The sequence below is a fragment of the Terrimonas sp. genome (assembly GCF_003075435.1).
Taxonomy (GTDB): Bacteria; Bacteroidota; Bacteroidia; order Chitinophagales; family Chitinophagaceae; genus Agriterribacter.
The window spans coordinates 57,672-110,782 of the sequence record NZ_QCZJ01000020.1; the positions used below are offsets into that span (position 1 = coordinate 57,672).

Genomic DNA, 53,111 nt, shown 5'->3' on the forward strand with positions numbered 1-53,111 from the left:
GGTTGTGCTTACAATATCACCAACTTTGCTTCCTCCAAAAAGGCCATCATCCAAATTCTTTTGGGTTACTGTATGGTTAAATAATGGTAATCCTGTACTTTGATCAACACCGGCATACTTAAACAAATACAGGTTGTAATAGTCCATCCCTTCTCCGCGCAGGAAGGTTTGCCCTGCAGAAGTTGCACCACCACTGGCAGCGCCCCAGCCGTCAATATCTGCAATATATTTGCCTCCTAATGCCTCGGATAATACTATTGGAGGTACTTTCAGCAATATAGTTCTGTAATGCGTGCCATTCAGCCCGATATTCCACCTGAAATTTTGATTGCGGATCACATCAATATTCATCTCTACCTCTACCCCACGATTTACTATCCTGGCATTGTTGAGTGTTAAAGACCTCTGCCCAAGCGAGTACGCAATAGGTTGATTGAACACTGAGTTAACAGTAAGTTTGTTATAATAATCTATCGATCCATTTATCCTCCTGTTCCACAAAGAGAAATCAATACCCGCATCAAAGGTGTGTGTATTTTCCCAGGTCAATGGTGGGTTTATTCCTCCCTGGGCTAAGCTATACCTTACGGGTGTGCCTGTACCATTGTTAACGGTTGCATATTCCGCTACTGAGTAGCTCCAGAGTTGGTATCCTGAGTAATTACTGATACCACTTTGGTTACCAATGATGCCATAGCTGGCCCTGATTTTTAAATCATTTAGCCAGTTACCTGTTCGCCTCATAAAGTTTTCTTCGGTTAAACGCCAGCCTCCGCCAACAGACCAGAAAGTACCCCAACGGTCTTGTTCATACCTGAATTTGGATGACCCGTCACGTCTTGCCGATCCTTCCAGGAAATATTTTTCATTGTAGTTGTAGCTAACCCTCCCGAAATAGCTCTCGAGAGTAGATAGATCACCACCACCACCAGGTACTCCAAAAGGAGCACCTGAAGAGTTATACCTGGACACAAAATTGGCATAGCCCGTAAAATCATTTATAATGGAGAATGCAGAAGCATAGTTCAACAAATCGCTTTTGTACTGGTAATACTCATGACCGGCTAATGCTGTTAGTGAATGTTTACCAAAGCTTCTATTCCAGTTTAACAATTGTTGCGTATTAAACACACCCGTATTGGAATAGTATTGCCCCATTGCTCCCGAGCCTGCAACAGCCCCGGTTTCAGGGTTTCCATAACGCAAACGAACTTCAGAAAACCTGTCGTAGGATAGATTAACAGTAAACCTGAAATCTCTTAAAAAGTTTACGGTGGCATATCCTTTCAGGTTCAAATCATGTGATTCTCTCCGGTCAATATCTTTATCTAACAATTTAATCAGGTTAGTGGTATAAAGGGGTTGACTGGTTTGGCCAAGAGGAGAATAACTTACTCCGGCATTATCATGCACCCTATCTGTACCATCGGCATTTTTGATGATATTACCTTGCTGATCACGGGCAAATAAAGGAATTAAAGGATTCTGCCCGTTGGTCCACCGAAATGCGTTTTGTTGTACCGTACCGGGATTGCGGCCAAACCGCGTGGCGGGAGATTGTGTGTTGCGGTAACTGTACCCCATATTAGCGCCAACCTTTAACCAACTGGTAAGTTGCGCATTTATATTACTCCGTACATTATATCGTTTAAATTTTGACCCCCGTATATAAGCAGGATCTTCCAACATACCAAGCGAAACAAAATAGTCCATTTTCTCAGTTCCGCCACTGGCTGACAAAGTATGCTCCTGGCGGAACATTCTTTCAAAGAAATAATTTTCATAAGACCCGGCGTCAAATAATGGCTTTGCATTCGGATTTAGCTTACCATCTGTATTTACCAGGTAAGCGCCCGACATAGTTGCGCTGGCATTTGCACCGCTGCCGGTAGTTGTATATACAGCCCCCGGTACATCATATAACATCCAGTTGCCAAGCAGGTTGCGGGAAAAGGTAGTAGTAGATCCCGCATAATCGAATAAATGTGCACTGGCAAATTCAGCCGCCGCTTCGTGCGACATGTTGGGATTTTGAACATTCGTTGTGTATTTACCATTGGTGGAAGAACTGCCCTCATACCCGTAACGAGCCGAATTGTAAATAGCAAGCCATGCGTGTTCGTAAAAATCTTTGGCATTATCAATCCTGTCATATCGCATAGTGCCCAGAAAATTATAGCCCATCCTGGTTTCAAGCGAGATGTTGGCTTTTCCCCTGGATCCTTTTTTAGTAGTGATCAGTAATACACCATTGGAACCACGTGAGCCATATACTGCAGTTGAGGCAGCATCTTTCAATACACTTATGCTTTCAATATCTTTTGGGTTAATGGAAGAAAGTGCATTGGGATACTCTGTTGGAACACCATCGATTACTATTAGCGCATTAGCACTGTTTTGCAAGGTAGAACCTGCACCACGCAAACGGATACCCATATCCAAACCCGGCTGCCCGTCTATTGATGAAACCTGTATACCGGGAACTACTCCCTCTAATGCACGTGTTACTGTTGAATTAGCCTGCGTAGATATTATTTTTGAATTTACCTGTGTAACGGAACCGGTATAATCTTTTTTCCGTGCTGTTCCATAGCCAATTACCACCAGGGTATCTATTGAAGATTGCACTTCAACAAGGCTTATGTTCAGATTTGTTCTGTTGCCTACCACTGTTTCCTGTGTGGCAAAGCCAACAAAGCTAAAGACCAGTACAGCATTTGAAGAGGGTACATTGTTCAGTATGAACATACCACTTTCTGAGGTAACTGTACTAATGTTGGTTCCTTTAACAGCAATGGTTACTCCCTGCATGGCATTGCCATTGGCATCGGTAACCTTTCCAGAAACAGAAACCTGTGCATTTGCCGCTATACAAATACACAAAAAGCAGGAGAGCATGAAAAGCAGCTTCTTCTTCATTTTGGTTGGTTTTAATGATTAAAAAGAAATAGTTGAGGACAGATCAGATTTTATTGCTTCTGTTATAGCATCATCTCATGTATCAGTATTTAAATACAATTGCGATACAACAGCTCTTGCACAAAAATTATTCATTAGTTATATATGTGTAGGCAGGATGCAGCTTTAACAGGAAGCAATTCATTGGCATTAATTAAATTGGTTAAAACAATCGCTCAATAAGTGAGACTTACGCTAGTGAAATTAGAAGGAATAAATCAGGAAACCTGATGTTTAAATAACCAAAAAATATGCTTTTATAACATTGCAGCTATTTATCTATACAACGCGATATTGTATATACAGACACTAAATAACAGCCCCAAAAATGCAAAAACGGTACTGAAAACAAAACATTTGATACACGCAGCAAACAATTTACATATACCTGCATACTGCAAATTATCCCGCTATTTTTTCCTGAAGAAAATTCTAACGGGCACCCCTTTAAAATTAAACGTAGCTCTTAACTGATTTTCGAGATAATTTTTATATGGCTGCTTGATATCATCAGGATAGTTAGAGAAAAATGCGAAACTGGGTACAACAGTAGGCAACTGGGTAACATATTTTATTTTAACAACATTTCCTCTTACTACCGGCGCATGATAAGCTTCTACCGCTTTCAGCATCACATCATTCAATTGCGAAGTAGGAATTTTACGTTTCCTGTTTTCATATACTTCCAGCGCCGTTTCTATTACTTTAAAGATGCGAACCTTATCTTTTACAGAAATAAATATTATCGGCACATCATTAAACGGCGCCAAACGTTCTTTCAATTCTTTTTCGTAATCCCTGGCGGTATTGGTTGCTTTTTCTACCAGATCCCATTTGTTCACCAGCAACACTATACCTTTGCCTTTTCTTGCCGCCAAAGAATAAATACTAAGATCCTGGCCGGTTATTCCTTTTGAAGCATCTAATAATAGTATGCATACATCTGCTTCGTCTACAGCTTTGATAGCCCTGATCACCGAATAAAATTCGAGGTCTTCTTCTACCCTGTTCTTTCTTCTTATACCCGCGGTATCTATTAAAATAAATTCTTTCTGAAAAAGATTATAGTGGGTGTGTATCGTATCTCTTGTTGTGCCTGCTATATCACTTACAATTGTGCGCTCCTCGCCTATCAATGCGTTAAGCAAAGAAGATTTTCCAACATTGGGCTGGCCTATGATGGCAAATTTTGGCAGCTCATCGCCTTTTTTATCATCTTCCGTTTGTTCAGGAATAAGCTGTACCAGGTCATCCAGCAACTCACCGGTGCCGCTACCACTTATGCTCGACAGAAAATGAATATTTTCAAATCCCATGCTGTAAAACTCTGTAGCATCCAGCATACGGTCGGGATTATCAACTTTATTGATTACCAGGAAAACAGGTTTTTGCGTTTGCCTTAGCATCTCGGCTACAGCTTCATCCAAATGCGTAATACCCATTTCGGCATCACACATAAAAATGATGGCATTGGCTTCATCAACAGCAATCTTTACCTGCTTTCTTATTTCTTTTTCAAAAACATCATCACTGCCATCTACAAAACCACCGGTGTCAATAATATTAAACTGTTTACCATTCCATTCAGCTTCGCCATACTGGCGGTCACGCGTCACACCGCTTATATTATCAACAATGGCCTTACGTTCTTCCAGCATCCTGTTAAAGAATGTGCTTTTGCCTACATTGGGTCTGCCTACTATTGCTACTGTAAAACTCATATTTTTTTAAGGTGGAAGGTTTATGGTTTGTAGTTTATGGTTTGTGGTTGGGATTATAACTACAAACCATAAACTACAAATCTTCCTAGTATCCATATTCTTTTAAATGTACATCATTGTCCCGCCATTTTGGTCTCACTTTCACAAACAACTCCAGGAATACTTTACTATCCAGGAATTTCTCTATTTCCTGGCGCGCTATAGTTCCTATCTGCTTTATCATCTTACCGCGCTCTCCTATTATTATTGCTTTCTGCGATTCACGATGCACTATTATTTCCGCTGTAATTTTAATCAATCCTGTTTTTTCTTTAAACTCATTTACCAGCACGGCTGTGTGATAAGGTATCTCATCTTCAAACAGCTCAAATATTTTTTCCCTCACCATTTCGCCCACAAAAAATCTTGTTGGCAAATCTGTAAGGTCATCTTCATTATAAAAAGGCTCTCCTTCCGGTAAAAATTCCAGTATCGCATTCAGCAAAACATCAACACCAAGATTTTGAAGCGCTGATATAGCGACCACCCGCCTGCTGTACGTACGGCTCTGAAAAAAAGTTTTGGCTTCTTCCACACGCGCTGCTGGTACTTTATCAATTTTATTGAGTACTACAAATGCAGGTACTTTTAACCGTAACGCTGCAAAAAGCTCATCTGCCTCCTCAAGATTATCTTTTATATCAACCATCAATAATGCAATATCCGCATCTTCTAAACTGCCCTTTACGGCCTGCATCATTTTTTCATGCAGCTTATATTTCGGTTCAATAATACCGGGCGTATCAGAAAAAATAACCTGGTAATTTTCAGTATTCAAAAAACCCTTGATCCTGTGCCTGGTAGTTTGCACTTTAGGGGAAACAATGGCCAGCTTCTCTCCTATCAGGCAATTCAGCAAGGTGCTTTTGCCAGCATTGGGCTTACCGAAAATGTTTACAAAACCAACTTTCATCGCTTTAAGTGCAATTAAAAAAATCTTTGCAAAGGTAAATGAACAAAATTTGTTTTGGCTGATAAAATGCATACCCTTACCTTTGCGCCTCGTTATCGGGGAATAATACAAAGATACCGGGTGTTCGATCCTTCCCTTCGCAACGGCAGTTCTTACGGATAAATATTAAACTAATTATATCGCGAGGTAGAGCAGCGGTAGCTCGTCGGGCTCATAACCCGAAGGTCGGAAGTTCGATCCTTCCCCTCGCAACCACAGAAGCCCCGGTTTATCCGGGGTTTTTTATTATATTAATGCCCCGTAATTCCGGCGTTTATTAACTACCGGTTTCCGGTATATCCACTTATATCTTCAAGCATTTTTTCATTTGAGGTTTTGCAAGTATTTTCGCAAAATCCTTCGGGCATAAAATTTATATAAAAATGATTTTACCGCCTGATATCATTCTTTAAAACAAGGTCTGTTATGGCATACGATGTTATAGTATTAGGTAGTGGTCCTGGCGGATATCCTGCTGCAATAAGGGCTTCTCAATTAGGCTTAAAAGTAGCAATTATTGAAAAAGAAAGTTTAGGCGGCATTTGTCTTAACTGGGGATGTATACCCACTAAGGCATTGTTGAAAAGTGCACAGGTGTATGAAAGTATGAAACATAGTAAAGACTATGGACTGGAAGCATCTGATGTAAAGCACAATTTTGACGCTGTTATAAAACGCAGCCGTGGTGTGGCAGATAAAATGAGTAAAGGCGTTCAGTTTTTAATGAAGAAGAATAAGATAGACGTTGTAATGGGCTATGGTAAACTGAAAGCCAAAGGACAGGTTGAAGTTACCGGTGCAGACGGTAAAACACAGGTAGTAGAAGGTAAATATATTATTGTTGCTACCGGCGCCCGCTCCCGTCAACTGCCAAGCTTACCCATTGATGGTAAAAAAGTTATTGGATACCGTGAGGCAATGGTGCTTCCACAACAACCCAAAAGCATGATAGTTGTAGGCAGTGGTGCAATCGGTGTTGAGTTTGCTTATTTCTACAACAGCATGGGTACAAAAGTTACTATAGTTGAATTTCTGCCCAAAGTTGTACCTGTTGAAGATGATGATGTTTCAAAAGAGCTGGAAAAACAATATAAGAAACAGGGAATAGAAATTTATACCAGCAGCGAAGTTACCAGTGTTGATACCAGCGGGGCGGGCGTAAAAGCAAAAGTAAAAACCCAGAATGGCGAAATAACCCTTGAAGCTGATATTGTATTGAGCGCGGCAGGTATTGTAGCTAATATTGAAAATATCGGGCTTGAGCAATTGGGTATTAAAACAGAAAAAGGAAAAATCACCGTTGATAAATACCAGCAAACAAATGTAGCTGGTTTCTATGCCATCGGCGATTGCACGCCGGGGCAGGCACTGGCGCATGTAGCCTCTAAAGAAGGTATTATTGCCGCAGAACATATCGGCTATAACGAAAAGAAATACGGGCACCTGCCGGATACTATTGATTATAATAATATTCCGGGTTGTACCTATTGCACACCTGAAATTTCTTCAATAGGTTATACTGAAAAAGCAGCAAAAGAAGCAGGATACGAATTGAAGATCGGTAAATTTCCATTCATTGCTTCCGGCAAAGCAAGCGCTGCAGGCGCAACTGAAGGTTTTATAAAAGTAATTTATGACGCTAAGTACGGGGAATTTCTCGGCGCTCACATGATTGGCTATAACGTAACCGAGCTTATAGCCGAAGTATCTGTGGCACGTAAATTAGAAACAACCTACCATGAAATACTGAACGCGTCTCACCCTCACCCAACAATGAGTGAAGGCGTTAAAGAAGCAACCGCAGCGGCATATGGCGAGGCGATTGATATTTAAGTAGCAACACATTCTTATATAAAATAAAACCCCGGTTCTTCCGGGGTTTTATTTTATATGACCGAAGAAACCGGCTAATTAAACATAGTTATAATAATAGTTCCGGTTAATTTAAAACGATTATCGGCAGAATCCGTTTGTGCCTGAACCAGCAACGGGCCTAATGATACGCACAGGCTTCCTATCAGCTTTCTCATACATATACAGCGTTTATTATAGATAGACATAGTTGTGCGGGAAAAGATTTATTTGGGATTTGCTGCCGCCATTTTCTTTGCAAGATGATCCATTACGGGTATAAACTTACCATCAGGGCTTATATCAACAAATTTTACATTTTTATCAACTATGCCTGTATGAGACGCCGGCCAATAAAATACTTCACCTGCACTAACGATGTCTTCTTTGCCTCCGGGATATTTAACTCTCAAAGCCCCATCAATAACATAGCCCCAATGGGTTGCGCTGCACATGTTTTCAGACAATCTTTTAAAAATGGTGTGAAGTCAGCCGGACCGGGTACATCCATATAATCAATGGACATTCAATCTAATATTTTCAGATTGTTTCGTTCTCGAACTTTTTACTTCGATATACACCGGAGTCTCCGCATTACTTCGCTATTCGCTTCGTAATGCTGCGACCGGGTTTGCCATCGCTGTTTTGATGCTCTGCAAACAAATAGTAGTTAAGGTTAATAAAAGCAATACCACAGGTGGTACCACAAACATAAACCAGCTTAGCCTGATATGGAATGCGTAATTCTTCAGCCATTCATTTGCCGCCCAGTAAATAACCGGTAAAGCAACCAGAGACGAAAGCAAAACCAGCCTGATAAAATCTTTTGAAACAAGCAGCAACACACTGGACACCTGTGCACCCAGTACTTTACGGATACCGATCTCTTTGGTGCGCAGCTTTATTATAAAAGCTGAAAGCCCAAGCAATCCGAGGCACGCCACAACAATTGCCAGCGAAGCGAATAATCCGAATACATTGCCCAGGCGCTGATCTGCTTTATACTGGCTGTTAAAAAAATCATCAAGAAAAAATGATTCGAACGGCTTTCCGGGAAATGCTTTTTTAAACACCGATTCTATACCGGAAAGGTTTTTATTAATATCATTTGTATTCACGCCGACCGATGCATAATTCCAGGACAGGGTGTTGGAATAATTCGGGTAATAAAACAAAATCGGATCGTATGCTTCTTTCAGTGAACGTTGGTGAAAATTCTTAACCACTCCTTTAACAGTAGCATAGTATTCTCCTCCTCCAAAGCTAAATATGATCCTTTGATTCAGCGCTTCGTTTGCAGATTTGTATCCCAAACCTTTTGCAAGCGCTTCGTTTACCAAAATCTTTACATCCATGTCCTTTCCATATATCCCCGGCGTATACAAATTATAAATTCCTGAGCTGTCCGCAGGCGAAAAACCACTTCCTCCTATCAGCGGTACCTGGTAGGTATTTAAAAAATCATGGTCAATGCTTATAAAATAGGTATTAATATTGTTTTGCTTGTCCTGGCTGCTTTTTCTTACAGTGTTACGATCAGCAATAGCCCGGCCGGGCACTTCTGAAGTATACACCGTATTTATTACAGAAGGCGCTCTTAATACCTCATGCTTAAAATAATTCAGTTTTGATGCATTTGTTGAATCAAATCCGGTAGGCAGTTTAATAACCAGTGTCTGGCTTGTCTTATAACCGAGATCACCTTTTCGCATAAAGTTCAGTTGGCTAAATACAACCAGTGTGGCGGCAATCAGCATGATGGAAAGAAAGAATTGAAAAGAAAGCAGCACACGCCTGAGCGACAGGTTTGTATTTGATTTTATGATCAACCCTTTCAACACCTTTACAGGGTTGAAGGAGGATAATATAAACGCGGGATAAGCCCCTACCAGGATGGCGCCGAGGAGAAAAGTTGCTAAAGTATATAACCAGAAGGATGGATGGCTACCCATGCCTTGTGTGAAAAATCCCTCACTGATATTTTTGCCAACGAGCCGGTTAAACCAGGGCAGGGTGAAAAAAATGATTATAACAGTAACAAATAACGCCATTACATTGATGATGAATGACTCCAGCAGGAATTGTATCATCAGTTGCTTTTTCATGGCTCCGGATACTTTCCGGATACCTACTTCTTTGGCCCTTTCCATTGATTTGGCGGTAGAAAGATTAATATAGTTCGTCCAGGCGATCAGCAAAATGAACACACCTATAACGGAAAGGAAAAACACTTCCTGTTCACTGCCGTTTATTTCGGCTTCTTTTTTAAAGTGAGAGGTAAGGTGGATACCGGTTAACGGCTGCAGGTGAAAGGAAGATCCAAAGTTGAGTTCTTTCATGATATTGCCAAGGTATTTATCAATGAAAGCGGGGAATTTTGCTTCCATTTTTTTGGTATCCGTGCCCGGCGCAAGTAATACATAGGTGTACCATTCCGGCCAGGTCCAGTTTTCGTTGTTTCCCCATCCATCAAAATGAAACAATATATCGAACTTTATATGTGAATTTTCCGGCGGATCGGCAAAAACGCCTGTAACTTTTGAGGGAAACGATCCATTACTAATGAGCGTTTTGTTTAAAGGGTCTTTATCCCCAAAATATTTTTTTGCCACCGATTCGGAGATCACAACAGTGTTGGGGTCCTTCAGGCATGTGCTTCTATCACCGCGAACCAAAGGAAAAGAGAATACATTAAAAAAGGAGGGATCAACAAAATAAATATTGGTTTCATAAAACGTCTTAATTCCCTTACCCCCCTCTTCCTCATAAGCCATGTAATTCGATTTAAAAAAAGTAGCAAAGCTCACTATCCTTACATAATCTGTCACTTCGGGGAAATCCCTTTTCAATGCCGGCCCCAAGGCAGGATGATTGGTAACAAAGGTTCCGTTATCAGCAAAACTTCCGGAGTAGGAAATGGGAACACGATATATGTTTGGTGCATTGGCGTGAAACCGGTCATAACCTGATTCAAAAGCCACATGCTGGAATATAAAAAAGCAAGCCGCCATGCCAAGCGCCAGCCCGAAAATATTGATACCGGAATAAATTTTATTCCTTACAAGGTTCCGCCATGCGGTTTTGAAATAGCTTTTGAGCATAATTATGTTATTTGGAACTTGCTGCTACCTTCTTTGCAAGATGATCCATCACAGGTATAAACTTCCCATCAGGGCTTATATCAATGAATTTTACATTTTTTTCAACTACCCCGGTATGAGGAGCCGGCCAGTAAAATACTTCTCCTGCAGTAATAGTTTCTTCTTTGCCGCCGGGATACCGCACTTTCAAAGCCCCGTCAATAACATAACCCCAATGAGGTGAACTGCACATATTTTCAGGTAAGCCTTCAAAGAAAGGTGTAAAGTCGGCAGGACCGGGAACATCCATATAGCCAACAGACATTCCGCCAAGCCCGGAAATATTCGTAAATCCGTTCCTGGGGTTTTTAGGGATTTTATTAACCGGCATATGGTATGAGGCGGTTTGCGTTTGATCAAATGAAGATACGTCCACAACAGAAGCATGAAGCGTCTTCCATTCGCCATTAACTTTCTGCAATGTTCTTGTTTCTTTTGTCTTACGGTCAACACCATCCCAATTATCCTGCTGATCAAAGCTTACAAAAGCTATATCATTTCCTATAGCATAGTTATAATTATCTCTTTTCAGCTTCAGCTCAAATGGTTCAATTTTGCTGATAGCCTGAGCCAGCGGTTTAAACCCTTTTATGGATTGCACACCTTCTGCAGTTGTATAAATAAAAGATGCGTCATTAGAATGTATCCAGCATTTTGCCCATTGCACTGAATCGCCTTTTGCCGCAAAATGGCTTTCGTCTTCTAATAGTTTTATGATCGCCGCTTCATCTGATTTTCTGTCGGGCGTGCTGTTACAGGATATGCATACCACAACAAATACAATGCATGTTAGTTTCATAATTGTTGATTTTGGTTTATCAAATTATATGTTGATGATATTAATAAACCCGTTCAGGCTGCTGCCGGTTTTATATTCTGGTTAACCCTGAATAAATTACCGGGATCGTATTTTGCTTTTACCTGCGCAAGCTTTTTATAGTTATCACCATAGCTCGCTTTTACACGATCCTCGCCTTCGTCCATTATCATATTTATATATGCCCCACCCATTGAATACGGATGCAGATCAGACCAGTAATGCTTGGCCCACTCAATAACCTTTTCTTCATCGCTTACATTATCAGCCACTCCAACTATTACCATTCCATAATTTGCATCGCGGTAGTTCCAGGCGGTTTCACTCCTGCCAACTTTTGATGCAAGGCCATTAATGTTATACATGTGCATAGTGCAGTATCGGGTAGGCATTTGCCGGGCATGTTCTATATGCTTTTTAATGGCTTCAGCACCCAGGTCCTTTACGAAATCTGCTTTCCAATACCAGATCAGCCCGGGAGGATACAAAGGGTCGAACAAGGTGTTGAGGGTAGGCACAGTCAGCGGGCCAACAAAATCCAGCGATGGCGTTTTTTTCGCTCTTATCGGTTTAAATACTTCTTCCGCTTTATCCATATCTCCCGCATAGCACCATACTACCCCGCACATTTTTTTAAGATGCAAGTGCCCGGGGAATGGCGGAAAAGGCGGCACAGTTAAAAAAGCGAAATAACCACTCAGTTCATTGGGCGCTTTATTTATGAATTCATGATGCCATGCAAACATTTCTTCCGCATCATCCAGTTCCCAAAGCATTGGGCCTGCATACACGGTGTGCACAGGGCACATTTTAAATGTAAAGGAAACCACAACGCCAAAGTTTCCGCCGCCGCCACGCAGTGCCCAGAATAAATCAGCGTTTTCTGATGAAGATGCTTTTACCAGCCTGCCGTCAGCAAGCACCACTTCTGCTTCAAGCAGGTTATCAATAGCAAGGCCAAGGCTCCGTGTAAGATTTCCAAGCCCTCCACCCAATGTGATGCCACCTGTGCCCGTAGTGCCGAATATTCCCGAAGGCACACACATACCTGCTGCTTCATGTGTTGCCGTATCCACCTCTTTCAGTAAACATCCTGCCTGTACCTTAACCGTTTTTGCATGCACATCTACTTTAATTCCTTTCATCGGTGAGAGATCAATTACCAGCGCATCATCTGCAACACCCAACCCTGCTGCGTTGTGCCCTCCGCTGCGAATAGCCAACAGCATATTATTTTCCCTTGCAAAATTTACACAGGCAATTACATCGTTCACATCTGTACAATATGCAATAGCCGCAGGGTTTTTATCTATCATACCATTATAAACTTTCCGCGCCTCATTATAAGCAGGGTCTGCCGGTAAAACGAGCTTGCCTTTCAGGCTTTTTTTCAAATCATCGCTCAAATTTTTTCTCATACAACAGTTTTAAATATGAAAACAAAATTATTATTGCAGGACAGGTATGTGTTTTTCTTAAACGGTCAAAAAATTTTCTTAAAAGTTCAGCGTGCCGGTTTTGAAAATTTTCTTGTTTCAAAATTATATGGGATGGGAAGCATGGTGTTAACAATAGCTGTTCAAAGAATTGCAAAATATGTTCGCCGGCTGATATTTACCATTGGTGAGAGATGTTGAAGTCCCCGTCATTTCGAGTGAGCCAACACGAACACTATAGTTAAATCACTCTTTTGCGAGGGAGAAATCCGCCTGGCTTTTGTACTGGTGCTCAGCATTTGTAATATGGCCCAACGGATTTCTCTCCCGCCGCAACATGCGTTTAGTTCAATACAACCTGTGGGCGGGTTCGAAATGACGGCTATGGTTATTCAGGCATCATACTCTTTTCAAAAAAGCCGATGGCGTACAACCAAACTTTTCAATAAAACATTTTGAAAAATAAGAAGAGCTGTTAAACCCGGAATTGAATGCGACCTCGGCTATGCCGGATTTTTTCTGCTTGAGCAGGGAAAGCGCTTTACGCATGCGCAAATCAATGATGAAATCGTTAGGAGAACGACCGGTTAAAGCGGTAATCTTTCTGTATAACTGCGGTCTGCTCACACATATTTCATTGCATAATTTATTCAGGTCAAATTGTTGATCAGATATTTTTGATTCTGCTATACGAATGAGAGCAGAGATGAATTCCTGCTCATTTGTATTCAGCGATTTAATGGCATCGTCTGAAAAAATGTCTTCGTTTTTACAAATTTTCCTTACGAGGGCGCAGGTCAGTGCCTGGTTGCCTGGCGCAGTCAGGCTTAAGCAATGACCCAATTTAATGGCTTCTTTAAAAAAATCACCTTCCATTGTTACAGGCTGTGAAGCGCTCAACCCCATTTTAAAAATAATGTCCGGCTGCTTGGGCTCAAACCGCTCAAGCTCTTTTTTGATATACAAAGCGCAGGAAACAGCATCGGTTGCATCATCAAAAACAGCTATGAGGCTGTCATCGGCATCCCAGGCTAAATGCCTCCCTCCGGATCTTTCCATTTGTTCCCGTACTATTTTCCTTGCCCAGGTTGGCGTAAGCAGCATAGAAAGATCGCTTGAAGCGGTAGCTTTGGTAATACCATAAACAGAAACCACAAGTATAGTTCTGTAACCTGTATCGAGAGAGCCGTTTTTTTTCTGAACAAGTCCGTAGTCATTTACAGTATGCCCGGCGCCCATCATCATTTCATAAAACCCTGTTTCAACTTCTGTTAACGCGCAGGCTATGTTGCCATGTGCCAGTTGGTGAACCTTTTCGCAGGTTTCCGGGTCAGGGCCTTCAATCAGGCAAAACACTGCACCCGCTTCCTGGTTTACCCAGAACTGCAGGTACCGCACACCATATTTATCCTGGATGGCAACATCTGCCATATGTGCTCTTTTCACATCTTCCACCGTAACATTTTCAATGTGGTGAAAATCCATGTATAGTGGCATATACTAAATTTTATTCTGCAACCTGTTCTCTTCTGTATTGCAAAGGCGGCGTTCCAAACTTTTCCTTAAATACCCTGCTGAAATGGGAAACATTTTCAAAGCCGCTGTCATCTGCTATTTCATTAATGTTTTTCCTGCTGGTATACAGCAACAGCTTAGCATGGTTTAATCTTTTCTCCAACAGCCATTTGCCGGGCGTAGTATGGTACAGCGCTTCAAAGTCTCTTTTAAATGAAGAAATGCTGCGCTGCGCAATCCGGGCATATTCGGCAATAGATAAATTATAATAAAAATTGGCTTCCATGATATCTTTCAACGGCGGCTTCTGAAAGTCGCTCAGGTAATTAATATAAGCAAGGAGCGCCGCGTTTTCCGGGTTAGAAAGAATATTAAACAACAATTCTTTGAACTTTAGTTCCAGTAAACTTTCTGCCGGAGCTGTCTTCTGTGTAAAATAGGGCAGAACACTATAAAAAAATGCCCTTGTGGCTTCGTTTATTTTTATATTGATAAGCATTTCACCGGGTGGCGCCGGCAAGGAACCTGCATGTAAGGTCTGCCGGTTTTCTTTGTAAAAACGGCAAACAAATTCATCAGGAAAATAAAATGCCAGCAGTTCCCACTGCAAATCCGCATTTTCCTGCTTCCATGCGCCTTTCTTTGCAAAATGCGTGCAGTGCTCCGTCATGCTCCACGATTGAGCGCCCAGATGAAAAATCTTTATTCCCTGCAGGGTAAAAGCGATTTGGTTAAAGTGATTGTATACATACACATATTTATCTTCCTGCGGGCACTTATAATGCAGGTACAGGAGGTCATTGGCAGCCAGTTGCTTAAACTCCTTAGGCCTATTGGTTATATAGTCGTATGTATTGTCCATGGTTAAAACAATTATTCCCTGGATGAAATGAGTTGCTTTCCTTGCGTAATTTATTCCTTTACACAGATTAGTTAAACAGGATGAAGTTGAGTAATGTATTAGTCAGGTCTCTGATACAATTCATTCAACCTATATTAATTTCATACAGAACAGGTATAATGCTATGAGTGGTATCTTAATAAAATATCAGGAGTTACTTAAAGTTAAGTATTCTATATGGAAAAAAGAACCCTGCAGAAGATTTTCTGCATACTATGTGCTTATCTCCGCTACTATCCTGAATCTTACAAACAATTCCTCGCTATACCATTTCTCCTCGTGTGTTTTTTTAATCACTTCTTTATGCTGTGTTTGATAAGCAAAGGTTTTCATTTCTTCTACACTGTTCCAGATGCTGAAAGTTGCTTGCTTAATAAAGGGCAATTCGCCTATACTTACGGTGTATAATAATCCATTGGTTGTATGCAGCATAGCAGCGGTGCCTTTTACATGTGCCCAAAATCGCGACAGGCTGTTTAACCGTATAGTCGCTCTTGTTAGTACAGCTACCTTGCCACTATAATTTGTAGTATGTGGGATTGGTCCGAATGGTTGTTGGCCAGCCCAACTGCCATGCCCCGAAACCGGAGCAAGCAAAAAAGTATGTGTTTCACATTGAAAACACCTGTACCAGCCGGCAATAAATTTTCCATACAACACTTTCAGCAAATCCTGCTGAGTACCCGGCAGCATCGCTTCATCCCTTACTGTTAAAATGGCCCATTGCTGCCAATCCGGTGTTTTGCTGAAGCCACCACCCTTACCGCAGCCAAGCAATTTCCGGAAACGGATTTTTTTGTTGAACAATAATGGCAGGTGATGTACAGCCATTGCGCATAAAGCAAAAAAAATATATCTCCCGGGATAGCGGATAATGGTAAGTGATACAAGTAATGGTTTTTTCGGCATGAACATAACGGGCACAAACCTAAGTGAAAATTTTTCTTGTGGTAACTATATAATCAGCGTGAGTTGGGAAATGATAAGTTTCTTTTGTTGGTTTTGGCTTAGGCGCTGTGTATCCGATCTTACATAACACATTCTCGTTTGTTTCATATTTTTAATCGGTATTGGATATCAGGAGCCAGCTATCCTTTGGCAAAACCACTGATCTCAATTATTAAACAACTCGCCGGATAGGACATTAATGCCGTATTTATTATAAATAACCTGCCAGTTTATATTTCCGTTTGCACAACGGATTGCATACCTGGGGTCGTAGCGTAAAGTTTTTGAATCATCCGGTATCCATAATCCAAGCCTGTAGCTGCCGGATTTTAAAATGTTATTATTTACGCGGTATCGTATATGATGAACCAATGGAGTACAAGCAGTATCGGAAGGCGCATAGGGCTGCCATGAAACAACATCGGCATTTGTTTTTAGCTCAATGACTTTATTATTCTTATCAATAAGAACCAGGTATACCGGCCGCTTATTTATAATGGTTGAAAATCCCCTGTTTATAAATGAAATATCAACTGATACTCCTTGTTTATCAGTAATGTATTTTAATGATTGCAGTTCTACCCTGTATCCTAAATGATCCCTTATATAATCGAAAACGTTTCTTCCTGTTTTCTGCCCTTTGTTATTCATAAAATAATCAGGAGAAAAAGGCATTTTGTTTTCTGTTAAAAACTGCTCAGTTATGGGAGTTTCTTTCCAGTACATCATGGAAAATTTATCCTCACCGTTATTCTCTTTATAATTATGAATCGCACTCAACGAAGTATAATGCTGCAGGAACAACTGCCTTGCTGTTTGCACTCCGTTAACCAACCAACTGCTGCCGGGGTTATCTTTATCTTTATTTACACTCCAGCTTCCCCATGGCAATTCTCCATCAACCAATAAATAAGGAGATTCTTTTACAATCTGGTTGAAAAATGGCGTCCCTTCGTGCATGCCGCCGTCCCACTCGTGAGGTTGAATAACAATAAAATCATCATGAAAAGAAATGCGGTTATAGTTGACGGAATCTTTATCCAATAAATTTTTATATGCAGGAACCCTCACCTGTATTTGCCTGTCGGCCGGTACCATGTTACAAATGATTTCCAGTATCTGCCTTTTAGTTTCTTCAGAACTTTCCAAATGGTGAAAGGAACTATGCCATTCTCCCCAGGCGCCTATCATGCCTGCCTGAACAACCAGGATAACATCTTTATTTTTCTCCAAAAATGGCCTTAATTGCTCCGCGTGGCGTTGAATATCATTTGCCGTAGGCCCTTTAGCTGCACGACCAAGAAAATCTTTTTCATACGCAAAACGCAGTATCGCTTTTTTTCCGAGTGTTCTCAGCCTGTCAAAGAACATTTGCATATCAGAAAAGCCTTCCGGGGAAATATTTTTGCCTGTAAACCCTGTTAAATAAAAATACGTTTGTACTAATGAAACACTGTCAGACGCATATTTTACATTTTCATGATCCAAAAAAGTAGTAATACCGGGATAGACATCCGGCTGAAAAGCATGTGCTTTGGAAGCTATGTCCGTTGCCACTTCAAGGCGAAATCCTCTTTCGGGATTCCATAAGCCGTATTTGCCTGCTGAATCATCTATATTAAGTCCTCTGAATTTTATTACCCGGTCGTTTTGTTGGGCATATGACACCAGACCTGTAAAAAGTAAAATAATGATAAGCGACTTATTCATTTGATCCTCTCTTTTAAATATTAAAACAGTAATAAAATACAACAACGCCACCTTACAAAAAGTGATGGCGTTGTTGCATTATGTAATCCAAAAAATCTATTCGTATCCCGGGTTTTGTGTTATCACACCATTACTTTGTGATATTACAGACCGTGGTATTGGATATAGCAGGTATTTATTCGCACCAATACTTCCGGAGCTCCAGTTAGGGTTAATTAAGTTATACTTATCATCAACTGCTCTTTGCGTAAATTTACCCCAGCGTATCAAATCGTCGCGCCTGGTGCCTTCAAGATATAACTCAAATAACCTTTCATTTTCAATTGCCGCCTGTACATCCACTTTGCTGATAGCCGAAGTATTTGCCAGTCCTGCACGATTTCTTATTTCATCAATTAACGGGATGGCCTTGCCGGTTTGATCTGTATTGTTATATGCTTCTGCTAATAGCAACAGAACATCAGCGTACCTGTAAATAACAAAATCCATATTCATATTTTGTGAATTAGCGCCAGATTCGTCAATAGCAAATTTCATGGGAACAGCGCCTCTGTAGCTTGAAGGAGCACCAAATGCTCCCCGGTTTACCATAGTGGCATTACCATAAAGTGTGCCTGCGGGCGTAACAGTTCCTCCTGATAAGGAGGTAGCCGTATCTCCGGTTAAAGCATCGCGCCATACCCATGTGCCATTTCCCCTTGAATTGGCCGGGTAATATCGTAATAATCTTAGTGTTCTCTGGTCGTTTACCGTATCAAATTTTCTATAGGTATTCCATGGCATTCTAAAACCATTCCATGCGGTAATTGCCACTCCGTCAGGATTCTGATAATCACCTGGCATAACATATGCAAACCACATGTTTGCATTATATGATGCAGTTGGAGTACAAACAATGGGGAAAATTATTTCCGTGTTACCACCTTTAGCCTGGGGACCAAAATTGTCGTTATAGTTTGAAATTAATTGAAATCCTAATGTTTTAATTGTTTCGCCGTCAATGATAGCATCATTCCACCTTTTCAATTGCATGTACAACTTCATACGGCAGGTAAGTGCTGCAGCTTTTGAGAATCTTCCATAATCTGAGCCGGTAAAATTATCAGGCAAAACGGCTATGGCATCAGTCAAATCAGAAACAATCTGATTTACCATTTCCTCGTCAGTTGGTCGTGCCAGCACGGGAGCATCAGGGTTATTTATTTCTTCAGGATTTACTCTTATGGGTACCGGCCCAAAATGTGAGTAAAGGAAATTGGCGTAATAGCCTCTTAATCCTTTTAGTTCACCTATGTATTGTGCCTTAAGATCCGCGTCAGCCATATTCAGCTTTTCTATTTTATCAATATAAAGCGTTATCTGTGAAATAAAAGCTACAAAAAAGGTGTAGTTCTGTGTAACCAATGTAAAGTCAGGATCGAAATTCAAGCTTCTGAAGCGGTCCCATCCCCAGTTACAATCCATTTCATCTGTTGCTGCCAGATCCTGTGCGCGGGTATAGTTCCAGTCAAGGCTCCATACTGTTTTTTGCACCATAGCCGTATAGCTGTAACTAACAGCAGCATTTGCTTCAGCGGCATTTCCGGGAAAGGTTTCAGAAAAGGTACCGTATGTAACATATTCCAGTTGTTTCTTACACGATACAAGCATAACCGCGAAAAAGATAAGGAAGGTAATTCCTTTCTTTTTTTGTATATATCTATATAAGTTCATTGTTAATGAGTTTAATAAATTAAAAAGTGATATTTAGCCCCATGGTATAGCTTTTACTAAATGGATAGTAATTGCTTTGGTTTAACTCGGGATCCATGCCTTTATACCTTTTAGAAGTAATGGTAAATACATTTTGCAGGTCTGCAAAAATTCTTACGGAAGAGAACACTTTTTTCTGTCCCAATAAATTATCAGGAAGAGAATACCCCAGGGTGATATTCCTGAATCTTAGGAAAGATGAATTTACAACGTAATAGTTTGAGTTGTTTTGAAATCCGCTGTATGTAGGATCAGTTAATCCAGTTGGTGAGTTGCCTTCCGGATTGAGATACGTCCACCTGTCTTTTACGCTGTTAAGAACGTTCCAGCCGTATAAAACTAACCGCCCATTCATTGAAGCTGATCCCATACTTGAAGTTGGATCCCAACCCTTTTGAATCATACCCGAAAGAAAAATATTCAGATCAAATCCTTTAAAGGTGAACGTATTGCCAAACCCGAAAATAAGTTCAGGATCAGTGGTATATAACAGTTTCTGATCGGCTGCACTGATCTTGCCATCGGGCTCGCCTGTTAAATTGCCATTGGCATCAAATCCGTTAATATCTTTAATAATGATACCGCCGGGAAGCATTCCTGGCATTGATGCCGGTTGTTTGCTCCATGTTTCCTTATATATACCCTCCGCTTCATATCCATATACACCTCTGAATGGAGCATCTTTTCCGGTTGTGGGTATCCAGGGTGTTCCTTTAAGATTTAACAATGCTGCGGGGGCTCTTTCTTTCCAAAAGCTGTAATAGTGTGATAAATTCAGGGTGGTGGTCCAGGTGAACCCATTTTTATTCCCGGGTGCAACATTTTTTGAAGAGAGGCTTAGCTCCCAACCATTGGCTCTTACACTACCCGCATTACCCCAAACATAAGAAGTGATATTATCGGCTGGCAAAGGTATTTGGGTTAACATGTCTTTGATTGTTTTACTATAAACATCAATAGAGCCATATAACCTGTTTTTAAATAGCCCAAAGTCTACACCCACATTCAATTCCGCTACAGTTTCCCAGGATAGATTTGAATTGGCGGACTGGGTTAATGATATTCCGGATGAAGGTTGGTTAGTTCCGAATATTGGTGAAGCACTTAAAGTATAAAGCGGATAAGCTCCGCCTCCAATACTACTGTTTCCGGTTTCACCATAGCCGGCTCTTAATTTAAGCTCTGATATAAAAGAAACCGGGTTCATAAAATTTTCTTCAGAAATTAACCAACTACCGGAAACTGAAGGAAAGTATCCCCATTTCTTATTATCTGCAAAGTTAGATGCCGCGTCACCACGTAATGATAACTGGAGTACATACTTGTCTTTGAATATAAAATTAGCCCTGGAAAATCCTGATATCCATGTATTCTGCGATTTGTAAGAGCTAACAGTAGGGGATACAGATTGCCCACTGCCCAATGAATAATAATATAGCAGATCTGATACAAATTGCTGATTGCCTGCGCCAACACCTTCCCAGTTGCTTCTTTGATAGGAATAACCACCAAGTATATCCATTTTTAATTCGTTATTCAGAAATCTTCTTGTATAATTCAATGTCCATTCGCTTGAAAGGCTATTTGCCTGTGTTACGTTTATTGCAGCAGCTCCGTCCACGTTTCTCCCATATAAAAAGGTTGTTGGGTAATAACTGTTCCTTTTGTTTTGAGACTGGTCATAATTTAATGTACCCTTTGCAGAGAGTCCTTTAATAATTTCCCATTGTACATACGCGGAAGTTAACGAACGGGAGCTATTGGTAAAATCAGTTACAGTTTCATAAGAGGCAGGATTAGGAGTGTTTTGATATAATGGATTAAGAGGGTAACTTTTTCCATCATCGCCACGCAATGGCAAATCTGCAGGCCAGTAAGTAGCCGATACTAAAATACCGGCATCTTCATAGAGTCCGCCTGTATTTACATTATAGGTTTTAATGTTTGACATGATCATTGATGCTCCTATTCTGATATTCTCTCTCAGTTTATGGTCTATAGATAACTTTGTATTATATCTTCTTAACCCGGAACCAACTAAAATACCTCTTTGATCAAAATAGTTTCCGGATAAAAAATAGTTTGTGTTTTTGCTGCCCCCGCTAACCGAAAAATTTTGCTGATGAATGTATCCTTTTCTGATTATGGCATCAAATGCTGAAGGTTGAACTACTGCATTCTCTATTTCAGATTGCGTATATGGTAAAGTGGGAGTGCCTACGCTACTTTCGTCAACTGTACCGTAGTATGGGCCTATTTTATTGTCATACATCCACTTTTCTCTGGTAATAAGGTTGCGTTGTTCCATATAATCTTTTGTACCCAAAAGATCATACAGCCGGTCAACCTCCTGTATACCGTAACTTCCTGAATAGCTGATAATAGGTTTTCTTTCAGACCCTTTTTTTGTGGTGATCAAAACAACTCCTGCGCCTGCCCTCGCCCCGTAAATGGCAGCGGAACTCGCGTCTTTAAGAAAACTTATTGATTCTATATCACTGGGGTTGATAAAATTCAACGGAGATTGATCCACTCCACTTGAGCCATACCTGATGGCTGTGCTGGGTGTACCTGCTGCATCGTTTATAGGAACACCATCAATAACATACAACACACCGGCATTGGCGTTAGACGGATTTGTGCGTATCTGGATGGAAACACCTGCGCCTGGTTGCCCGGTTGCCTGTGTAACCAGCACCCCAGGCGCTTTTCCCTGCAGCGTTTGAGAAAAGTTGGCAGCACTGCTTTTATTCATATCTTCAGCTTTGACACTTGCAACAGAACCGGTAACATTTTTCTTACTTTGCGTTCCGTAACCAACTACCACTACTTCGTCAAGATTTCTGTTGCCGGGTGCTAATTGTATATTCAGAAATTCATTTGTCCCTGTTTTTATTTCTTTTGTTTCAAACCCTATATAGCTTATAACCAGGGAGCCGTTTACCGGCACTTCAATGGAAAAGTTACCATCTGAATCTGTTGTAGTTATCTTCTTTGAACCCTTTACTAATACAGTAACTCCCTGGAGTGGCTGTCCGGTTGAATCTGTAATTTTTCCTTTAATTAATTCATCTTTCAGCGGCATGGCGGCATGGTCGGGTGTATTTACAGTTGGTTTTTCCACCACTGTAACCGTTTGTTTTTCTATAATATAATCAAGTGGCTGCTCTTTAAAAGCTCGCTCAAGAAACTGTTCTACCGGAACATTTTGAGCACTGATAGTTACCGGTTTTGATTTGCGTAATAAAATAGCATCATAAAAAAATACATAGCCGGTTTGTTTTTTTACAATAGTAAAAATCTGTTTTAAACTAAGATTTTTTCCGGTGTATGTAATCGTTTGAGAAAACCCTTCTGCAGCAGCACTAAGACAAAAGCAGAACATGATGGCTGTAGTTAATTTCATAACACGCAGTGTTTTGGTAAGCCCCGGTGACTTATCGGGGCACAAAGCATTTAATAACATACTTTTGTATGGTTTTAGGTTAATAAATGATAAATAGTCTTCCACGACTTATTTGTTATGGCTCAGTTTCCTGATCCTTTGACCTTCAACATCTGCCATCCTGCCCGCCAGCGGGATGGTTCTGTTTTAAGCCTGTTTTTATTTTTTTACGATTAATATTTTGCCTTTTATTTCAAACCTCACTTTATTTTTTTCCAATATTTTTAATACCTGCAATAAGCTGAGATCCCTTTGCATTTCTCCTTCAAACACCCGTTCCGGAATATCTTTTTCATATTGAACATCAACATCATACCACCGGCTTAGTTGTCTTAATACAGATGGCAAATCTGCCTCGCGAAATTGAAATACACCATTTTTCCAAGCTAATGCTTCTTCTATATCAGCCTGTTTGATCAGCCTTATCGTATTGTTTTCATTTAATTGAATTTGTTGGCCCGGTGTAATAAATTCATGCCTGTCTAAACTATTAACCTTAACCAGGCCTTCAATAAGTGTTGTTTTAATGCTTGGTTCATCCGAATAGGAGTTGATATTAAAATGTGTTCCCAGCACCTCTACAGAAGTATGTTCATTTACTTGTACAATAAAAGGCATTGATTTATCGGGCTTAATCTCAAAATATGCTTCGCCTGTAATTGATACTTTCCTTTGTTTTCCTTCAAAAGCCGTAGGAAACCGGATAGAGGATGCAGCATTCAGCCATACTTCCGAGCCATCGGGCAGGGTGAGATGAAATTGCCCGCCACGTGGTGTTGTTAATGTATTATAGCTGATCTCTTTTATGGCGCCCTTTACATGGTAAGCAAGCTGCCCGCTGTCTAATTTCACAATTGCCGTGTTTCCCTGTTTGGCAAGGCTACCCTTCTTTGCTTCATCAAGTGAAATAATTGAACCGTCTGCCAATGTGAGTGTAGCTTTATTGGTTCCCGGGGCAATATCAGTTTCTGGCAAAGATTTTTGAATAGTTTGTTGTGTAAAACTCCTGTCCGGTTTATTATATATCCATAACCCCGCAGCACAACACAACATAATTATTACTGCTGCAGCCCATCCCATTTTCCGGAACGGAAAAAAGTGAGCTCTTTTTATCCTGCTTTCGTCTTTTTTCTGTTGTATCGAAGCAAACATTTCCTGCTTCAGGGCCAGTGGTACCTCGATATCGTTGAGCGGAAATGAATCATCAAATCCATTGTACCATTCTGTAAAAACTTTTTTTTCTTCTTCGGTAATCGTTCCGTGCAACCATTTATCTGCCAGAATAAGCATCTCTTGAGTATATGATTTATCGGGCATAAAGCGGTTATTTTACTATAAGCCAATGATAAAGTCAATTACCCTTACTCAACCATAAAAAATTTTTCTGATTACAGGAAATGGATAAAAAATCCGAGTGAGTTCCTTAACCTGCGCAATGCTTTTGAAAGATGAGCCTCCACCGTTTTTTCGGAAATATGCATAACCCGGGCTATTTCATTGTTTGTATAGCCGGCTTCGCGGCTTAGTTTGTAAACCAGCCTGCATTTTTCGGGCAAATCTTTCACAATGCTTTCCAATTCCTTCCGGAGTTCACTAAACGATAGTTGTTGAAGCGTTTCGTCAGATATATCGCTTTGAACATGTTGTATATGATTCTGGTATATGCGATGTCTGTTTTTAGCCGCCAATAAATTCAATACCTCATATTTAACCGCTGCTGCAAGGTATACGGAAAGTGTTTGTGCTATTTCAACTTTTGTTCTTCTCTTCCAAAGCTTGAAAAAAATATTCTGCACAATTTCTCTTGCTTCCTGTACTTCTCCCAACCTGTTAACGGCGGTAGTAAATAACTTATCCCAATACCGGTTATATATTTCGGTAAACGCTTTTTCATCGCCACCATTTAATAATTTGACCAGATCAGGATCAGTATAGTTGGGGTAATCAGGCATCTTTCGCTTTTCAAATATTCATTGCTTAAAAGTACGCAACAAGTAATGTATAATACAAGGTTTCACAATAAGCCAGTCATATGAAAAAACCATTCTGCATCAGGAAGAAACATTCATAAATCGAGCTCATCCATGATGTAAAACTCAAATAATTTTATTAGTAAAGTAAATTATTTATCAAAAAAAATTGCGCAATCGTATGCGTTATTATTCAATATCAAGGTTATATCCAATATGATATGTAGTAGCGTTTTAAACAGCACTTAATATACCTTAATTGGGCAAGGCCTACACTTAGTTAGTAACTTAGGATTGATATTAACTGAGAAAAAAGGTTTGAGGGCGACTATTAATAACTAAATTATTTCCAGACTCATGCTATTTTACCGGAAATGCCCTTACATTTACGATCTTGTTTTAAACGGTATAACGATTCCACAAATGAAAAAAATATCATCCCTCCTGTTCTCATTAATTTGTATCGCACTTATTTTCTCCTGTAATAATAAAAGAAGCGGCACGCCTAAAGTACTGGTATTTGCAAAAACAGCCGGGTTTCATCACGAATCGATAGCCAAAGCAATACCTGCTATTGAAAAGCTGGGAAAAGAAAATGGCTTTGATATTGATACAACAACCAATTCGGCAATGTTTGAAGAAGATACATTGAAGAAGTATTCTGCCATTATTTTCCTGAATACTACCGGCGCACTTTTTAATACTAATGAAAGAGTTGCATTACAGCGATATATACAATCCGGCGGCGGCTATATGGGCATTCATGCCGCTACTGATGCGGAGTACGACTGGGGCTGGTATAACAGGCTGGTTGGTGCTTACTTTCTCAGCCACCCGCAACAGCAGGAAGCAAAACTTCTTGTAAAAGACAAATCTCATATCTCCACCAAACACCTACCTGATGTATGGACAAGAAAAGATGAATGGTACAATTTTAAGAAGCTGAACAATGATGTTCATGTATTGATAAGTATTGATGAAAAAAGCTACGAAGGTGGAAAGAATGGCGATAATCACCCTATGGCATGGTACCACGACTATGATGGAGGAAGGGCTTTTTATACAGAGATGGGGCATACAGATGAATCATATGCGGATCCTTTATACCTGCAGCATATACTTGGCGGTATTCAATATGCCATTGGCGATAATAAAGAGCTTGATTACAGCAAAGCAAAAGCACAGTACCCGCCGGATGAAGACAGGTTTACAAAAGTGCCCTTAGTACAGGGACAGTTTTTTGAACCCACCGAATTAACTGTTCTGCCCAACCTTGATATTCTTATTACCCAGCGCCGTGGCGAGATCATGAAATACAGCAATGAAACCAAAACATTAAAACAGGTAGGTTTCTTAAATGTATACAGTAAAACCAAAGACGGTAAGGCTAATTCTGAAGAAGGTTTATTAGGACTTGCCAAAGATCCCAACTTCGAAAAAAATCATTGGGTATATATGATGTACAGCCCGATTGATACTTCGGTAAACCGTTTATCTCGTTTTAAGTTTGAGAACGATACCATCGATAATAAAACAGAGCAGGTGATCCTCCAGTTTTATGAGCAACGTGAAATTTGCTGTCATACAGGTGGCTCTATTGCGTTTGGCCCTGATGGTTTGTTATATGTATCCGCAGGCGATAATACTACACCATTTAATGAACCCAATCAAACTTATACCAGCAAAAGCTTTGGTCCATTAGACGATCGTCCGGGTCATGAACAATATGACGGACGCAGGAGCTCCAGTAATACCAATGACCTGAGAGGTAAAATTTTACGTATCCGTGTAAATGAGGATGGTACCTATGAAATTCCTGAGGGAAATTTATTTCCAAAAGGAACAGAAAAAACCAGACCAGAGATTTATACAATGGGACACCGGAACCCATATCGCATATCGGTTGATCAAAAAAATAGTTTTTTATATTGGGGTGAAGTTGGACCTGACGCAAATGCCGATAGCATTGGCGTACGCGGACCCCGTGGTTATGATGAATTAAACCAGGCACGCAAAGCAGGTTATTTTGGATGGCCTTTATTTGTTGGCAATAATTACCCATATAATCGCTACGATTATGCAACCGGTAAATCTGGTGAAGCTTTTGATCCGGAAAAACCTGTAAACGAGTCAAGAAATAATACAGGCTTACGTGAATTACCTGCGGTGGCGCCGGCATTCATCTGGTACCCTTATGCCGCCTCAACAGAATTTCCACAAGTAGGTACAGGAGGACGTAATGCCATGGCAGGCCCGGTATATTATACTGATATGTGGCCCAAAGAAACAAGACTGCCCGACTATTACAATGGAAAACTGTTTATTTACGACTGGATAAGAGGATGGGTAAAAGTTGTAACCATGTTGCCCAATGGAGATTTTGATATGATGGAACCATTTATGGAGCATACAAAATGGCATAATGCTATTGATATGGAAGTAGGCCCTGATGGTAAATTATATGTGCTTGAATATGGAACAGGATGGTTTGCCAAAAACGATGATGCAGGGCTAAATCGCATAGACTATAATGCGGGTAACAGGGCTCCTAAAATTGAAAAAATTACTGTTGATAAAACTTCCGGCAGCTTACCATTAACAGTAAAGGTGACAGTTGATGCAAAAGATCCTGAAAAAGATGCGTTGACTTATATATGGACTACCGGTAGCGGACAAACGAAAGAAACAAAAACACCTGATGCTGATCTTAGCTTTGACAAAGCAGGTGATTATAATATCAGCGTAGAAGTTAAGGACGATAAAGGCGCATCTGCAAAGAGTGACGCGGTGAATGTTTATGCCGGTAATACAGCTCCTGAAGTTGCTGTGGCAGTAAACGGTAACCAGTCCTTCTATTTCGCAGGCAAACCGGTTTTATATACAGTTGCGGTGAATGACAAAGAAGACGGCGCATCGCTTGATGCATCCAACTTATATATTTCTGCAGATTTTATGCAGGGAAAAGATAAGGCGGCATTGCCACAGGGACATCAAAGCGTAATTGCCGCAGCAAGTGGTAAAAACCTGATGCTTTCGCTTGATTGCAAGAGTTGCCATAAGATAGATGAAAAATCTATTGGACCTTCCTTTACAGATGTTGCGAAAAAGTATGTGAAAGATTCTAAAGCAACAGATTACCTCGTAGGAAAAATTATAAAAGGCGGTGGCGGTGTTTGGGGCGAAGTGTCTATGGCAGCGCATCCTGATTTAAGTGACCCTGATGCCAAACAGATTGTTCATTGGATATTATCTCTTGCAGATCAAAACGGCGCTAAAAAATCTTTGCCACCTTCAGGAACAATTCCTGTTAAGGAAACGAAAGAGCATGAAGCATTACTTATTTCAGCAACATATACAGATAAAGGCGGTGATGCTGTAAAACCATTATTAGGTTCATCAGGCACAGTTTTGCAAAGCAGCAAAATAACTTTTGAAGATGTGAAAAATATGGACCAGTTTACCAAAATGAGTTATGGCGGCGCACAGATAATGATGTTACCTGCGGCGCAGGGCTGGTTCAGTATAGACAGCATTGACCTGCAGGGTGTAAACGGCGCTGAACTGGCTGTTGGTTCAATGGGACCCCGTAAAGGCGCTTATATTATTGAGCTTCGCTTAAATGCGCCTGATGGTAAAAAGCTGGCTGAAACAACATTGCCAGCTGCTGCCGGAGAAGAAAATAAGCCACAGAGAACATTGCTGAAATTTGCTTTTGATAAAATAGCAGATACTAACAAGCAGAACCTGTATATCATAACCCGTCCGGCAGATAACAATGAAAGATCTACGGTTGGGATTACATTGCTGGAATTGTTCTCTAAATAAAAACCGAGCGATCACCTGAAAGTATACTACAATACTACTACTACAGGCAGGTGATTGCCTTAAAACTCATTCTTGAAACTGGTCTTTTGAGCGTGTTTCAATTTTTTAGATGTAGACACTGCTGCTACAGTAGAAGCCTCGTGCCTCTGCATGACAGGCCGCGGTGCAGTGTTCAGCTTTAATACAATCGTTGAACAATTGTACTATTGTTCAACATACATTCCAAAGCTTGTCATGCCGGGGCACGAGGCATCTGCATAAAATTGCGCTGAACATGAAATACTGAAAAACACCTGCCCTTTTTGCTTTAACAAATCGTTACTTTTACAGCACATATAAAGTATTATTTTATGCCTGCCATTAATCACAACTCCCGTCGAAAATTTATCCGTGACGCTTCATTATCTGCTACCGGATTTTTTATAGTACCAAGACATGTATTAGGCAAGGGTTATATCGCGCCGAGTGATAAGCTTAACATTGCCGGTATTGGCGTGGGCGGCAAAGCTGAAGTAAATCTTCCGTATGCATATAATAAAGGCTCTGACAATATTGTAGCACTTTGCGATGTAGATGACCGACAGGCAGTAAATGGAAGAAAGAAATGGCCAAAAGCTCCCTATTACAAAGACTTCAGGCAGATGTTTGAAAAGGAAAATAAGCATATCGACGCGGTGATTATTACAACGCCCGATCATATGCATGCAGTAATGGCAATGGCTGCCATGCAGTTGGGTAAGCATGTATATTGCGAAAAGCCGCTCACACATGGCATATATGAAGCCCGTATGCTTACGCAGGCCGCTGAAAAATACAAAGTAGTTACACAAATGGGCAACCAGGGAAGCAGCGGCGATGATACAAGAAGAATTGAAACATGGGTGCAGGGAGGATTGATCGGCGATGTACATACCGTACATGTATGGACCAACAGACCAACGTGGCCGCAGGGCATACCTACACCCAAAGGTAATTTTGCAATTCCAAAAGAACTAGATTGGGATCTGTGGTTAGGCACAGCGCCCAAAAGAGATTTCAACCCGGGTTATCTGCCCGCAATATGGAGAGGCTGGGTTGATTGGGGTACAGGTTCGCTGGGTGATATGGGATGCCATTTTATTGATGTGCCTTATCGTGCCCTAAAATTAAAATATCCTGTGGCAGTTGAAACAAGTGTAGGCTCAGTATATACAGGTTTCTTCCAGGAAGCAATATATCCGGATAGCTATCCGCCTTCTGCAAAAACACATATTCAGTTTCCTGCACGGGAAGGAATGCCGGCAGTAGAGATGATCTGGTACGATGGCGGCATCCGCCCAAAACGCCCTGTTGAATTATTGCCTGATGAAGAAATGGGTGAAGAAGACGGCGGAATAATTTTTGAGGGAACGAAAGGAAAGATAATGGCTGGGCTTTTCGGTCGTAATCCAACGTTATTGCCTACCCGCCTGATGAAGGAAACGAATTTACCATCGTCAAAATATGAATTTGTTGAAGGAGGCACCGAAGGTCACCAGCAGCAATGGGTAAAAGCATGCAAAAAAGGTTATGGCGCATATACCAGCTCTTCCTTCGATAAATCAGGACCATTAACCGAAACAGTATTGATGGGTAATCTTGCCGTACATAGTTATAATCATTTTGAAACAGATGCAAAAGGCAATAAAAAATTTAACGGCAGAAAACAATTATTGTGGGATGGTGAGAACATGAAGATCACGAATTTTGAACCGGCTAATCAATTTGTAAAGAGAGAATACAGGGCCCCGTGGAAGTTGTAGAAGCAAATAATCTTAGATTTGAAATTTTAGATTTGAGATCGGGGCTAAGAATTGAAGAGATGTTTGAAGTTTGTGTCTTTTAAAACTTCAAACCATAAACCTTGAACCTTACTTATATTACCTTAAATATAATCTTTGGCGCCATTATCTTGCTCCCATTCTTAAGCACAACAATAATATTATCGAGAATCATTTCATCTCCTTTTTTAATATTATCCTTTATGCTTTCCCGCCACAACTGAGGTAAAATGGAGGTATTGGTAAAATCACTGGTACGCATGTCATCAGAAGATTTTTTTTGACCGGAATCTTCATCCTGGTAGGTGCTTTTAAATTTATAAAACAACCTGAAGCGTATTATTGAATAGGTGTTTGCATTTTCATCCTTTGCCACAAGTGCCGAGTCAACAATTTTAGCCAATGTTTCAGGGCTAATATCTCCGCCTTTCAATCCTCCTATAGACATCGTGATTTTAGGGATTACCGTTTTTGCTTTCGCGCCGGGCTTAACTGAAGGCTTATTCTGCGCCAGTGCGTACCCGGCGTTAAACAGTAATATGCAGAGTAAAAGTTTTTTCATTATTTGTTCCTTTGATAAAGAGGCAAGGCTTAAACGGTTGCAAATTAGGGTTTATTATATAGAAGTTTTGTTAAAAGGCTCTCTGTATATTACGTATATTTATTTACCCAACTATGTTAAGTTTTTATAACCACAGGGGTCTGAATATAATCGCATTTTTTGTCCAGGATTTTGGGCTATTAATCAAACTCATTTATTATTATGATTACACAGGAAAAATTAAAAATCTATAAAAAATATGATGGCAATATTGACAGTTGGGCAAGATCCGGAAGAAAAAAGGAGAAGACAATAATGGAAGATAAAGACTGGGGCATGATTGATGGATTGATACAGGATTTGAAACTTGCAGACAGGGGATTGGCTGCCGAAGTATATATAAATGATATTTATAAAAGGATGAATGAAAATTGCGACAGTGCAGAAACAGTAGAAGAAATTAAAGCTATGTTATGTAGTGAACGCAATGCCCCGCAACCGGCAAACTTTTTTAGCAGGATTTTTAATTTATACAAGTCTTTATAAAACCCGATTAAAAGTTTACACACTTAATGAGATAGCCCAATAATTGCCTGCGGTCTATTCACTATTGCTCTTAAAAAAACGCTATTAATAAATGATAATATGAAAAGAAAACTGCTTACTTTTTTTATAGGCTGCGTTGTTGCAACGGCTATGTGTGCTCAAACAAAGATCACGCTTAATACTGATCTTGGAAAAACAAAAATCAGCAAACATATTTATGGACATTTTGCGGAACACCTTGGGCATTGTATTTACGGGGGCATATATGTAGGTGAGAAGAATACTAAAATACCCCATACTGCCGGCATTAGAAATGATATTATACAGGCTTTAAAAGATTTAAAAATTCCAAACCTGCGTTGGCCCGGCGGCTGCTTTGCAGATGCATATCAATGGAAAGATGGCATTGGCCCAAAAGAAAAAAGACCCAGCATGATCAATGTTTGGTGGGGCGGTGCAAAAGAAGACAACAGCTTTGGCACACATGATTTTCTTGACCTGTGCGAACGTATCGGAGCGGAACCTTATCTCGCAGGCAATGTAGGCAGTGGTACGGTAAAAGATCTGTCAGATTGGGTGTCGTATGTAAATCATCCCGGGGGTAGCCCGATGGCTGATCTGCGCAAACAAAATGGACGGGAAAAACCCTGGAATGTAAAAATGTGGGGCGTAGGCAATGAAGCCTGGGGCTGCGGCGGTAATATGACGGCTGAATATTATGCCAACGTATACCGCCAGTATGCAACTTTTATGAACGACTGGAGCAAAGATGCAAAACTCTATAAGATTGCGTCCGGCGCCAGCGATGGTGATTATGCATGGACGGAAACGCTGATGAAAAATATTCCTCACCATATGCTGGCTGGTGTTGCATTGCATCACTATTCTGTATTAAGCTGGCAGGATAAAGGACCTTCAGTAAATTTTACCGAAGCGCAATATTTTAAAACAATGGAAGAAGCGTGGAAAATGGAAGAGTTTGTTGCGAAACACAGCACCATAATGGATAAATATGATCCTCAGAAAAAAGTTGACCTGATCGTTGATGAATGGGGCGGATGGTATAATGTGGAAGATGGTACTAACCCGGGATTTTTATACCAGCAAAACACCATGCGTGACGCGATGATCGCCGGGCTTACCCTGAACGTTTTCAACAATCATGCTGACCGTGTACGTGGCGCTAACCTGGCCCAGATTGTGAATGTACTGCAGGCAGTTATTCTTACCAATGAAGAAAAAATGATCCTTACACCTACTTACCACGTTATGAAAATGTATAACGTGCACCAGGATGCTACATTAATACCTATAATGATTGACGCGCCTCAATATGAATTCCAGGGAAAAAAGCTTACGGCAGTATCGGCATCAGCGTCAAAAGATGCTGCAGGAAAAATAAATATTTCTTTAACGAATATTGACTATAGCAAGGCACATGAGGTAACGATCAATCTGCGGGGAGAAAATTTTTCAAAAGTATCGGGGCAGCTATTGTCGTCTCCCAAGATAAACGATCATAATACTTTTGAGCAACCCAATAAAGTAGCGCCCAAAAGCTTTACCGGTGCAAAGTTAGACAAGGGCGTGCTGAAACTTAATATTCCTGCATATTCGGTAATTATGTTAACAGTGGAAAAATAGCATACTTAAAATTTCCTTGTATTCATTTCAAAAAAGACTGTAATAAAGAAATTTTTCTACCAGGCTGAAGATTTCCTGGTAGAAAAATCTTCATTGTACTGCTTCAGTCAACCTTGTGAATATTTGTATTGTGTTCAAATATTGAACATCAGCCAATCGTTATACAGGCTTATATTGTATTTTAATATTTTTATGCAAAAAAGCACACTGAGATTTAACCTGGGTTATTTCACATTGTTCATCTTATTATTTATTACAGAAGTGCTGATCGCATTATATTCACATAATTCTGTACTGCGATCCTATATAGGCGATGTATTGGTAGTGGTACTTATTTATTGTTTTGTTAGATCGTTCTTTAATACTCCTGTATTTATAACAGCAGTAGCGGTTTTAATATTTGCCTGCCTTGTTGAAACACTTCAATACTTCAAAATAGTGCATAAACTTGGACTCGAACATTCTGTATGGGCGAGCGTTATTATAGGCACATCATTTTCATGGTGGGATATTGTTTCCTATGTTGCCGGCATTATTATCGTACTGGCTTTCGAAAAATTAAAATAAAATCAGCATGCTGCTTTAAGTGTTATTTTATGCTTTTAAAGAAAAGTGGCAGGTATGAAAGCAAAAGCCAGCACTTTTCATATTTATTACATTTATAGGTTCGTTCTGCTTAAGCCACTTGTAGTGCTTATTATAACTATTGTTATGGAGAAAGACGGGATAGCAATACCAAAAGCGGCTTAGCGATTGAACATGTTTGAGGTTGTGGGGTACTGATTACCGGTTGCATTATTGCTCATTATAAAAGCGCACGCAGCATTGGCTCTTAATAATGCTTCATCGTCCAGATTCTGGTATTGTGCAATTATTTCTACATCAATTATAAAATCACATAAGAATAAGGTTATTTTGCTTTGGTATAATTTTCTATTACTGGTAATTAAAATTATTCATATGCAAAATTGGCTGAGAACTTTACTTGCCGGGTACGGCGCATACAAATGGGGCGGCGGCTGTTTGGGTTCTATTCTCGTTTTTGTGATCATTTATTATTTACTTGGCTATTGTTGATAGCTTAAATTCCTGCATATCAGCTGATATGCAGGAATTTAATTAGGTGTTCCGGGTAAAATAATATGCAGTTATTATTTTTGCTGACGGTTTGGTTTATCAATATGCGTTTTAAAAAAATTTCCCGCAAAGCTTTATTATTGCTCACGGTATTTATTACCGTTTTTATAGCAGGATATTTTTATGCATCACTCCCATTAATAAGCGCTTTCGGCGCCAAAACGCTTTGTTCTTCCATATACCTTCAACACCGAAATCCCAAAGTGGTAATTAAAGAAGATCTATCAGGTTTTCCATTTTCATTAGCAACATATAACATAAACAATGCAGATTCGTCTGTATCAGTAAATGTATTTGGCCTTGCAGAAAAAAAAGCGATATTCAGAAAAGGGCTCGGCGCTACTTTAATAAATGATTTTTCAGCATCAGATATTCGAAAACAGCAATTCAATATTCCAGCTCCTGCTATTGATCATATGAATTGGCCCGGGGGAAATAAGCTTGCAGACAGCATTCCGGCGTGCATAAATAACCAGGAGCTTGACGAAATGCTGCAGCAGCACATCTCCGATGAACGTTCCACTACAAGAGCAGTTGTGGTTGTGCATAACGGCAAACTGATTGCAGAACAATATGCCCCGGGGTTTTCAGATAGCACTGTTATGCCTGCATGGTCTGTCAACAAAAGCATTACAGGTTGCCTGATTGGCATATTGGTAAAACAAGGTAAATTAAATATAGATGCACCTGCCCCCGTACCGCAATGGACAGGCACGCCGAAAGCATCAATCACCATCAAACAGTTATTGCAGCAAACTTCAGGGCTGGCTTATGCTGAAAATTATCTATTCCCCAGTGAAGCGACCAATATGCTTTTCAGAAAAGGCAATATGGCAAATTATGCAGAAAGCCTTCCTTTAAAATATACACCGGGAACCGTTTTTAATTATTCCAGCGGTAATACCAATATTTTAAGTGGTATCATAAAGAAAGTAGTAGGAAATGAAGATTATGCCTCTTTTCCATACAGGGAATTGCTGTATAAAATCGGTATGTATTCAGCAACCCTTGAGCCTGACGCTTCGGGTATGTATGTCGGTTCCTCCTATTGTTATGCCACTGCACGTGATTTTGCAAGGTTCGGATTGTTTTGTCTTGATAATGGAAAGTGGAACGGTCAGCAGATCCTCCCAAACAATTGGATATACTTATCAACACAACCTGCTAAAGCAGACCTATTTCAACAATATGGTATGCAATTCTGGCTAAATGGTTTTGACAAACCGAGCGCAAAAAAACATCAGTTTCCCGATGTTCCGGCTGACATGTATTATGCTGACGGGTATGGTGGGCAGGACATATTTATCATTCCTTCGAAGCAAACAGTTATTGTAAGGCTGGGGTTAAAAAAGATTGATGAAAATAAATTGATTGCAGGTATATTATCAACATTACCTTAAAAGCGATAAAAGTTTTTTTATTTCCCGGATTATAAAATCCAACTTTTTATTTTGATGTTTTGTATCTGCCGCAACTTATTTTTGCCCGTCACCCATATGCTTACATTAAGCATGGCTATTATAACTCAAAAATTAAAAATGCATTTGAAAATTATTTTGTTCCTGGTATTGGCAGCGGGCATGGTTATGAACGGTATGGCACAATCCCAGTTTAGCGGCTGGTTGGCTGCTTTTAATACAATCAAACTAAACAACAATTTTAGTTTTTACAGTGATGTACAGGTTAGAAGTAATGATCAATGGCAGCATATGCAATCATTACTGTTACGCCCAGGCCTGAATTATAATATTGCAAAAAATAAAATGCTTACGGCTGGCTATGGGTATATCAGCAATCGCAGAACGGTATCTGAAGTTTCCGGGTATATGCCTGAACATCGCATCTGGGAGCAATTTATTGTTTCACATCCGGTTGCCTTTACATCGTTATTGCACAGGTTCAGGGTGGAGCAACGCTTTATTGGAACGCCGGTAATAGAAAATAATGATCTGAAAAGAGATAACTATGTATACGCCAACAGGTTCAGGTATTTTTTTAGAACTATTGTGCCGTTGAGTGGTGAAAAAAAGTTTGAAAAAGGCATGTTCGCCTCCCTGCAGAATGAGGTGTTTCTGAACTTTGGCAATAAGCGCAATGTTAATGGGAAAACTTTTGACCAAAACCGGGCATATGCATCTGTTGGTTATCGCGTAAGCAAAACTTTTGATATTGAAACAGGTTATATGAACCAGTATGTTTCAGGCAAAAATGATGCGATTACCAATAATCATATACTCCAGTTGGCAACATACCTGCGCCTATAATATTTGACCAAATTAAAGAGTAGCTTTGATTACCCAATATACTTACCGTATGAAGAAAAGATTTAGCATAATTATTCCTGTTTTACTGGTTGCCTTTTCACTATGTGCCCAACAAAACAATGATGCAGCAGGTACTTATTTTTTGCAGGACGTAAAAGATACAAATAGTGGCTTTACGCTAAAGCCAAATTATACATTCACTTTTTTTTATACAAAAGACCAGTTTACCCGAACCGGTAGCGGAAGATGGACCCTGGATAATAACATTATTACTTTCAACAGTCGTTTAAAACCTGCCCGTGATTTCAAGCTGCTATCTTCACGCAGGGTAAATGATAATTTTGTTACTATAGCTTTTACTGACGACAATCCGCTCTATATAAAAGACATTGAATGCACATTATATACAGCGCGTGGCCGTCAAAAAAAATTCACTAATGCAGAGGGTATCGTTCAGTTTACAAAGCAGGAAATTGATTCGGTGAAAATCATTTCATCTTTTTTTCCTGATCACCCGTTTACATATATTCCGCTCAATAAAATTCAAAACAACTTTGTATTTGAACTTGAAAAATGGATAAGTGAAGTATTCTTTTCTGATTTCACCCTGCAGTTCTCAAATCCACATTTATCAGGAAGGCATCCATTATTACCCGGGCAGTTTAGATATACAAAAGATAATTAGGGTCAGGTGATAAATACTTATTCACTATCCCGATCACCATTGCCTTATACCCTATACCTTACATTATCTGCCGCTATTTTTCATCAGCCGAAGGACCATACATGCCTGGTACCGGAATATTTAACAACCGCAGGTAAACAGACAACTGACCGCGATGATGGATAATATGATTCATCAGCATACTCCTTAGCGCTACCTTTTTAGGCAGGCTAACAACAACAATTTCTCCCCTGCGAAGTATCCAGTTCTCATTTAACACTTCATCGGTAGCGGCTTGCAGCGTTGCAATTGCCTGTTCAAGGTTTTGTTCAAAAAAATCCAGCAATTCTTTCGTATCAGCAGCTTTACAACGGTTGAGCGGTGTTTTTGTAAAATCAAATTCCGGCATATTTATTATTAAGCCTGCCCACTGTGTAAGCTCTGCAATATGACTTGCTAACCTGCCTGCCGCCATACTTTTTTCATGTGGTTTCCATTCAAAATGTTCTCCGGGTATACGTGACAGTATTTTTTGTGTATTGGATGCCTCATGTTTTAACTCAGCAGCCATTGAAATGCCCAGTGCCATATATATTTTTTTATAAAGATAGAATTGATTTTGTGATGGACTTTTTCTTTCCTATCTTTTGCAAAAAATATTTCTGTATGTCCAAAACGATTGTATCGCGTTCAGTTTTCTTTTTTCTCACATTATTTATTGCGGTTAACAGCTTTGCCCAGGTACGCCTGCCCGCAATATTTTCTGACAATATGGTGCTGCAAAGAGAAGCTGACGTAACAGTTTGGGGATGGTCATCTCCCGGTGAAAAAATATTTATCAGCAATACCTGGAATAATAATGTTGATTCTGTGCAGGCAACCGGTTTTGCAAAATGGAATATAAAAATTAAAACGCCTGCAGCCGGCGGTCCCTATACCCTTACCATTAAAGGAAGCAACACCATTACATTGCAAAATGTGATGATAGGTGAAGTTTGGGTATGTTCAGGTCAATCCAATATGGAATGGAGCAGCGTGAACGGGTTACCGGAAATGGATGCAGAACTACCTAACAGCACAAATCCGAATATACGTTTGTTTCATCTTCCCAAAACAACAGCCATATACCCGCAGGACAACAATGCAGGCACGTGGAAAAACTGCGATCCCGCATCACTAAAAAACTTTAGTGCTGTTGCCTACTTTTTCGGAAAAAAATTACAGAAAGAATTAAATATCCCTATCGGGCTTATCAATACCAGTTGGGGAGGCACGCCTGCGGAAGTATGGACACCCGCTGATGCCGTAAACAATGATAACGAACTAAAAGCAGCTGCCGCAAAACAGGGCATAAACAATTGGTGGCCCACAGTATCCGGCGCAACTTATAACGCAATGATATATCCCATCACCAGCTTCAATATTGCAGGCGCTATATGGTACCAGGGAGAAAGTAATACAGGTACAGCATCTTCCTACAAAAAGCTGATGACAACAATGATTGACAGCTGGCGCAAAGCATGGAATAAAGATTTTCCTTTTTATTATGTGCAGATCGCTCCATTTAAATATGGCAATAAAAATATTGCTGCATTACTGCGTGAAGCGCAAACACAAACACTATCTCACCCTAAAACAGGTATGGTTGTAATTACCGACCTGGTGGAAAATGTAAAGGATATTCATCCAAGACAAAAAATTGGCGTTGGAGAAAGGCTGGCTGCATGGGCATTAGCGGATACTTATAACAAACAGGGCATAAGTTACAAAAGCCCTGTATACAAAAACATGGAAGTGAATAAAAATAAAATAACTGTTTACTTCAACAATGCAGCAGATGGCTTAATACTTAAAGGAGCGGATAAAAAAGCTACGGAATTTTATATAGCCGGTGAAGACAAAAACTTTTTACCGGCAGATGTAAAGATAGAAGGTGATCATGTTATTCTTTCCAACAAACAAATCAAAAACCCGGTTGCAGCGCGTTTTTCATTCAGCAATACCGCTATCGGAAATATTTTTAACAAGGCAGGCTTACCTGTAGACCCATTCAGAACTGATAACTGGGATGTGGATACAGGTAAAGAAGAATAAATAATTGATTGCTGTTATCCGTCAATCCGTATGCTTTGATGCTATAGATTTTTGAAAAAACATAAAGCATCTTATGGCTAATTTCTTTATTTCTTATTCAAGGAAAAATACGGATATAGCAAAAAGGATAAGGAATCTCATATCCAGACTTGATACAGCCCATGATGTATTTTTAGATACAGAGTCAATAAAGGCAGGGGCAGACTGGAAAAAGGAATTAGAGAACCGGATAAAAAAGTGTGATCATTTTATTTATATTCATTCACCTGAATCTTTACAATCAAAATATATAAAGCAGGAACTTGCCTGGGTGCAGCAATCTGAATTGAAAACCGGTATTCGCAAATTAATTGTTTACCGGCTGCAGTTCGCAGACATCATACCGCAATTAGCAGCATACCAGATATTGGATGCGACCGATGATTTTACGATTGATTTTTTCAAATTAATGTCGGGTATTTTACAAAGCAATAGCTTTTACACTGTTGAGCATGAAATTCAGTTGGCAGATGAATGGTGGTATAATGGCAAATTCTGGATAGATGCTCCTCCCGAATTTCTTAAAAAAATTCAAATGGTGGAATACAGGTTTGACTACGGATGGGATACAGACGCAATCGAAACTGTTAAAGCTTCACCCACTTCGTTAAAAAATAAGTTTAAAAAAAGCTTTGAAACCAAATATCATTTCACAGTATTTGTGGTGATATATTTATGGAATACAAAAGAACTGTATTTCGTTAAAACCATACCTGTTTTTCATTGATATGATGTCTAAAAAGTTTTCAGCAGTAATTGAAATCATAGGTATCAATCCTTTTGTATTTGTTCCAGTTAAAATCCTGGATGCTCTTTTTACCTCGTCAGGAAAAAATAAGGGGCCAATACCGGTAAAAGGAACGATAAACAATTTGCCCTATAAGCAAACGCTGGTAAAATATGCAGGGCACTGGCGGCTTTATATTAATACGGTAATGCTCAAAGATTCTCCCAAACACGCAGGAAAAAAAATAGCTATCACTATTGAGCATGACCCTGAAGACAGAAGCGTGCCATTTCATCCAAAGCTGTCTGCGGCGTTGGATAACAACAAAAAAGCAAAAAAAATTTATGAATCGCTTTCGCCTTCCCTGCAAAAGGAAATAAACAGGTATATAGCAGGATTGAAAACAGCAGAAAGCATAAGTAAAAACGTTGACCGTGCCATAGGATTTTTGTTGGGCAGGGAAAGATTTGTGGGCAGACCTCCGCTCCAAAGTAATTAGCGCCTCCGCATATTCAATCCTTATCTCGCCACCACCGTTACAAGGTAATGCGTAGCTACTACAGACGGCCTTGTTTTATAGTTTATAAACGCACCGGTTAGTTTGCTGGCGTGGTAATAAGGGAAATTATGTGTATCGGTTATTTCCAAACCACTGTTTCGTATTGCCTCCAACCCTTCCTGTGTAGTGTAAATTAAAAGCGGCTGCTTTGCATATTCTTTTAGCCGGGTAAGGTCACCATATACCACTTCTTTTTTTGTATAAAAGGTAAACGAGTGAGAAAATGTGCCATACACTGCAGCCCGTGTCACACTACTATCCGTTGTTTTATTTGAAAATTCAGCAGCATTGCTCCCGCTCTGGTAATCTATAAGAGCAGTATAAAAAAATATGTTTAGAAACCCATAAGCACCAAGCGCTGCCAAAAAGCTTTTCCCTGTTATGCCGGTGAGTCCATTTTTTTTGAATACCAAAAGCGTAACAACAATTACCAACAGCATATATATAATTGCCACTATTGTATGAGCAGGGTGGTAAAAATATATCAACAGCATTGGTATTAATAACAAAGCGCCAATGATAATAGATTGTATCACGCTTATTACCCGTATCCATGCCTGCTTTTGCAACTGGCAGAGATATTGAGCGGTTATAATACAAAAGAAGGGAAACAGGATATTTAAATAATGAGGCAGTTGAAATTTTGATAATGAAAAGATCAGGAGCATAATCATTCCTCCGCCAACTGTAATATATTCCTGTTTGGAAAAGAGTTTACCGGATTTAAATATCTTCCAGTATAATGCAATATAAAATATCAGCGACCAGGGCAGAAAAGCCCATAGCATGGTATGTACATAGAAAAATGGATCACCTTTTCCTTTGATTGGACCATTATTAAGAAATCGCCCGAACTGGCTGTCCCAAAAAAAGAAGCGAACGCCTGATACACCCGTTGTTCCAAACACTTCTTTTTCAGGATGCAGATCAAACTGCATATATAAAGTATACACTTCAGGCAATGAGAAAACAGCAATCAGTACAAAAGCAATGATCCACTTATAGCTGAGCAATTGCCTAACATCTCTTTTAATGATCCAGTGAACGATAAAACCTGCGCCGATAGAGATCAGTACAAAAGGGCCTTTGGTCATAACAGCAAAAGCAGCCAATAAAGCACCCCATACTATATGCCGGCTTATTTTATGGTTTAATGAAGCAATATAAAAATGATATACACTGCCAATGATAAAACCGGTAAGGTAAGGCTCTGCACGAACATCATTATTGGATATTACAAGGTGCGCTGCCGATAAGTACAACAACACACCCAGTTGTGCAATACTCCTGTTATAAGCTTTGAATGCAAATTTATATGTATAATAAGCGCCCATCATCCAGCACAAAAATGCCGGCAGCTTATAGGCAAAAGTATTTATTCCAAAAATCTTATAGCTTACCGCTATCAGCCAAAAAGGAAAATGAGGCTTATCTAACCAGTCTTTACCAAATACCATCAGGTTCACAAAATCATTACGCTCAACAATTGTTTTAGCAACCATTGCATACAGCGTTCCATCCGAATCCAGTATTGTTACAAAAAAACCTGTGGCATTAATAACAATCCCGGCAATACAAAGCGGTGTGAACCATTTTGCCAGCCATGTATTCCAACTGTTACCGGATGCAAAACCAGGAGCTTGCGTTACAAACATTATTCAATTATTAACCTGCAAAATATTTAAAAAACAGACCAGTATAATTTATTTTTAATGCGCTCTCTAACATTAAAGCCATATATTATGAAATATGCAGTTTTTATTTCCCTTTTTTATGTCTCCCTAACATTACAAGCCCAAAAACTTAGTGTACCCGGCACTGTTATAACTCACAGCCCTGCCAGCAGCGGTTTATATATTGGTTCACCAAGTATTTGCATACTTAAGGATGGAAGCTATCTCGCATCACATGATTTGTTTGGCCCTTCATCCAATGAATTTGAAAAGCCGGTGTCGAAAATATATCGTTCAACCAATAAAGGGAAAACATGGAAGGAGGTGGCTGTTATTAACGGCCAGTTTTGGTCAAAACTATTTACTTACAGAGGTAAACTGTACTTTTTTGGAACCAGCAAACATCATGGAAATACCATCATAAGAACTTCTGCCGATAATGGCAGCACATGGTCCGAGCCGGTGGATGCCAATCATGGATTGCTGTTGCAGGGCGAATATCATTGCGCTCCTATGCCATTTGTTGAATACAACGGTAAACTTTGGCGTGCTATGGAAGACGCGATGGGAGAAGTTAAAAAATGGGGAAAAAGATACGGCGCATTTATGATGAGTATAGAGGTTGATAAAGACCCTATGCTGGCTTCGAACTGGCAAACCAGCAACGTATTGCATTATGATTCAACTATGCTGAATGGCAATTTCGGCGCATGGATTGAAGGCAATGCGGTTGTAACGCCGGATGGGAACATTATTGATATGTTACGGGTAGACGACAGATCAACACTTGATGAGAAAGCAGCCATTGTAAAAATAAGCAGTGATGGTAAAACAGCATCTTTTGATGCTGCTACAGGATTTATCGCATTTCCCGGTGGTAGTAAAAAATTTACTATACGTTATGATAGTATTTCAAAATTATACTGGACGATCAGCAATTATATTCCCGACAGTATAAAACAAAAAAATATTGGCAGAAACCCTGCAAGCATACGTAATACACAAGCATTATTCAGCTCGCCCGATTTGACTAACTGGAGTTTTCGCAAGTTGCTATTACAGCACCCTGATATTATCAATCACGGTTTTCAGTACGTAGACTGGCTGTTTTATAAAAATGATATTTTATTCGTAAGCAGAACGGCTTATGATGATGGAGAAGGTGGTGCGCATAATAATCATGACGCTAACTATTTAACTTTTCACAGGATTAAGAAATTCAGGAAAACACTTTAAGACCATACCATATCATCATGCCAGGTATAAGATTTTCTGAATTAATCTTTAGGCTCAATAATAAACTTCCGGGAAATCCAGTTTAAATAGCCGGCTGTTTTTAACTGTTTATATACTGATAGGTTAATCCGGCAACATCTGTTTATAGGTGCTTAAAAATCATTTACCTTAGCATTTCGTTCATTTTATGAAATACCTTCCGTTTCTCACAGGAAAATACTCTACTGCGCCGGGATTGATTGCAATTGAAAAAAATCCTGTATCATCTGAAAAATTTATTTTCCAGGTGGATGATACCTACAACCAGTATATCGAAAATAAAACTGCCTGCAGAAAAGAAGATATTTACAAATACTATTGCACTTCACGTTTATTGCCCGGCACCATAAGCAGGGTAAATAAATATATAGCGCGGCAACTGGTTAAAGAATATCCTGATTTTTTTATACTTGAGGAATCAGGCAAAAGTATTTCATTACACAACAGGATTTTAAACGAAACTATCCACTGGAGTGATGATTGGATAGATATTGACAGCGATAAGTATGAATCTCTTTTTGACGCGCTATGCTGCCAGGTGCAGGAAGACATTGCTATAGTACAAATGCAGGACAATGAAGACTGGCTGACAGCCATTCATCTCTGCTCGCCCAACCATTGGTCGCCAACAGAAAAATGCGGAAAAACTTTCGAGGCTATACACGCGCCTATACCAGGTATGGATAAAACCATGCAGCAGCATCCTAAAATGTTATCTGCTATTATTCAAAAAGGACCATTTACAAGATTTGCCTGGGGTGTTGCTACTGATGATCGTTTAAACCACCACCCTGTTCCACCACCTGGTATAGACAGCGATTACTGGAACGGAAGATTAAAAGGAGATGACGCAACAAAATTTTACATAAGAACAGAGCGACAGAACCTGGTAGGATTTGCAGAAGAAAACGTTTTTATCTTTACTATCCACACTTATTTTTACGATATTTCAGAGCTTGATCATAATGAGCAAAATCTTTTATGGGAAGCAATAGATACTATGTCTTATGAAAGCAAAATATATAAAGGCATTATTAAAATGGAAGTTGAATTAAAAAGAAAACTGGGCAAATAGCTCAAGCATTACAAACCAACATTTACTTTCTTTCTTTTTAAATCTGCCAGCGAGGGATCAAGTTCAATGGCCCTGTCGCATATTTTCATTCCCCTGGATACATCGCCTTTTTTCTGATATGCCATTCCCATCATATACATTGCCCTTGCATTGGAGGCATCCTGCTGAAGAATATTATCAAAATATCCAATAGCTTTGGGGTAGTCTTTAATTTTATAATAAGTCTCTGCTATATTGTACAGCAAATTGAGATCGGCAGGTTTTTTTTCCAACAGCCCCATCATTAATTGCAAACCCCGTTCAGGTTGCCCGGAGAGTATGCATGATAAAGAAAGGTTTTCGAAATAATCATTATCGGTTTTATATCCTTTTTCAGCAGCTTTTTCATAATAAATAACTGCTGTTTTATCATCCGGTATCGCGGAGTAAGTCATAGCCATTTCATAATACCATCTTGCATTATTCGAATCTATGGCCAATGCTTTATGAAAATAAGGAATGGCTTTTCTGTAATTGCTCATATCTACATAGGATACCGCAATGATGTAGGGAATTTGAGCATTTACCGGGTCGTCTTTGGCGGCTTCTTCAAGATACTGAAAAGCTTTACCATAATTCTCATCCTCGTAAAAACTTTTGCCAATTATATAATTAGTACCTGCATATTGACCATGCTGCTGCATCAGCAGACCAAACTCAATTGCTTTATGCCATTGACGGAAATTAAAGTTCAGTTGTGCAAGTTGGTGAATGGCCGTGGTATCATTCTTATCAAGCTCATACACCCTTTCAAAAGCACTTTTTGCCTTTTTGTATTGCCTTAACTCTAACGCGGTATTGGCTAAAGCTTTCCAGCTCTCTTTATCAGTAGAATCAGCATCTACAGACTGCTGAAAATACTTATGCGCCATTGCAAACCGCCTGCTTTGTTGTTCTTCAGCGCCTTTTGCATAAAAAAAACCTGCGCTGTCTGATATTTGAGAGAAAACCGGTAACGACATCACCGCAACAAAGCAAAAAATCAATACACGTTTCATACAACTAAAAGAGGCTATTTGAGCACTACTGCACCTAATGGGGGCAGATGAATATTTATTTCAAAAACCCTGCCCTTTTTATCAACCATCTCTGACCGTATATCCGGATTTAACACATCCCCGCTTCCCCAGTATTTTTTTTCATCGCTGTTAAAGATTTCCTTCCACTGCTCTTTACCCGATACCTGTATCTTCCAATCGTGGTAAACTACAGGCGTTACATTCAGTATTACCAGCACATCATCAGCCGGTTTTTTCCCTTTGCGCCTGTATACTATTATTCCTTCATCGCGATGATTCAGGTCTATCCATTCAAAACCATAAATATTGAATTGATTCTCGTATAAAGCAGGTTCATCACGCAATAGTTTATTCAAATCAGCTACACAATCTTTTAACATTCTATGGGCATCATATTGCAACAAAAACCAATCCAGCTCTGATTTATAATTCCATTCACTGGTTTGCCCGAATTCATCGCCCATGAACAACAACTTACCGCCGGGATGTGTAAACATATAGGAATACAGCAATCGCAGGTTGGCAAACTTTTGCCATTCATCACCAGGCATTTTATATAACATCGGGCTTTTTCCATGCACAATTTCATCGTGACTCAACGGCAACATAAAGTTTTCATCATAGAAGTACATCATACTGAAAGAAAACTTATCCTGGTGAAATTTCCGGAAAACGGGGTCGAATTTAAAATAATCAAGTGTATCGTGCATCCAGCCCATCATCCATTTCATACCAAAACCAAGCCCTCCTTCAAATGTAGGCTTGCTCACACCCGGCCAATCTGTGGCTTCTTCCGCTATCGTCTGCACATCAGGAAAATCCCTGTATATCGTTTCATTCAAATCTTTAATAAAAGCGATTGCCTCCAGATTCCCATCGCCGCCATATTCATTTGGCTCCCATTGCCCCGTAGTGCGGGAGTAATTCAATTTAAGCATTGAGCTAACTGCATCTACACGTATGCCATCAGCATGATACTTATCAAACCAGTATCTTGCACTGCTGATCAAAAATGATTTTACTTCTCCCCTCTTGTAGTTGAAAATATAGCTGTTCCAATCCGGGTGAAACCCTTTGCGCATATCCGCGTATTCATAAGTATGCGTTCCATCAAACATGAATAAACCATGCGCGTCATACGGAAAATGAGAAGGTACCCAGTCCAGCACAACACCAATGCCTTCATTATGTAATGCATCTACCAAATGCATAAAACCCTGCGGATCGCCGAAGCGGGATGTTGGCGCAAAATAACCTGCGCCCTGGTATCCCCATGAGCCGTCGAACGGATGCTCCATTACCGGCATAAACTCTACATGTGTAAAGCCCATTTCTTTTACATAAGGCACCAGGCGCTCTGTAATCTGATCATAAGTATTATAACTTTCTTCATCGTTTTTATCAGGGCGCATCCAGCTTGCCAAATGCACTTCATACACACTCCATGGTGCATCAAGCGCATTATGCTTTTTTCGTCGCTTCATCCAAGCATCATCATTCCATGCAAAATCCAAATGCCAGGTTATAGAAGCTGTGTCCGGCCGCTTCTCCCAAAACCAGGCAAAGGGATCGCCCTTATCCTGCTTATGACCTTTATACCCATGAATGTGATATTTATATACTTCTCCTTTTTTCATATTGGGAATAAATCCTTCCCAAATGCCTGAATTATCAAGCCGCACATACAGTGGATGCGAGTCATTATTCCAATCATTAAAATTACCTTTTACAGAAATAAACGTAGCGTTGGGCGCCCAAACAGCAAAATAATAACCATCGGTATCCAATACCCTTGCAGGTCTTGAGCCAAAAAGCTTATACAGATTATAGTGTGTGCCCTGCTGAAAATTACTGATATCTTCATCCGTAAATAAAGAGTAATTCCAAACCGTTTTGGTGCTATCAACAAAATGTATGTCTTCGTATTTTTTTATAGTTGTATCTGCAGACACTTTTTTATTTTTTTTAGGAGCAGGTATTTGTTTTTTTTCCGTTTTATTTTTATCTGCTGTACTTTTTTTAGCAGCAGTTTTTTTTGGTGCTGGCATTATCGTAAGAGTTAAATATGGAAAGCAATTGTATTGTCTCGGTTAAATATATGCTTTTTCAGCTTAACACTAAGAGATTGACTATTAATTTATGATTGTGAAAAATTTCATAACCTTTTCAAAAAATCCATAAAAAAACATATCAGTAAATTAATTTAGGACAGTCTTTATTTAACCTTAAATATTAAAGATGAAGAAATATGCTTTTCTGTTATTATTGCTTGCCTCCGGAATTTTTTCTTGTCAAAAAGAAAATAATCCCGGAGAAGATGATCAACAATATCTCCCGGAAAGAAATATTATTGACACCGCTTATGGTAGTAACGGGCAACAAAAGATGGATATATACCTGCCGGCCAGCAGAACAAAAACCACAAAAACAATTGTATTGATACATGGAGGAGGCTGGACAGAGGGAAGCAAAAGCGATTTAACTTCCTCAATACCTGAAATACAAAAACAATTTCCGGGTTATGCTGTAATCAATATAAATTACCGTTTGGCTAAAGACGGCAACGACCTGTTTCCTTCCCAGGAAAACGACACAAAATCTGCAATAGCGGCTTATCTTCAGCATACGGATGATTTTGTTGTTTCAAAAGATATAGTACTGGCAGGTTTTAGTGCCGGCGCGCATCTTGCTTTATTACACGCGTACAAAAACGACCCTGATAAAAACGTAAAGGCAGTGGTTGACTTTTTTGGACCTACCGAGCTTCCTGCCTTATGGAATATAAATATCCTGTACCAGCTATTATTGTATAATGTTACCGGCAAAACGTATGACCAGGATCCGGCTATATACAAAAACTCCAGCCCTGCAAATTTTGTTTCAGCGCAATCTCCGCCAACGCTTATACTGCAGGGAGATGCAGATCCAACAGTACCTCCTTCACAATCTATCCTGCTGTCTGATTCCCTTACTAAGTATAACGTGGCACATCAGTTGGTAATGTACCCTGGTGAAGGTCACGGGTGGACCGGCAACAATCTTCTTGATTCTTATGAAAAAATAAAAATATTTCTTAAGGAATATGTGAAATAAATCGAAGACACAGGCTACAGCCGCTTCAACTAAATGAAGTATCAGATACATGCTTAATTATAAAAGCTGCTTTTATAGCTTAACCAAATGATATTCTCATTAGTATAACATATATTTAAATGCGAAACTCCTGTGCCATTAACCCGGTGCATTCCTGAAATGTTGAAAAATTCAATTATTTTTGCCGTTATTTTGGAATTTAATACAACAGCATGATTTTACCAATTGTAGCGTACGGCGCACCGGTTTTAAGAACAGTTTGCAAGGATATTAACGCTGATTACCCGGGTTTAAATAAACTTATTGAAGATATGTGGGAAACCATGTATGCTTCGAGTGGCGTTGGCCTGGCTGCCCCGCAAATCAACAGGGAAGTACGGCTATTTGTAATTGACAGCAAGCAGATATTTGAAGGCATGGATGAAGAAGAAAAAAAGAAATATGCTGATGCTCCCGGTGTAAAACAGGTCTTCATCAATGCTCATATTAAAGAACTTGATGGCGAAGAATGGGCTTATAATGAAGGTTGCTTAAGTATTCCAAAAATAAGAGAAGATATTTACCGCAATGAAGCAGTTACCCTGGAATATGTTGACGATCAGTTCCAGGCACACACACAAACCTTTAAAGGTATTACCGCCAGAGTAATTTTGCACGAATACGATCATATAGAAGGCAAATTGTTTATTGACTATCTTAAACCATTAAAAAGGAGATTGATCAAGGGCAAGCTGGAAGACATTTCTAAAGGAAAGGTGAAAGTGGATTATAAGATGACGTTTCCCAAATAATTATGAAGGCTTTTCTTTCGATAAGCATCTTGTCTTTCCTGCTAACGGAAAATATTTTTGCCCAGCAAAAAGATACTGTAGTAGTAGATAATAAAGTCATTACGCTTTCTGAGATCATTATACGCAACAATGTAAATGTTCCTTCTTTTATAGAGAAAGTAAAAAACGACACCACTTTTTATAAAGCTTTCCGGAATTTACGTGTACTTAACTATACTTCGCTGAACGATGTAAGAATGTTTGATAAGAAGCAGAAAGTTAAAGCTTCACTTTACAGTAAAACACATCAATGGGCTGCCGGGGGCTGCCGTTATACCAATGTTTTAGAGGAGCAGGTGACCGGCGATATTTATGATGAGGATAAAAATTACAATTATTACACGCCCCAGTTATATGCCAGTATTTTTTTTGCAAAAGATACGGTTTGCGGAGAAACCAATATTGTAAAAGGCACGGAAATGAGCACAAAGGGAAAATCAGGCACCGCAAAACATAAGGAGCAATTAAAAATACTTTTCTTTAATCCTGGCAAAGCAGTACCCGGCCTGCCTTTTATAGGCAATAAAACAGCCATATTTGATGAGGACATGGCAGGCTTATACGATTACAATCTTGACCAGGAAGAACATCTCGGCCAGATATGCTATATATTCTCTATTAAAGCAAAAGATAAAGCCAGCGGAGGAAACAAGAACAAAGTAGTAATTGATGAAATGACTACCTGGTTTAATGTGAAAACGCTGGAAGTGATTGCCCGTAACTATACCATGAGCTATTCCGCAGGTGTATACGATTTTGACGTTAACATGCAGGTTGAGATGACTAAATACAGGGGCTACCTGGTGCCAAAACTGTTGCGCTATACCGGCGACTGGGATGTGGTTTTCAAAAAAAGGGAACGTGGGGTATTTACCGCAACCTTATTCGATTTCAGCGAATGAAATATTTGCTGTACTTTTTCATCCATAATTTTTTTATTTGTTCGCGGTAACTATACTTGGCAATAATTCAGCGCTGCCCATGCACGACAGACACCCAACCTCCCAGGTGGTGGCTTACTACGAGCATTTATTCCTGGTAGATTGTGGTGAAGGAACGCAGTTGCAAATGACGCGTTATAAAATCCGTCGTAACAGGATAAAGCATATTTTTATTTCTCACCTGCATGGAGATCACTATTTCGGTTTACCGGGTTTACTTACAAGCTATGGCTTAAACGGGCGTACGGAAGACCTGTGGATTTTTTCTCCACCGCTTTTAAAGGAAATTATAGCATTACATATAAAAGCTGCAGACATTGTTTTGCCATATACCATCCATTTTACAGCGATTGATAAGGAAATGGTTTTGTATGAAGATAAGAAAATTGAGATCAGTTGTTTTGCCGTAAGCCACAGAATACCATGCTGGGGATTTTTGTTTAAAGAAAAAGCAAAGCCACTGAAACTAAATCCCGATAAATTAAGGGAGTATGCTATTCCATCTTCCTTTTATCCGCGCTTAAAAGAAGGTGAAGATTATATAACCAAAAACGGTGAGATCATAAATAACCAATTGCTTACTCACCCTCCGGAACCAATACTGAGCTATGCTTATTGCGCAGACACCTCTTATAATGAAAGCATTATTGAAAAAGTAGCCAATTGTGACCTGGTATACCACGAAACAACCTACCTGGATCTGCAAAGAGAAAAAGCGGCAATGCGTGGACATTCTACCACGAAACAAGCGGCAATGGTTGCATACAAGGCCAATGCCGGCAAACTGATCATCGGGCATTTCAGCAGCAGGTACGAATTACTGGATGATTTTTTAACCGAAGCACAAGCTGTTTTTGATAATACAGAACTTGCATTGGAAGGCGCTACCTATATAATTTCAAAATAAGGAATTGGATATAAATAAGTTACTCTTATGTTGCCCGCATTGCAACCATTGGGGCATCATATTTGTCTATAAACAGTTTTTATATTTTTATTAAAATTGAAATTTATGAAAAGAACATTCTCCCGCCTGCTCAATGCATCGCTATTGATTGCCATAACCAGCATTTGGCTTTTTTCATGTAAGCCAAAAATTAAAGATGAAGACATTCAGACTCAGATACAGTCAAACCCGGCGCTTACGCACCTGGTAGCAACAGTAAAAGATGGTGTGGTAACCCTTAGCGGCGAATGTAAAGATGAAGCAGATAAAACCGCCTCCGAAAACGTGGTAAAACAAATACCGGGTGTAAAAAGCGTGGTAAACAACACTACTATTGCACCACCTCCCCCACCTGCTCCTGTAGAAATAGCCGCTGATGATCCGCTTACAAAAGGCATTACAGACGCGTTGAAAGACCACCCTACAGTTAAGGCTACTGCAAAAGATGGTATAATTACGGTTACCGGCGAAGCCACTTCTGTCAACTGGAAAAAAATTAAAATTGCGCTTGATGCATTGAAGCCTAAAAAGGTGGATGCTTCAGGATTAACCATAAAAAAATAATTCTAAAATAAAATCATATGGCATTACAGGATAAATATCAACAACTGATTGATACAGCTAATACCTCCGGCGTAAGCAATCTGCAGGTGAGGGAACAGGACGGTGTATTGTATATAGACGGCGAAGCTCCCTCCGGCGCTGTAAAAGATAAATTGTGGGATGTATACGGATCTATTGATCCTGATTTTTTGTCAGGCGATGTTGTAATGAATGTAAACGTAGCAACCGCCGTTCCAGGAGCAAAGGTTAAGGTTGTAACAGAAAAATCGAACCTTAATATAAGAAAAGGACCAGGCACAGATCAGCCTATAGTTGGCAAAGCAGCGCATCATGAAATTATCACATTGGTAAGCAAATCCAATGATCAATGGTGGCTGGTAAGAACAGATGATGGCGAAGAAGGCTATGCTTATGCGCAATATCTTGCACCGGTTGAATAAAAAAGTGTTATATAATATTTTTGAAAGGGGCTGTTTTAAGCAGTCTCTTTTTTTGTGTTTATGCCGGGAAAGAGGTATACGCTGCAACGATTATTTAGGGCTTGCTGTTTAACTCCCGGTATTATTTTTTTAGGTTTTTACCAGTAACCGGGTTAGCCGCCTCTTTTTGTATGGTTTCGCCGGAAGGCGAAATTGAAAAAATGCGAAGCATATTTTTTCAAA

General features: G+C 39.7%; 42 protein-coding genes and 1 tRNA gene (1 of these 43 only partly in view). 22 read left to right on the top strand and 21 right to left on the bottom strand.

The window, feature by feature from the left end; translation table 11 throughout:
* The 3 genes from DC498_RS18915 to era form a co-directional block, all read right to left on the bottom strand.
* Positions 1 to 2,919 carry the 5' portion of a SusC/RagA family TonB-linked outer membrane protein gene (locus DC498_RS18915; protein WP_116875723.1) on the bottom strand. The gene continues 561 nt to the left of window position 1, outside the view, so 2,919 of the gene's 3,480 nt are visible here — the first part of the coding sequence; it begins with the start codon at positions 2,917 to 2,919; the stop codon falls past the left edge of the window.
* 449 nt (positions 2,920 to 3,368) lie between these two features.
* Complete coding sequence (gene der, locus DC498_RS18920; RefSeq protein WP_116875724.1) at positions 3,369 to 4,679, bottom strand: ribosome biogenesis GTPase Der; 1,311 nt, start codon at positions 4,677 to 4,679, stop codon at positions 3,369 to 3,371.
* An 85-nt stretch (positions 4,680 to 4,764) separates the two neighbouring features.
* Positions 4,765 to 5,631: a GTPase Era gene (gene era / locus DC498_RS18925; RefSeq protein ID WP_116875763.1), complete on the bottom strand. Its 867-nt coding sequence runs from the start codon at positions 5,629 to 5,631 to the stop codon at positions 4,765 to 4,767.
* 180 nt (positions 5,632 to 5,811) lie between these two features.
* Between era and DC498_RS18930 the strand changes: the two genes are divergently transcribed.
* Positions 5,812 to 5,886: transfer RNA gene (locus tag DC498_RS18930), tRNA-Met, on the top strand.
* A gap of 210 nt (positions 5,887 to 6,096) precedes the next feature.
* Positions 6,097 to 7,503, top strand: coding sequence for a dihydrolipoyl dehydrogenase (gene lpdA, locus DC498_RS18935; RefSeq protein WP_116875725.1), 1,407 nt, complete (start codon positions 6,097 to 6,099; stop codon positions 7,501 to 7,503).
* Positions 7,504 to 7,577: 74 nt separating this feature from the next.
* Here the strand turns inward: lpdA and DC498_RS26655 are convergent, their stop codons facing one another.
* The 5 genes from DC498_RS26655 to DC498_RS18955 all read right to left on the bottom strand — a co-directional run bounded on the left by DC498_RS26655 (position 7,578) and on the right by DC498_RS18955 (position 12,896).
* Positions 7,578 to 7,700, bottom strand: a complete 123-nt coding sequence (locus tag DC498_RS26655) for a hypothetical protein (RefSeq protein ID WP_255415850.1) — start codon at positions 7,698 to 7,700, stop codon at positions 7,578 to 7,580.
* A 48-nt stretch (positions 7,701 to 7,748) separates the two neighbouring features.
* On the bottom strand, positions 7,749 to 7,976 hold the full coding sequence (locus tag DC498_RS18940; RefSeq protein ID WP_116875726.1) for a hypothetical protein: 228 nt from the start codon (positions 7,974 to 7,976) through the stop codon (positions 7,749 to 7,751).
* Between the two features lie 147 nt (positions 7,977 to 8,123).
* On the bottom strand, positions 8,124 to 10,622 hold the full coding sequence (locus DC498_RS18945; protein WP_116875727.1) for an ABC transporter permease: 2,499 nt from the start codon (positions 10,620 to 10,622) through the stop codon (positions 8,124 to 8,126).
* 7 nt (positions 10,623 to 10,629) lie between these two features.
* Positions 10,630 to 11,460, bottom strand: a complete 831-nt coding sequence (locus DC498_RS18950) for a hypothetical protein (protein ID WP_116875728.1) — start codon at positions 11,458 to 11,460, stop codon at positions 10,630 to 10,632.
* A gap of 53 nt (positions 11,461 to 11,513) precedes the next feature.
* Positions 11,514 to 12,896, bottom strand: coding sequence for an FAD-binding oxidoreductase (locus DC498_RS18955; RefSeq protein ID WP_116875729.1), 1,383 nt, complete (start codon positions 12,894 to 12,896; stop codon positions 11,514 to 11,516).
* Positions 12,897 to 12,911: 15 nt separating this feature from the next.
* Between DC498_RS18955 and DC498_RS18960 the strand changes: the two genes are divergently transcribed.
* Positions 12,912 to 13,115 (top strand): hypothetical protein, encoded by a 204-nt coding sequence (locus tag DC498_RS18960; protein WP_116875730.1) that lies wholly within the window; start codon positions 12,912 to 12,914, stop codon positions 13,113 to 13,115.
* A 198-nt stretch (positions 13,116 to 13,313) separates the two neighbouring features.
* Here the strand turns inward: DC498_RS18960 and DC498_RS18965 are convergent, their stop codons facing one another.
* The 8 genes from DC498_RS18965 to DC498_RS19000 form a co-directional block, all read right to left on the bottom strand.
* A complete protein-coding gene (locus tag DC498_RS18965) occupies positions 13,314 to 14,411 on the bottom strand; it encodes a nickel-binding protein (protein ID WP_116875731.1) in 1,098 nt (365 codons plus the stop codon).
* 10 nt (positions 14,412 to 14,421) lie between these two features.
* Positions 14,422 to 15,291 carry a helix-turn-helix domain-containing protein gene (locus tag DC498_RS18970; protein WP_116875732.1) on the bottom strand — a complete coding sequence of 290 codons (870 nt, stop codon included), beginning with the start codon at positions 15,289 to 15,291 and terminating at the stop codon, positions 14,422 to 14,424.
* Positions 15,292 to 15,543: 252 nt separating this feature from the next.
* Positions 15,544 to 16,245, bottom strand: coding sequence for a DUF3291 domain-containing protein (locus DC498_RS18975; RefSeq protein ID WP_240628050.1), 702 nt, complete (start codon positions 16,243 to 16,245; stop codon positions 15,544 to 15,546).
* Positions 16,246 to 16,443: 198 nt separating this feature from the next.
* Positions 16,444 to 17,988: a DUF4874 domain-containing protein gene (locus DC498_RS18980; RefSeq protein WP_116875765.1), complete on the bottom strand. Its 1,545-nt coding sequence runs from the start codon at positions 17,986 to 17,988 to the stop codon at positions 16,444 to 16,446.
* Between the two features lie 96 nt (positions 17,989 to 18,084).
* Positions 18,085 to 19,701 carry a RagB/SusD family nutrient uptake outer membrane protein gene (locus tag DC498_RS18985; protein WP_116875733.1) on the bottom strand — a complete coding sequence of 539 codons (1,617 nt, stop codon included), beginning with the start codon at positions 19,699 to 19,701 and terminating at the stop codon, positions 18,085 to 18,087.
* Positions 19,702 to 19,720: 19 nt separating this feature from the next.
* Positions 19,721 to 23,146 carry a TonB-dependent receptor gene (locus tag DC498_RS18990; protein ID WP_165813897.1) on the bottom strand — a complete coding sequence of 1,142 codons (3,426 nt, stop codon included), beginning with the start codon at positions 23,144 to 23,146 and terminating at the stop codon, positions 19,721 to 19,723.
* Between the two features lie 198 nt (positions 23,147 to 23,344).
* Positions 23,345 to 24,502 (bottom strand): FecR family protein, encoded by a 1,158-nt coding sequence (locus tag DC498_RS18995; RefSeq protein ID WP_116875735.1) that lies wholly within the window; start codon positions 24,500 to 24,502, stop codon positions 23,345 to 23,347.
* Positions 24,503 to 24,573: 71 nt separating this feature from the next.
* Positions 24,574 to 25,137 (bottom strand): RNA polymerase sigma-70 factor, encoded by a 564-nt coding sequence (locus tag DC498_RS19000; protein WP_116875736.1) that lies wholly within the window; start codon positions 25,135 to 25,137, stop codon positions 24,574 to 24,576.
* 441 nt (positions 25,138 to 25,578) lie between these two features.
* On the opposite strand from DC498_RS19000, the gene DC498_RS19005 reads away from it, so the two are divergent.
* Together DC498_RS19005 and DC498_RS19010 are read left to right on the top strand one after the other, a co-directional pair.
* Complete coding sequence (locus tag DC498_RS19005) at positions 25,579 to 28,980, top strand: ThuA domain-containing protein (RefSeq protein WP_116875737.1); 3,402 nt, start codon at positions 25,579 to 25,581, stop codon at positions 28,978 to 28,980.
* Positions 28,981 to 29,330: 350 nt separating this feature from the next.
* Complete coding sequence (locus DC498_RS19010) at positions 29,331 to 30,761, top strand: Gfo/Idh/MocA family protein (RefSeq protein ID WP_116875738.1); 1,431 nt, start codon at positions 29,331 to 29,333, stop codon at positions 30,759 to 30,761.
* Between the two features lie 112 nt (positions 30,762 to 30,873).
* On the opposite strand, the gene DC498_RS19015 is transcribed toward DC498_RS19010, so the two are convergent.
* Positions 30,874 to 31,341 carry a hypothetical protein gene (locus tag DC498_RS19015; protein ID WP_116875739.1) on the bottom strand — a complete coding sequence of 156 codons (468 nt, stop codon included), beginning with the start codon at positions 31,339 to 31,341 and terminating at the stop codon, positions 30,874 to 30,876.
* A gap of 201 nt (positions 31,342 to 31,542) precedes the next feature.
* Between DC498_RS19015 and DC498_RS19020 the strand changes: the two genes are divergently transcribed.
* The 6 genes from DC498_RS19020 to DC498_RS19050 all read left to right on the top strand — a co-directional run bounded on the left by DC498_RS19020 (position 31,543) and on the right by DC498_RS19050 (position 37,596).
* Positions 31,543 to 31,866 (top strand): hypothetical protein, encoded by a 324-nt coding sequence (locus DC498_RS19020; RefSeq protein WP_116875740.1) that lies wholly within the window; start codon positions 31,543 to 31,545, stop codon positions 31,864 to 31,866.
* A gap of 99 nt (positions 31,867 to 31,965) precedes the next feature.
* Positions 31,966 to 33,510 (top strand): alpha-N-arabinofuranosidase, encoded by a 1,545-nt coding sequence (locus tag DC498_RS19025; protein WP_116875741.1) that lies wholly within the window; start codon positions 31,966 to 31,968, stop codon positions 33,508 to 33,510.
* A gap of 192 nt (positions 33,511 to 33,702) precedes the next feature.
* Positions 33,703 to 34,077 carry a ribosomal maturation YjgA family protein gene (locus DC498_RS19030; RefSeq protein ID WP_116875742.1) on the top strand — a complete coding sequence of 125 codons (375 nt, stop codon included), beginning with the start codon at positions 33,703 to 33,705 and terminating at the stop codon, positions 34,075 to 34,077.
* A gap of 575 nt (positions 34,078 to 34,652) precedes the next feature.
* Positions 34,653 to 36,047, top strand: coding sequence for a serine hydrolase domain-containing protein (locus DC498_RS19040; protein ID WP_116875744.1), 1,395 nt, complete (start codon positions 34,653 to 34,655; stop codon positions 36,045 to 36,047).
* 138 nt (positions 36,048 to 36,185) lie between these two features.
* A complete protein-coding gene (locus tag DC498_RS19045) occupies positions 36,186 to 36,911 on the top strand; it encodes a DUF2490 domain-containing protein (protein WP_165813898.1) in 726 nt (241 codons plus the stop codon).
* Positions 36,912 to 36,960: 49 nt separating this feature from the next.
* Positions 36,961 to 37,596: a hypothetical protein gene (locus tag DC498_RS19050; protein ID WP_116875746.1), complete on the top strand. Its 636-nt coding sequence runs from the start codon at positions 36,961 to 36,963 to the stop codon at positions 37,594 to 37,596.
* A gap of 73 nt (positions 37,597 to 37,669) precedes the next feature.
* Here the strand turns inward: DC498_RS19050 and DC498_RS19055 are convergent, their stop codons facing one another.
* A complete protein-coding gene (locus tag DC498_RS19055) occupies positions 37,670 to 38,164 on the bottom strand; it encodes a DinB family protein (RefSeq protein ID WP_116875747.1) in 495 nt (164 codons plus the stop codon).
* Between the two features lie 77 nt (positions 38,165 to 38,241).
* Here DC498_RS19055 and DC498_RS19060 point away from each other — a divergent pair, with 77 nt between their 5' ends.
* The 3 genes from DC498_RS19060 (at position 38,242) to DC498_RS19070 (ending at position 40,934) form a co-directional block, all read left to right on the top strand.
* Complete coding sequence (locus DC498_RS19060) at positions 38,242 to 39,669, top strand: sialate O-acetylesterase (protein WP_116875766.1); 1,428 nt, start codon at positions 38,242 to 38,244, stop codon at positions 39,667 to 39,669.
* A gap of 73 nt (positions 39,670 to 39,742) precedes the next feature.
* Positions 39,743 to 40,435 carry a toll/interleukin-1 receptor domain-containing protein gene (locus tag DC498_RS19065; RefSeq protein ID WP_116875748.1) on the top strand — a complete coding sequence of 231 codons (693 nt, stop codon included), beginning with the start codon at positions 39,743 to 39,745 and terminating at the stop codon, positions 40,433 to 40,435.
* A 1-nt stretch (position 40,436) separates the two neighbouring features.
* Positions 40,437 to 40,934 (top strand): YdeI/OmpD-associated family protein, encoded by a 498-nt coding sequence (locus DC498_RS19070; protein WP_116875749.1) that lies wholly within the window; start codon positions 40,437 to 40,439, stop codon positions 40,932 to 40,934.
* Between the two features lie 20 nt (positions 40,935 to 40,954).
* On the opposite strand, the gene DC498_RS19075 is transcribed toward DC498_RS19070, so the two are convergent.
* Positions 40,955 to 42,649 (bottom strand): ArnT family glycosyltransferase, encoded by a 1,695-nt coding sequence (locus DC498_RS19075; RefSeq protein ID WP_116875750.1) that lies wholly within the window; start codon positions 42,647 to 42,649, stop codon positions 40,955 to 40,957.
* Positions 42,650 to 42,736: 87 nt separating this feature from the next.
* Here DC498_RS19075 and DC498_RS19080 point away from each other — a divergent pair, with 87 nt between their 5' ends.
* Complete coding sequence (locus DC498_RS19080) at positions 42,737 to 43,903, top strand: sialidase family protein (RefSeq protein WP_116875751.1); 1,167 nt, start codon at positions 42,737 to 42,739, stop codon at positions 43,901 to 43,903.
* A 187-nt stretch (positions 43,904 to 44,090) separates the two neighbouring features.
* Entirely contained in the window at positions 44,091 to 45,017 is a 927-nt protein-coding gene (locus tag DC498_RS19085) for a heme-dependent oxidative N-demethylase family protein (RefSeq protein ID WP_116875752.1), read from the top strand.
* An 8-nt stretch (positions 45,018 to 45,025) separates the two neighbouring features.
* Here DC498_RS19085 and DC498_RS19090 read toward each other — a convergent pair whose 3' ends face one another.
* Positions 45,026 to 46,054: a tetratricopeptide repeat protein gene (locus DC498_RS19090; RefSeq protein WP_116875753.1), complete on the bottom strand. Its 1,029-nt coding sequence runs from the start codon at positions 46,052 to 46,054 to the stop codon at positions 45,026 to 45,028.
* A 14-nt stretch (positions 46,055 to 46,068) separates the two neighbouring features.
* A complete protein-coding gene (gene glgB / locus DC498_RS19095) occupies positions 46,069 to 48,123 on the bottom strand; it encodes a 1,4-alpha-glucan branching protein GlgB (RefSeq protein WP_116875754.1) in 2,055 nt (684 codons plus the stop codon).
* 190 nt (positions 48,124 to 48,313) lie between these two features.
* Between glgB and DC498_RS19100 the strand changes: the two genes are divergently transcribed.
* The 6 genes from DC498_RS19100 to DC498_RS19125 all read left to right on the top strand — a co-directional run bounded on the left by DC498_RS19100 (position 48,314) and on the right by DC498_RS19125 (position 52,889).
* Positions 48,314 to 49,168, top strand: coding sequence for an alpha/beta hydrolase (locus DC498_RS19100; RefSeq protein ID WP_116875755.1), 855 nt, complete (start codon positions 48,314 to 48,316; stop codon positions 49,166 to 49,168).
* 212 nt (positions 49,169 to 49,380) lie between these two features.
* Positions 49,381 to 49,959, top strand: coding sequence for a peptide deformylase (def, locus tag DC498_RS19105; RefSeq protein WP_116875756.1), 579 nt, complete (start codon positions 49,381 to 49,383; stop codon positions 49,957 to 49,959).
* Positions 49,960 to 49,961: 2 nt separating this feature from the next.
* On the top strand, positions 49,962 to 50,900 hold the full coding sequence (locus DC498_RS19110; RefSeq protein ID WP_116875757.1) for a hypothetical protein: 939 nt from the start codon (positions 49,962 to 49,964) through the stop codon (positions 50,898 to 50,900).
* Between the two features lie 37 nt (positions 50,901 to 50,937).
* Positions 50,938 to 51,846 carry a ribonuclease Z gene (locus DC498_RS19115; RefSeq protein ID WP_116875758.1) on the top strand — a complete coding sequence of 303 codons (909 nt, stop codon included), beginning with the start codon at positions 50,938 to 50,940 and terminating at the stop codon, positions 51,844 to 51,846.
* A gap of 105 nt (positions 51,847 to 51,951) precedes the next feature.
* Positions 51,952 to 52,449, top strand: a complete 498-nt coding sequence (locus DC498_RS19120; protein WP_116875759.1) for a BON domain-containing protein — start codon at positions 51,952 to 51,954, stop codon at positions 52,447 to 52,449.
* 17 nt (positions 52,450 to 52,466) lie between these two features.
* Entirely contained in the window at positions 52,467 to 52,889 is a 423-nt protein-coding gene (locus DC498_RS19125; RefSeq protein ID WP_116875760.1) for an SH3 domain-containing protein, read from the top strand.
* The last annotated feature ends 222 nt before the right edge of the window (positions 52,890 to 53,111 follow it).

What these genes read in the sequence shown, in the direction of transcription:
- der (WP_116875724.1), bottom strand. Translation starts at nt 4,679, where the DNA reads ATGAGTTTTACAGTAGCAATAGTAGGCAGACCCAATGTAGGCAAAAGC.
- era (WP_116875763.1), bottom strand. Translation starts at nt 5,631, where the DNA reads ATGAAAGTTGGTTTTGTAAACATTTTCGGTAAGCCCAATGCTGGCAAA.
- lpdA (WP_116875725.1), top strand. Translation starts at nt 6,097, where the DNA reads ATGGCATACGATGTTATAGTATTAGGTAGTGGTCCTGGCGGATATCCT.
- DC498_RS26655 (WP_255415850.1), bottom strand. Translation starts at nt 7,700, where the DNA reads ATGAGAAAGCTGATAGGAAGCCTGTGCGTATCATTAGGCCCGTTGCTG.
- DC498_RS18940 (WP_116875726.1), bottom strand. Translation starts at nt 7,976, where the DNA reads ATGTGCAGCGCAACCCATTGGGGCTATGTTATTGATGGGGCTTTGAGA.
- DC498_RS18945 (WP_116875727.1), bottom strand. Translation starts at nt 10,622, where the DNA reads ATGCTCAAAAGCTATTTCAAAACCGCATGGCGGAACCTTGTAAGGAAT.
- DC498_RS18950 (WP_116875728.1), bottom strand. Translation starts at nt 11,460, where the DNA reads ATGAAACTAACATGCATTGTATTTGTTGTGGTATGCATATCCTGTAAC.
- DC498_RS18955 (WP_116875729.1), bottom strand. Translation starts at nt 12,896, where the DNA reads ATGAGAAAAAATTTGAGCGATGATTTGAAAAAAAGCCTGAAAGGCAAG.
- DC498_RS18960 (WP_116875730.1), top strand. Translation starts at nt 12,912, where the DNA reads ATGAAAACAAAATTATTATTGCAGGACAGGTATGTGTTTTTCTTAAAC.
- DC498_RS18965 (WP_116875731.1), bottom strand. Translation starts at nt 14,411, where the DNA reads ATGCCACTATACATGGATTTTCACCACATTGAAAATGTTACGGTGGAA.
- DC498_RS18970 (WP_116875732.1), bottom strand. Translation starts at nt 15,291, where the DNA reads ATGGACAATACATACGACTATATAACCAATAGGCCTAAGGAGTTTAAG.
- DC498_RS18975 (WP_240628050.1), bottom strand. Translation starts at nt 16,245, where the DNA reads ATGTTCATGCCGAAAAAACCATTACTTGTATCACTTACCATTATCCGC.
- DC498_RS18980 (WP_116875765.1), bottom strand. Translation starts at nt 17,988, where the DNA reads ATGAATAAGTCGCTTATCATTATTTTACTTTTTACAGGTCTGGTGTCA.
- DC498_RS18985 (WP_116875733.1), bottom strand. Translation starts at nt 19,701, where the DNA reads ATGAACTTATATAGATATATACAAAAAAAGAAAGGAATTACCTTCCTT.
- DC498_RS18990 (WP_165813897.1), bottom strand. Translation starts at nt 23,146, where the DNA reads ATGAAATTAACTACAGCCATCATGTTCTGCTTTTGTCTTAGTGCTGCT.
- DC498_RS18995 (WP_116875735.1), bottom strand. Translation starts at nt 24,502, where the DNA reads ATGCCCGATAAATCATATACTCAAGAGATGCTTATTCTGGCAGATAAA.
- DC498_RS19000 (WP_116875736.1), bottom strand. Translation starts at nt 25,137, where the DNA reads ATGCCTGATTACCCCAACTATACTGATCCTGATCTGGTCAAATTATTA.
- DC498_RS19005 (WP_116875737.1), top strand. Translation starts at nt 25,579, where the DNA reads ATGAAAAAAATATCATCCCTCCTGTTCTCATTAATTTGTATCGCACTT.
- DC498_RS19010 (WP_116875738.1), top strand. Translation starts at nt 29,331, where the DNA reads ATGCCTGCCATTAATCACAACTCCCGTCGAAAATTTATCCGTGACGCT.
- DC498_RS19015 (WP_116875739.1), bottom strand. Translation starts at nt 31,341, where the DNA reads ATGAAAAAACTTTTACTCTGCATATTACTGTTTAACGCCGGGTACGCA.
- DC498_RS19020 (WP_116875740.1), top strand. Translation starts at nt 31,543, where the DNA reads ATGATTACACAGGAAAAATTAAAAATCTATAAAAAATATGATGGCAAT.
- DC498_RS19025 (WP_116875741.1), top strand. Translation starts at nt 31,966, where the DNA reads ATGAAAAGAAAACTGCTTACTTTTTTTATAGGCTGCGTTGTTGCAACG.
- DC498_RS19030 (WP_116875742.1), top strand. Translation starts at nt 33,703, where the DNA reads ATGCAAAAAAGCACACTGAGATTTAACCTGGGTTATTTCACATTGTTC.
- DC498_RS19040 (WP_116875744.1), top strand. Translation starts at nt 34,653, where the DNA reads ATGCAGTTATTATTTTTGCTGACGGTTTGGTTTATCAATATGCGTTTT.
- DC498_RS19045 (WP_165813898.1), top strand. Translation starts at nt 36,186, where the DNA reads ATGCATTTGAAAATTATTTTGTTCCTGGTATTGGCAGCGGGCATGGTT.
- DC498_RS19050 (WP_116875746.1), top strand. Translation starts at nt 36,961, where the DNA reads ATGAAGAAAAGATTTAGCATAATTATTCCTGTTTTACTGGTTGCCTTT.
- DC498_RS19055 (WP_116875747.1), bottom strand. Translation starts at nt 38,164, where the DNA reads ATGGCACTGGGCATTTCAATGGCTGCTGAGTTAAAACATGAGGCATCC.
- DC498_RS19060 (WP_116875766.1), top strand. Translation starts at nt 38,242, where the DNA reads ATGTCCAAAACGATTGTATCGCGTTCAGTTTTCTTTTTTCTCACATTA.
- DC498_RS19065 (WP_116875748.1), top strand. Translation starts at nt 39,743, where the DNA reads ATGGCTAATTTCTTTATTTCTTATTCAAGGAAAAATACGGATATAGCA.
- DC498_RS19070 (WP_116875749.1), top strand. Translation starts at nt 40,437, where the DNA reads ATGATGTCTAAAAAGTTTTCAGCAGTAATTGAAATCATAGGTATCAAT.
- DC498_RS19075 (WP_116875750.1), bottom strand. Translation starts at nt 42,649, where the DNA reads ATGTTTGTAACGCAAGCTCCTGGTTTTGCATCCGGTAACAGTTGGAAT.
- DC498_RS19080 (WP_116875751.1), top strand. Translation starts at nt 42,737, where the DNA reads ATGAAATATGCAGTTTTTATTTCCCTTTTTTATGTCTCCCTAACATTA.
- DC498_RS19085 (WP_116875752.1), top strand. Translation starts at nt 44,091, where the DNA reads ATGAAATACCTTCCGTTTCTCACAGGAAAATACTCTACTGCGCCGGGA.
- DC498_RS19090 (WP_116875753.1), bottom strand. Translation starts at nt 46,054, where the DNA reads ATGAAACGTGTATTGATTTTTTGCTTTGTTGCGGTGATGTCGTTACCG.
- glgB (WP_116875754.1), bottom strand. Translation starts at nt 48,123, where the DNA reads ATGCCAGCACCAAAAAAAACTGCTGCTAAAAAAAGTACAGCAGATAAA.
- DC498_RS19100 (WP_116875755.1), top strand. Translation starts at nt 48,314, where the DNA reads ATGAAGAAATATGCTTTTCTGTTATTATTGCTTGCCTCCGGAATTTTT.
- def (WP_116875756.1), top strand. Translation starts at nt 49,381, where the DNA reads ATGATTTTACCAATTGTAGCGTACGGCGCACCGGTTTTAAGAACAGTT.
- DC498_RS19110 (WP_116875757.1), top strand. Translation starts at nt 49,962, where the DNA reads ATGAAGGCTTTTCTTTCGATAAGCATCTTGTCTTTCCTGCTAACGGAA.
- DC498_RS19120 (WP_116875759.1), top strand. Translation starts at nt 51,952, where the DNA reads ATGAAAAGAACATTCTCCCGCCTGCTCAATGCATCGCTATTGATTGCC.
- DC498_RS19125 (WP_116875760.1), top strand. Translation starts at nt 52,467, where the DNA reads ATGGCATTACAGGATAAATATCAACAACTGATTGATACAGCTAATACC.